Origin of the sequence: Streptomyces achromogenes subsp. achromogenes, assembly GCF_000720835.1 — a bacterium.
Taxonomy (GTDB): Bacteria; Actinomycetota; Actinomycetes; order Streptomycetales; family Streptomycetaceae; genus Streptomyces; species Streptomyces achromogenes.
On record NZ_JODT01000047.1, the window covers coordinates 1 to 53,277 of the forward strand.

49 protein-coding genes are annotated in these 53,277 nt (G+C 73.1%); 36 read left to right on the plus strand and 13 right to left on the minus strand.

From position 1 onward, the window contains the following. From IH25_RS0133365 to IH25_RS0133385, 5 genes are all read left to right on the plus strand, one after another. Positions 1 to 908, plus strand: a 908-nt coding sequence (locus tag IH25_RS0133365) for an alpha/beta hydrolase (RefSeq protein WP_030619485.1), incomplete at its 5' end; no start/stop codon positions are given. A 112-nt stretch (positions 909 to 1,020) separates the two neighbouring features. Next, complete coding sequence (locus IH25_RS0133370; protein WP_051754346.1) at positions 1,021 to 2,247, plus strand: acyltransferase family protein; 1,227 nt, start codon at positions 1,021 to 1,023, stop codon at positions 2,245 to 2,247. Next, a complete protein-coding gene (locus IH25_RS0133375) occupies positions 2,240 to 3,640 on the plus strand; it encodes a sensor histidine kinase (protein ID WP_078844554.1) in 1,401 nt (466 codons plus the stop codon). The genes IH25_RS0133370 and IH25_RS0133375 overlap by 8 nt, the downstream gene beginning before the upstream one ends. After that, positions 3,637 to 4,317: a response regulator gene (locus IH25_RS0133380; protein ID WP_030619492.1), complete on the plus strand. Its 681-nt coding sequence runs from the start codon at positions 3,637 to 3,639 to the stop codon at positions 4,315 to 4,317. Before IH25_RS0133375 ends, IH25_RS0133380 begins: the two co-directional genes overlap by 4 nt. A gap of 54 nt (positions 4,318 to 4,371) precedes the next feature. After that, positions 4,372 to 5,592: a cytochrome P450 gene (locus tag IH25_RS0133385; protein WP_030619494.1), complete on the plus strand. Its 1,221-nt coding sequence runs from the start codon at positions 4,372 to 4,374 to the stop codon at positions 5,590 to 5,592. Between the two features lie 16 nt (positions 5,593 to 5,608). On the opposite strand, the gene IH25_RS0133390 is transcribed toward IH25_RS0133385, so the two are convergent. After that, on the minus strand, positions 5,609 to 6,448 hold the full coding sequence (locus IH25_RS0133390) for a hypothetical protein (protein WP_030619495.1): 840 nt from the start codon (positions 6,446 to 6,448) through the stop codon (positions 5,609 to 5,611). Positions 6,449 to 6,645: 197 nt separating this feature from the next. Between IH25_RS0133390 and IH25_RS0133395 the strand changes: the two genes are divergently transcribed. Continuing rightward, positions 6,646 to 7,929 carry an adenylosuccinate synthase gene (locus tag IH25_RS0133395; protein ID WP_030619497.1) on the plus strand — a complete coding sequence of 428 codons (1,284 nt, stop codon included), beginning with the start codon at positions 6,646 to 6,648 and terminating at the stop codon, positions 7,927 to 7,929. A 92-nt stretch (positions 7,930 to 8,021) separates the two neighbouring features. Here IH25_RS0133395 and IH25_RS0133400 read toward each other — a convergent pair whose 3' ends face one another. From IH25_RS0133400 to IH25_RS0133410, 3 genes are all read right to left on the minus strand, one after another. Continuing rightward, positions 8,022 to 8,672 (minus strand): hypothetical protein, encoded by a 651-nt coding sequence (locus IH25_RS0133400; RefSeq protein ID WP_030619499.1) that lies wholly within the window; start codon positions 8,670 to 8,672, stop codon positions 8,022 to 8,024. Positions 8,673 to 8,782: 110 nt separating this feature from the next. After that, a complete protein-coding gene (locus tag IH25_RS0133405) occupies positions 8,783 to 9,478 on the minus strand; it encodes a GntR family transcriptional regulator (RefSeq protein WP_030619501.1) in 696 nt (231 codons plus the stop codon). Between the two features lie 121 nt (positions 9,479 to 9,599). Next, on the minus strand, positions 9,600 to 10,955 hold the full coding sequence (locus IH25_RS0133410; RefSeq protein WP_030619503.1) for an aspartate aminotransferase family protein: 1,356 nt from the start codon (positions 10,953 to 10,955) through the stop codon (positions 9,600 to 9,602). Between the two features lie 256 nt (positions 10,956 to 11,211). On the opposite strand from IH25_RS0133410, the gene IH25_RS0133415 reads away from it, so the two are divergent. Further along, positions 11,212 to 13,215, plus strand: a complete 2,004-nt coding sequence (locus tag IH25_RS0133415; RefSeq protein ID WP_030619506.1) for a serine/threonine-protein kinase — start codon at positions 11,212 to 11,214, stop codon at positions 13,213 to 13,215. Positions 13,216 to 13,275: 60 nt separating this feature from the next. Here IH25_RS0133415 and IH25_RS0133420 read toward each other — a convergent pair whose 3' ends face one another. Then, positions 13,276 to 14,028, minus strand: coding sequence for an SLATT domain-containing protein (locus IH25_RS0133420; RefSeq protein ID WP_030619509.1), 753 nt, complete (start codon positions 14,026 to 14,028; stop codon positions 13,276 to 13,278). 280 nt (positions 14,029 to 14,308) lie between these two features. Here IH25_RS0133420 and IH25_RS0133425 point away from each other — a divergent pair, with 280 nt between their 5' ends. From IH25_RS0133425 to IH25_RS0133455, 7 genes are all read left to right on the plus strand, one after another. After that, entirely contained in the window at positions 14,309 to 14,650 is a 342-nt protein-coding gene (locus IH25_RS0133425; RefSeq protein WP_030619512.1) for a YbaB/EbfC family nucleoid-associated protein, read from the plus strand. Between the two features lie 82 nt (positions 14,651 to 14,732). Further along, positions 14,733 to 15,332: a recombination mediator RecR gene (recR, locus tag IH25_RS0133430; protein WP_030619515.1), complete on the plus strand. Its 600-nt coding sequence runs from the start codon at positions 14,733 to 14,735 to the stop codon at positions 15,330 to 15,332. After that, entirely contained in the window at positions 15,325 to 15,987 is a 663-nt protein-coding gene (locus IH25_RS0133435; protein WP_030619517.1) for a DUF5063 domain-containing protein, read from the plus strand. The genes recR and IH25_RS0133435 overlap by 8 nt, the downstream gene beginning before the upstream one ends. A gap of 166 nt (positions 15,988 to 16,153) precedes the next feature. After that, the gene (locus tag IH25_RS0133440; RefSeq protein WP_030619521.1) at positions 16,154 to 17,425 is read left to right on the plus strand and encodes an aspartate kinase; all 1,272 of its coding nucleotides are present in this window, start codon (positions 16,154 to 16,156) and stop codon (positions 17,423 to 17,425) included. A gap of 16 nt (positions 17,426 to 17,441) precedes the next feature. Further along, complete coding sequence (locus tag IH25_RS0133445) at positions 17,442 to 18,524, plus strand: aspartate-semialdehyde dehydrogenase (RefSeq protein ID WP_037656146.1); 1,083 nt, start codon at positions 17,442 to 17,444, stop codon at positions 18,522 to 18,524. Positions 18,525 to 18,847: 323 nt separating this feature from the next. After that, complete coding sequence (locus IH25_RS0133450; RefSeq protein WP_078844556.1) at positions 18,848 to 19,528, plus strand: SigE family RNA polymerase sigma factor; 681 nt, start codon at positions 18,848 to 18,850, stop codon at positions 19,526 to 19,528. Between the two features lie 113 nt (positions 19,529 to 19,641). Next, entirely contained in the window at positions 19,642 to 20,739 is a 1,098-nt protein-coding gene (locus IH25_RS0133455; protein WP_030619528.1) for a hypothetical protein, read from the plus strand. Positions 20,740 to 20,869: 130 nt separating this feature from the next. Here IH25_RS0133455 and IH25_RS0133460 read toward each other — a convergent pair whose 3' ends face one another. Further along, on the minus strand, positions 20,870 to 21,661 hold the full coding sequence (locus tag IH25_RS0133460) for an SURF1 family protein (protein WP_209445406.1): 792 nt from the start codon (positions 21,659 to 21,661) through the stop codon (positions 20,870 to 20,872). A gap of 43 nt (positions 21,662 to 21,704) precedes the next feature. Continuing rightward, positions 21,705 to 22,484, minus strand: coding sequence for a class I SAM-dependent methyltransferase (locus IH25_RS0133465; RefSeq protein WP_030619533.1), 780 nt, complete (start codon positions 22,482 to 22,484; stop codon positions 21,705 to 21,707). 187 nt (positions 22,485 to 22,671) lie between these two features. On the opposite strand from IH25_RS0133465, the gene IH25_RS0133470 reads away from it, so the two are divergent. The 3 genes from IH25_RS0133470 to IH25_RS0133490 all read left to right on the plus strand — a co-directional run bounded on the left by IH25_RS0133470 (position 22,672) and on the right by IH25_RS0133490 (position 27,301). Then, positions 22,672 to 24,477 (plus strand): S9 family peptidase, encoded by a 1,806-nt coding sequence (locus IH25_RS0133470; RefSeq protein ID WP_030619538.1) that lies wholly within the window; start codon positions 22,672 to 22,674, stop codon positions 24,475 to 24,477. A 373-nt stretch (positions 24,478 to 24,850) separates the two neighbouring features. After that, positions 24,851 to 25,699 carry a helix-turn-helix domain-containing protein gene (locus IH25_RS0133480; RefSeq protein WP_030619540.1) on the plus strand — a complete coding sequence of 283 codons (849 nt, stop codon included), beginning with the start codon at positions 24,851 to 24,853 and terminating at the stop codon, positions 25,697 to 25,699. A gap of 546 nt (positions 25,700 to 26,245) precedes the next feature. Beyond that, the gene (locus tag IH25_RS0133490; protein ID WP_394298459.1) at positions 26,246 to 27,301 is read left to right on the plus strand and encodes a methyltransferase domain-containing protein; all 1,056 of its coding nucleotides are present in this window, start codon (positions 26,246 to 26,248) and stop codon (positions 27,299 to 27,301) included. A 4-nt stretch (positions 27,302 to 27,305) separates the two neighbouring features. Here IH25_RS0133490 and IH25_RS0133495 read toward each other — a convergent pair whose 3' ends face one another. Both IH25_RS0133495 and IH25_RS0133500 read right to left on the minus strand, forming a co-directional pair. Further along, positions 27,306 to 29,102 carry a potassium channel family protein gene (locus IH25_RS0133495; RefSeq protein ID WP_030619552.1) on the minus strand — a complete coding sequence of 599 codons (1,797 nt, stop codon included), beginning with the start codon at positions 29,100 to 29,102 and terminating at the stop codon, positions 27,306 to 27,308. Positions 29,103 to 29,192: 90 nt separating this feature from the next. Further along, on the minus strand, positions 29,193 to 31,262 hold the full coding sequence (locus IH25_RS0133500) for an NAD(+) synthase (RefSeq protein WP_030619555.1): 2,070 nt from the start codon (positions 31,260 to 31,262) through the stop codon (positions 29,193 to 29,195). A 171-nt stretch (positions 31,263 to 31,433) separates the two neighbouring features. On the opposite strand from IH25_RS0133500, the gene IH25_RS0133505 reads away from it, so the two are divergent. Together IH25_RS0133505 and gltX are read left to right on the plus strand one after the other, a co-directional pair. After that, complete coding sequence (locus IH25_RS0133505; RefSeq protein ID WP_051754342.1) at positions 31,434 to 31,868, plus strand: hypothetical protein; 435 nt, start codon at positions 31,434 to 31,436, stop codon at positions 31,866 to 31,868. A gap of 167 nt (positions 31,869 to 32,035) precedes the next feature. Further along, on the plus strand, positions 32,036 to 33,418 hold the full coding sequence (gltX, locus tag IH25_RS0133510; RefSeq protein WP_030619558.1) for a glutamate--tRNA ligase: 1,383 nt from the start codon (positions 32,036 to 32,038) through the stop codon (positions 33,416 to 33,418). Positions 33,419 to 33,521: 103 nt separating this feature from the next. Here the strand turns inward: gltX and IH25_RS0133515 are convergent, their stop codons facing one another. Together IH25_RS0133515 and IH25_RS0133520 are read right to left on the minus strand one after the other, a co-directional pair. Beyond that, the gene (locus IH25_RS0133515) at positions 33,522 to 34,157 is read right to left on the minus strand and encodes a pyridoxamine 5'-phosphate oxidase family protein (protein ID WP_030619562.1); all 636 of its coding nucleotides are present in this window, start codon (positions 34,155 to 34,157) and stop codon (positions 33,522 to 33,524) included. Next, the gene (locus IH25_RS0133520; protein WP_030619566.1) at positions 34,158 to 34,520 is read right to left on the minus strand and encodes an ArsR/SmtB family transcription factor; all 363 of its coding nucleotides are present in this window, start codon (positions 34,518 to 34,520) and stop codon (positions 34,158 to 34,160) included. Between the two features lie 164 nt (positions 34,521 to 34,684). Here IH25_RS0133520 and IH25_RS0133525 point away from each other — a divergent pair, with 164 nt between their 5' ends. The 3 genes from IH25_RS0133525 to IH25_RS0133535 all read left to right on the plus strand — a co-directional run bounded on the left by IH25_RS0133525 (position 34,685) and on the right by IH25_RS0133535 (position 37,736). Then, on the plus strand, positions 34,685 to 35,917 hold the full coding sequence (locus tag IH25_RS0133525) for an MFS transporter (RefSeq protein ID WP_078844559.1): 1,233 nt from the start codon (positions 34,685 to 34,687) through the stop codon (positions 35,915 to 35,917). A 302-nt stretch (positions 35,918 to 36,219) separates the two neighbouring features. Next, a complete protein-coding gene (locus IH25_RS0133530; protein ID WP_030619568.1) occupies positions 36,220 to 37,053 on the plus strand; it encodes an NAD(P)H-binding protein in 834 nt (277 codons plus the stop codon). Beyond that, positions 37,050 to 37,736 (plus strand): TetR/AcrR family transcriptional regulator, encoded by a 687-nt coding sequence (locus IH25_RS0133535; RefSeq protein ID WP_051754343.1) that lies wholly within the window; start codon positions 37,050 to 37,052, stop codon positions 37,734 to 37,736. The genes IH25_RS0133530 and IH25_RS0133535 overlap by 4 nt, the downstream gene beginning before the upstream one ends. Before the next feature lie 13 nt (positions 37,737 to 37,749). On the opposite strand, the gene IH25_RS0133540 is transcribed toward IH25_RS0133535, so the two are convergent. Both IH25_RS0133540 and IH25_RS0133545 read right to left on the minus strand, forming a co-directional pair. Then, positions 37,750 to 37,941: a hypothetical protein gene (locus IH25_RS0133540; protein WP_030619570.1), complete on the minus strand. Its 192-nt coding sequence runs from the start codon at positions 37,939 to 37,941 to the stop codon at positions 37,750 to 37,752. Beyond that, positions 37,938 to 38,483, minus strand: coding sequence for a hypothetical protein (locus tag IH25_RS0133545; RefSeq protein WP_051754344.1), 546 nt, complete (start codon positions 38,481 to 38,483; stop codon positions 37,938 to 37,940). The genes IH25_RS0133540 and IH25_RS0133545 overlap by 4 nt, the downstream gene beginning before the upstream one ends. A 641-nt stretch (positions 38,484 to 39,124) precedes the next feature. Here IH25_RS0133545 and IH25_RS0133550 point away from each other — a divergent pair. The 14 genes from IH25_RS0133550 to IH25_RS0133615 form a co-directional block, all read left to right on the plus strand. After that, complete coding sequence (locus IH25_RS0133550) at positions 39,125 to 39,997, plus strand: IclR family transcriptional regulator domain-containing protein (protein ID WP_078844560.1); 873 nt, start codon at positions 39,125 to 39,127, stop codon at positions 39,995 to 39,997. A gap of 369 nt (positions 39,998 to 40,366) precedes the next feature. Next, complete coding sequence (locus IH25_RS0133555; protein ID WP_030619575.1) at positions 40,367 to 41,854, plus strand: FAD-dependent monooxygenase; 1,488 nt, start codon at positions 40,367 to 40,369, stop codon at positions 41,852 to 41,854. Between the two features lie 107 nt (positions 41,855 to 41,961). Beyond that, a complete protein-coding gene (locus IH25_RS0133560; RefSeq protein ID WP_030619579.1) occupies positions 41,962 to 42,294 on the plus strand; it encodes a TcmI family type II polyketide cyclase in 333 nt (110 codons plus the stop codon). Beyond that, positions 42,291 to 43,562 (plus strand): beta-ketoacyl-[acyl-carrier-protein] synthase family protein, encoded by a 1,272-nt coding sequence (locus tag IH25_RS0133565; RefSeq protein WP_030619581.1) that lies wholly within the window; start codon positions 42,291 to 42,293, stop codon positions 43,560 to 43,562. The genes IH25_RS0133560 and IH25_RS0133565 overlap by 4 nt, the downstream gene beginning before the upstream one ends. After that, on the plus strand, positions 43,559 to 44,782 hold the full coding sequence (locus IH25_RS0133570; RefSeq protein WP_030619584.1) for a ketosynthase chain-length factor: 1,224 nt from the start codon (positions 43,559 to 43,561) through the stop codon (positions 44,780 to 44,782). The genes IH25_RS0133565 and IH25_RS0133570 overlap by 4 nt, the downstream gene beginning before the upstream one ends. Positions 44,783 to 44,909: 127 nt before the next feature. Beyond that, positions 44,910 to 45,182, plus strand: coding sequence for an acyl carrier protein (locus IH25_RS0133575; RefSeq protein WP_030619587.1), 273 nt, complete (start codon positions 44,910 to 44,912; stop codon positions 45,180 to 45,182). Positions 45,183 to 45,317: 135 nt separating this feature from the next. Further along, positions 45,318 to 46,100 carry a 3-oxoacyl-ACP reductase FabG gene (fabG, locus tag IH25_RS0133580; RefSeq protein WP_030619590.1) on the plus strand — a complete coding sequence of 261 codons (783 nt, stop codon included), beginning with the start codon at positions 45,318 to 45,320 and terminating at the stop codon, positions 46,098 to 46,100. Between the two features lie 27 nt (positions 46,101 to 46,127). Further along, positions 46,128 to 47,075: an aromatase/cyclase gene (locus IH25_RS0133585; RefSeq protein ID WP_030619595.1), complete on the plus strand. Its 948-nt coding sequence runs from the start codon at positions 46,128 to 46,130 to the stop codon at positions 47,073 to 47,075. Continuing rightward, the gene (locus tag IH25_RS0133590) at positions 47,065 to 48,540 is read left to right on the plus strand and encodes an FAD-dependent monooxygenase (RefSeq protein WP_030619598.1); all 1,476 of its coding nucleotides are present in this window, start codon (positions 47,065 to 47,067) and stop codon (positions 48,538 to 48,540) included. The genes IH25_RS0133585 and IH25_RS0133590 overlap by 11 nt, the downstream gene beginning before the upstream one ends. A gap of 19 nt (positions 48,541 to 48,559) precedes the next feature. Beyond that, positions 48,560 to 50,089, plus strand: a complete 1,530-nt coding sequence (locus tag IH25_RS0133595) for an FAD-dependent monooxygenase (protein ID WP_078844561.1) — start codon at positions 48,560 to 48,562, stop codon at positions 50,087 to 50,089. Between the two features lie 103 nt (positions 50,090 to 50,192). Then, entirely contained in the window at positions 50,193 to 50,885 is a 693-nt protein-coding gene (locus IH25_RS38095) for a 4'-phosphopantetheinyl transferase family protein (protein ID WP_245172965.1), read from the plus strand. 69 nt (positions 50,886 to 50,954) lie between these two features. After that, a complete protein-coding gene (locus IH25_RS0133605) occupies positions 50,955 to 52,499 on the plus strand; it encodes an acyl-CoA carboxylase subunit beta (RefSeq protein ID WP_030619605.1) in 1,545 nt (514 codons plus the stop codon). 25 nt (positions 52,500 to 52,524) lie between these two features. Continuing rightward, positions 52,525 to 52,734, plus strand: a complete 210-nt coding sequence (locus IH25_RS0133610; protein WP_030619607.1) for an acyl-CoA carboxylase subunit epsilon — start codon at positions 52,525 to 52,527, stop codon at positions 52,732 to 52,734. A gap of 336 nt (positions 52,735 to 53,070) precedes the next feature. Beyond that, on the plus strand, positions 53,071 to 53,277 hold a 207-nt coding region (locus IH25_RS0133615), incomplete at its 3' end, for a biotin carboxylase N-terminal domain-containing protein (protein WP_280842554.1).

Consider the following 53,277-nt stretch of genomic DNA (forward strand, 5'->3'; position numbering starts at 1 on the left):
GCGCGGCCCGCCCCACCGTCCCCGCCCCGCCTCCCGCGACCCTCACCACGCCCCTCACCCCCGCCACCCTCGCCTTCGCGTACGAGGCGAACCGGAAGAACGCCGCCGAAGCCGCCCGCATGGCCGCCGCCCACGGCGATACCCACCGCGCCGTGGCCGACCACGCCCTCGCCGCCCCCTCCCGTCACCTCCTCGCCTTCGACGGCCGGGGAAGCGGCCAGGCCACGGAGGTCATAGGCGACTTGACCCACGCCCGCCACATCGCCGTACTGGTCCCCGGCTCGGACACCACCCTCGACACCTACCCCCGCTTCCACCGCGCCGCCGCGTCCCTGTACACGGCCCTCACCCACCACCCCACCGAAAGCCGTACGCCCACAGACACCGTCGCCGTCATAGCCTGGCTCGGCTACGAGACACCGGCCACGGTCAGCACCACCGTCACCACGACCACCCGCGCCGACGAAGCCGCCCCGCGCCTGCGCGCCTTCGTCCGCGGCCTGCGCACCGCGGCACCCGCCGGCGCCCACCTCACCCTGCTCTGCCACTCCTACGGCTCCGTGGTCTGCGGCCGGGCCGCCCCCGGTCTCGCCGCGGACGACATCGCCCTGGTCGGCAGCCCCGGGACCGGCGCCGACTCGGCCACCGCCCTGCACACCCGTGCCCGTGTCTGGGCGGCCCGCGGCACCGCCGACTGGGTGGCGCACGTCCCGCACGTCCGGGCCGGCCTGTCCGGCACCGGCACCACCATCGGCTTCGGCACCGACCCCGTCTCCGCCGCCTTCGGCGCCCGGGTCTTCGACGCGGCCGGCGCCGGCCACAGCGGCTACTTCACCCCGGGCTCGGCCTCCCTCGCCAACCTGGCCCGGATCACCCTCGGCGAGACCTCGGAGGTGACCCGTGCCTGAGCAGACCCCCCGGCCGCACGCCCCGCGCCGCCCCCTGGCCGCCCTCCGCCAGGGCACCCGCCCCTCGGACGCCCTCCGTCAGGGCGCCCGCCCCCTGGGCACCCGCCGCCCCCTGGACGCCCTCCGTCAGGGCGCCCGCCCCCTGGGCACCCGCCGCCCTCTGGACACCCTCCGTCAGGGCGCCCGGCGTCTGGACGCCGCCACCCCCGCCTCCCGGGACCGCGCGGTCGACGCGCTGCGGGCCCTCGCGATCCTCGGTGTCGTCCTCGGTCACTGGCTGGTCACCGCCCTGGTCGCACAGGACGGCGCCCTGCACACCGAGAGCCCGCTGCGCCCTCAGCCCTGGCTGGCCCCGGTCTCCTGGCTGCTTCAGACCCTGGCCGTGTTCTTCCTGGTCGGCGGCCATGTGGCGACCCGCAGCCTGGCCACCGCCCAGGCCAGAGGCGACTCCTACGGCCACTGGCTGCGCGCCCGCCTGAACAGGCTGCTCCGCCCGGTCACCGCCCTGCTGGGCCTGTGGACCGTGACCGCCGCCGCCCTGCTGCTCGGCGGCGCTCCCCTGGCCACCGTCCACAGCCTGGTGAAACTCGCGCTGTCCCCGCTGTGGTTCCTGCTGGTGTTCGCCGCGCTGACGGCCGCCACCCCGCTCGTCGCCCGGCTCAACCCCCTCTGGCCGCTCGCCGTCGTCCTGCACGTGGACCTGCTCCGCTTCGGCCTGCACCTCGGCCCGTCCTGGCTCGGCTGGACCAACCTGGCCGCCGGCTGGCTGGTGCCCTACACCCTGGGCGCGGCCTGGGCCCGGGGCGAGCTGCGCAGCCGCCGCTCGGCCCTGGCCCTGCTGCTCGGCGGTACGGCGGCCACGGCGCTCCTCGTCGGCTGCGCGGGCTACCCGGCGTCCATGGTCGGCGTCCCCGGCGGCGCGGTCTCCAATCTGAACCCGCCGACCCTGGCGGCCGTCACATTCGGCCTGGCCCAGTGCGGTCTGGCGCTCATGCTGCGCGACCGGCTGCGCCGGGCGGCGGCCCGCCCCCTGGTCTGGGCGGCGGTGGCCCTGGTCAACCTCTCGGCGATGACGGTCTTCCTGTGGCACCAGACGGCGATGATGGCCACCACCGCCACCGGGCTCGTGGCCGGCCGCCTGCCCGGACTGCACACCGCGCCCGACTCCCCGCTCTGGGTGGCGTACCGGCTGGCCTGGCTGCCCGTGTTCGCCGCGGCACTGGCCCTGTGCCTGGCGGCCTTCGGCCACCGGGAGCGGGGTCCGCGCCGCCCGCGCCGCCGTTCGTCCCGGGTGGTCCACCGCCATCTGCCGCCGAGGAAGTCCCCGCACCATGCCTAAGGTTGTCCTCGTGCAGCGCGAGGACCCGACCACCACCCCCGCCGAGGGCCCTCGTACCCCGCCCCGCACCAGCGCCCGTCTGCGGGTCTGGCTGGGCGAGGCCCCCACCCGTCACTCGCCCCCGTACTCCCGGTACCGCTGGGCCCGCCTGCTCACCTACCTCCTGCTCGGCTGGATCGCGCTCATCATCGCCGTGGGCGGCGGCGCCGAGGTCTCCGAGTCCTACGGCATCGCCTTCCCCGTCGCCCTCGCCACCACCGTCCTCCAGGCCGCCGCCCTGCTCCTGGCCGGCTGGCGCCCCGTGCCCGCCTGGGCGCTGTCCCTGGCCGCCGCCACCGTCACCGCCCTGCTCGCCCGCCCCCACCTGGCCGCCCTCCCGCCGGACGGCCCCGGCCCCAACTGGCCCTGGACCACGCCCACGCTGATCGCGCACATAGCGGTCTTCCTGCTGCTCGCCCTGCGTGTCCGGCCGGCCGGGGTGGTGGCCGCGGTCACCGTGACCACCGCGGTGACGTGGGTCCTCCAGGCTCTGATGGGAACGGGCCGCTACTCCGGCACCGGCACGCTGGCAGTGGCCCTGTGCGCCGTCACGGCCGTCACCGGCGCCGCCCTGCGCAGCCGCCAGCAGGCCCGCAGCGAACTGGTCCAGCAGACGACGATCACCGTGGAGGAGCGGGCCCGCCGCACCCTGCTGGAGGAGCGCAGCCGGATCGCCCGGGAGCTGCACGACGTGGTCGCCCACCACATGTCGGTGATCTCCATCCAGGCCCAGGTCGCCCCGCACCTGGTGGACGACCCCTCCCCGGAGCTGCTGGAGAACCTCTCCGGCATCCGCGCCAACGCGCTCGAGGCGCTGACCGAGCTGCGCCGGGTCCTCGGGGTGCTGCGGTCCGAGCACCCCGACAACCCCGAGGACCCCTACGGCCTGGGCGCCCCCGGCACCGGAGCGGCCCCGGACGCCCCCCAGCCCACGCTGGACCGGCTCGGCGCGCTGATCGAGAACACCCGCGCGGCCGGACTGGACGTGACCGCCGAGGTCGTGGGCGGGACACGGCCCTACGCGCCGGGCGTGGAGCTGTCGGCGTACCGGATCGTGCAGGAGGCGCTGAGCAACGCCCTGCGGCACGCGCCCGGGTCCCGGGTGCGGGTCGAGGTCGGGCATCTCCCGGACGGTCTGCGGCTGAAGGTGGACAACTCCCCGCCCCGGCACGCCGTCCCGTCCTCCCCGGGCGCCGGCCACGGGCTGCTCGGCATGCGCGAGCGCGTGGCCATGCTCGGCGGCCGCCTCGTGGCGGGCGGCACCGAGGGCGGCGGCTTCAGCGTCACGGCCTTCCTCCCCGGGGACGTCCCGGACCCGCCCGACAAGCGCCCGACAGGAGAACAGACCCCATGACGAGCGGTACCGGCAGCATCCGTGTCCTGATCGCCGACGACCAGCAGATGGTCCGGCAGGGCTTCACCGTGCTGCTCAACGCCCAGAGCGACATCGAGGTGATCGGGCAGGCGGTGGACGGCCGGGACGCGATCGCCCGGACCGCCGAGCTGGCCCCGGACGTGGTGCTGATGGACATCCGGATGCCGGAGCTGGGCGGCATCGAGGCCACCCGCCGCATCACCGAGGACCACCCGGCCGTGCGGGTGCTGGTGCTGACGACGTTCGACGTGGACGAGTACGTGTACGACGCGCTGCGGGCGGGCGCCTCCGGCTTCCTGCTCAAGGACGCCTCCGCGGACCAGCTGGCCGAGGCGGTCCGGGTCGTGGCCGCGGGCGACGCCCTGCTGGCCCCCGGCATCACCCGGCGGCTCATCGCGGAGTTCTCCCGCCTGGACGGCGGCGGCCGGGCCCCGCTCAGACGGCGCGTCGGCGAGCTGACCGAGCGGGAGACGGAGGTGCTGGCGCTGATCGCGCAGGGCCTGTCGAACGCGGAGATCGCCGAGCGGCTGGTCGTGGCCGAGCAGACCGTGAAGACGCACGTGGGCCGGATCCTGGTGAAGCTGGGCCTGCGCGACCGCACCCAGGCCGCGGTCTACGCCTACGAGTCCGGCGTGGTCCGTCCCGGCGCCCGCTGACACCGGACCGGGTGGAGGCTGGTCACGCGGGGCGGGCCGGGCTAGCGTCCGTCCATGGCAGCTGCTGCGGACCACGTCTTCGACCCCTGGGACCCGGCGTTCGTCGCCGACCCCTACCCGGCCTACGCCGAGCTGCGCGCCCGCGGCCGGGTGATCCGGTACGAACCGAGCGACCAGTGGCTGGTGCCGCACCACGCGGACGTCTCGGCGCTGCTGCGGGACCGCCGGCTCGGCCGCACCTACCTGCACCGGTTCACGCACGAGGAGTTCGGCCGTACCCCGCCCCCGCCCGAACACGAGCCCTTCCACACCCTCAACGACCACGGGATGCTGGACCTGGAGCCACCGGACCACACCCGGATCCGGCGCCTGGTGGCGAAGGCGTTCACCCCGCGCACGGTGGAGCGGCTGGCGCCGTACGTGCACCGGCTGGCCGGCGAGCTGGTGGCCGCCCTGGTCGGCAACGGCGGCGGCGATCTGCTCACGGACGTGGCCGAGCCGCTGCCGGTCGCGGTGATCGCCGAGCTGCTCGGCATCCCCGAGGCGGACCGGCCGCTGCTGCGGCCGTGGTCGGCGGACATCTGCGGGATGTACGAGCTGAACCCGTCCGAGGAGACGGCGGCCCGGGCGGTGCGGGCGTCGGTGGAGTTCTCCGGCTACCTCCGGGAGCTGATCGCGGCCCGCCGCGCCGAGCCCGGCGAGGACCTGGTCTCCGCCCTGATCGCGGCCCACGACGAGGGCGACCGCCTCACCGGGCAGGAACTGGTCTCTACGGTGGTGCTGCTCCTCAACGCGGGCCACGAGGCGACGGTCAACGCCACGGTGAACGGCTGGTACGCCCTGTTCCGCCACCCCGGGCAGCTGGCGGCCCTGCGCGCCGACCACTCCCTGGTGCCGTCCGCGATCGAGGAACTGCTGCGCTACGACACCCCGCTCCAGCTCTTCGAACGCTGGGTCCTGGACGACATCGAGATCGACGGCACCACGATCCCGAGGGGCTCCGAGGTCGCCCTGCTCTTCGGCTCCGCCAACCACGACCCGGCCGTCTTCGCCGACCCCGGCCGCCTGGACCTCACCCGCGCGGAGAACCCGCACATCTCCTTCAGCGCCGGCATCCACTACTGCGTCGGCGCGCCCCTGGCCCGTATCGAGCTGGCCGCCTCCCTGACGGCCCTGCTGGAGCGGGCGCCCACGCTCGCCCTCGCGGCGGAGCCGGAACGCCGGCCGAACTTCGTGATGAGGGGACTGCGGGGGCTCGGCGTGGAGGTGCGCTGAGCCGGCGGGCGCGGCTTCAGTGCCCGGCGGGCAGGATCAGGCTCCAGGCGCCCTCCACCACCCGCCAGGTCCGGCGGCGCACCGGCCCGGACACGGCCGCGTCCGTCCGGTAGCGGAACTCCGCCCCGGTGACCGTCACCGTGTGCCCGGAGGCCAGCAGCGGGGTCGCCTCCGCGCCCACCGACAGCGGCCGGACCTCCACCGAGGCCATTCCGGCCGGGCCCGGCGTCACCGACACCGCCTCCACCGGCTGGTCCGTGTCGACCACCGGCCGCCCGTCCACCTCCACCCGCAGCCGGGCCGCGTGCGGGGCGGGTACGGCGGACACGCGGGCCGGGCGGGCGGCGAGCGTGCGGACCAGCGAGCGGTACCAGGGCCGGACCGCGGAGAGGGGCACCGGGGAGGCGGCGCCCGCCCGCACCGGCACCGGCGGGATGCGCAGCGCGCCCAGCACCACGCCGTCCCCGTCGTCGACCAGCAGGTCCAGCCGCCGCTCCACGCCGTCCAGGACCGCCCGCGCCGCCGCCACCGCGCCGCCGGGCACCCCGAGCGACTCGGCGAGCGCGGTGTCCCCGACCGGCACCACGGACAGCGCGCACCCGGCCAGCTCGCCGCGCCGGTGCAGCAGGGTGACGGCCCGCGTCAGCGCCCGGCCGTCACCCACCACGACCGGCCGCCGCGCCCCCCTGCGGGCCAGGGCGCGGGCGAATTCCTCCGGGCCGTCCGGCAGGCACAGCTTGGCCCGCGCACCCGCGCTGAGCACGTCTTTCGCGATCCGTACGGACTCCCCGTCCGCCTGCCGTGCCGCCGGATCGATGATCACCAGCAGCTGATCGGACGTCGCGGAAGTCGCCACCTCGGTCCTGCCTCGCTTCCTCGGGTAGCATCTTTGTGCAAGAGCCCCTTGCGCTATTGCGCCAGGGGCTTCGTCTATTCCGGGGCATCCGGTCCGACGGTTGTGCGACCGATGACGGTCGCGGTGGTACGCGGCGGTGAACGTTACGCCCATGCCCCCGACCTTGGACATGCCCCGCCCGGAAGGGGTGTACGCGCGTGCCCGCACTTGTGCTGCTCGGTGCTCAGTGGGGTGACGAAGGCAAGGGAAAGGCGACGGATCTCCTCGGTGGTTCCGTCGATTACGTGGTGCGTTACCAGGGTGGCAACAACGCCGGCCACACGGTCGTCGTGGGCGACCAGAAGTACGCACTGCACCTGCTCCCTTCCGGAATCCTGTCACCCGGCTGTACGCCGGTCATCGGCAACGGTGTCGTCGTCGACCCGTCGGTCCTGCTCTCCGAGCTGAGCGGTCTGAACGAGCGTGGCGTCGACACGTCCAAGCTCCTGATCAGCGGTAACGCGCACATCATCACGCCGTACAACGTGACCGTCGACAAGGTGACGGAACGCTTCCTCGGCAAGCGCAAGATCGGTACGACCGGCCGCGGCATCGGCCCGACCTACGCCGACAAGATCAACCGCGTGGGTATCCGGGTCCAGGACCTGTACGACGAGTCGATCCTCCAGCAGAAGGTGGAGGCGGCCCTCGACGTCAAGAACCAGATCCTCACCAAGCTGTACAACCGGCGCGCGATCGCCGCGGACCAGGTGGTCGAGGAGCTGCTGGGCTACGCCGAGCAGATCCGGCCGTACGTCGCCGACACGGTGCTGGTCCTGAACCAGGCCCTGGAGGACGACAAGGTCGTGCTCTTCGAGGGCGGCCAGGGCACGCTGCTGGACATCGACCACGGCACGTACCCCTTCGTCACCTCCTCGAACCCGACCGCGGGCGGCGCCTGCACGGGCGCGGGCGTGGGCCCGACGAAGATCAGCCGCGTGATCGGCATCCTGAAGGCCTACACGACCCGGGTCGGCGCGGGCCCGTTCCCGACCGAGCTGTTCGACGAGGACGGCGAGGCGCTGCGCCGCATCGGCGGCGAGCGGGGCGTCACCACCGGCCGGGACCGCCGCTGCGGCTGGTTCGACGCGGTCATCGCCCGCTACGCCACCCGCGTCAACGGCCTGACCGACTTCTTCCTCACCAAGCTGGACGTCCTCACCGGCTGGGAGCAGATCCCGGTCTGCGTCGCCTACGAGATCGACGGCAAGCGGGTCGAGGAGCTGCCCTACTCCCAGACCGACTTCCACCACGCGAAGCCCGTCTACGAGATGCTGCCGGGCTGGTCCGAGGACATCAGCAAGGCGAAGTCCTTCTCCGACCTGCCGAAGAACGCCCAGGCGTACGTCAAGGCACTGGAGGAGATGTCCGGCGCCCCGATCTCCGCGATCGGCGTGGGCCCGGGCCGCGACGAGACGATCGAGATCAACTCGTTCCTGTAGAACGAGCCCCGCTCATGGACACCCTGCCGGCCCGCCCGGCAGGGTGTCGTCCTTTTCCCGCGCTTGTCCCGCACGCGCTTTTGCCGCGCGGCTCAGCTGAACACGATCATCGAGCCCTGGGCCAGGGAGCGGGTCGCCGCCGCGTGCAGGCCGAGCCAGACGTGGCGTTCGCGGGCGAAGGGGCTGGGGTCGTAGGGGGCCGGGACCGCCGGTTCCTCCAGTTCCGTGGGGGCCGGGGGCGGGGCGGGGGCGGCCGGGGGGTTGGCCGGATCGATGCCGATCACGGGGGCCACGTACTGGAGTTCCCGCAGCAGACTCTGGGAGGAGCCCAAGGGACCGCCGCCCGCGAGGAGTTCGTCGTTGGAGAGCGGGTGCGGGAAGTCCACGGGGACGTAGGCACCCGCGTGGTCGTAGTGCCAGACCAGGTGGGACTGCTGGGCCGTCGACTCGAACATCTCCAGCAACTGCTCGTAGTCACCGCCCAGTTCGTCCACCGGCGTCACCGGCAGGCCGCAGACCTGGAGCAGGTAGGCCCGGCGCAGGAAGTGCAGGGCGTCGTAGTCGAAACCGGCGACCGGGGCGACGTCACCGGACAGGCCGGGCATGTACTGGTACACCGGCACCGGCGGCAGACCGGCCTCGGCCAGTGCCTTGTCGTACTGCGCGAGTTCCTCGGCGAAGGGGTTGTCCGGGGTGTGGCACAACACGTCCACGAGCGGTACCAGCCACAGGTCACAGGCCAAAGAGGGCTCCTCGCATCGGCGGGCGCGCCGTCACGCGCGGCGGCGGGTGGTCAGGGAAGGGTAGTCGCTGCGGCCCGGGGACGCTTCCCCGTGGGGCCCCTATCGGTCGTCTACCCGCCCGCCAGGTGTTCCAGCAGCGCCAGCGAGTGCGCGCTCGCGTCGGCGACGATCGCGCGGGCCGTCTCCGCCTCGCGCCGGGCCAGCGCGTCGACCAGTTCGGTGTGCCGGGCCCAGAGCCGGCCGCGCAGCTCGGGCAGGCGCAGCAGGTACGGCACCGCGCACACCCAGGACTGCACCCGCAGCCGGTGCAGGAAGTCCCCGAGGTAGGGATTGCCGAACAGGGCGCTCAACTCGCGCCAGAAGCGCAGGTCGTAGCCGATGAGGACGGTCAGGTCGCCCGCCGTGGCCGCCCGCTGGGCCTCCTCGCCGCGGCGCCGCACGGTGGCCAGGGCCGCGCCCGTGCGGGGGTCCTCCGGCGGGGTGCGGAAGGCGGGGTGGTCCGCGGTGAGCGCCCGGAACATGCCGTCGGTGACCAGGCCGCGGGCCTCGACCATGTGCCGGTAGTCGGTGACCGAGTACTCGGGCACCCGGAAGCCGCGGTGCTGGTCGGCCTCCAGGATGCCCTGCGCGGACAGGTCGACCAGCGCCTCGCGGACCGGTGTGGCGGAGACGCCGTACTGGTCGGCTATCTCCTTGACGGTGAACGCCCGGCCCGGGCGCAGCCGCCCCGCCAGCACCTCGTCACGGAGCGCGTCCGCGATCTGCTGGCGCAGGGTGCTGCGCGTCACGGGGCCGTTGCCGGGCATGCTCGTGCCTCTCCTCACACGTCCGGGTGCGGTGCTCGCAGGGACCCGCGGCAGGCACGGGTCCCCCTTCCTTACGAGCACGTCACCTTACGCGTTCGAACAGGTGTTGCGGCAGCTACGGTCACACCGTGTGTTCGTCGGCGGCGGTCAGCGCGGCGTCGAGCGCGGCCAGGCCCTCCTTCAGCTCGGCCTCGGTCGCGGTGCACGGCGGGGCGACGTGGGTGCGGTTCATGTTCACGAACGGCCACAGGCCGTGCCGCTTGGCGGCGGCGGTGAAGGCGGCCATGGGGGCGTTCGCCTCGCCGGTCGCGTTGTACGGCACCAGCGGCTCGCGGGTCTCCCGGCTGCGCACCAGCTCCAGCGCCCAGAACATGCCCACGCCGCGCACCTCGCCGACGCTCGGGTGGCGGGCGGCCAGCTCGGCGAGGCCGGGGCCGACGACGCTCTCGCCGAGCCGCCGGGCGTTCTCCACGACGCCCTCCTCCGCCATCACGTTGATCGTGGCGACGGCGGCGGCGCAGGCCAGCGGGTGACCGGAGTAGGTGAGGCCGCCCGGGTAGGGCCGCTTGCCGAAGGTCTCGGCGATCTTCTGCGAGATGGCGACACCGCCGAGGGGCACGTAACCGGAGTTCACCCCCTTGGCGAAGGTCATCAGGTCGGGGACGACGCCGAACAGGTCGGCCGCGAACCACTCGCCGGTCCGGCCGAAGCCGGCCATGACCTCGTCCAGGATGAAGACGATCCCGTACTTGTCGCACAGCTCGCGCACGCCGGCCAGATAGCCGGGCGGCGGCACCATGATCCCGGCCGTGCCCGGGATGGTCTCCAGGATGATCGCGGCGATGGTCCCCGGGCCCTCGAAGGCGATCGTCGTCTCCAGGTGCTCCAGCGCCCGGGCGCACTCCTGCTCCTCGTTCTCGGCGTAGAAGCGGGAGCGGTAGAGGAACGGCGCCCAGAACCGGGCGACCCCGTTCGAGCCGCTGTCGTTCGCCCAGCGGCGCGGGTCACCGGTGATGTTCACCGCCTGCTGGGTGCCGCCGTGGTACGAGCGGTACGCCGAGAGGACCTTCGGGCGGCCGGTGTGCAGCCGGGCCATGCGCACCGCGTGCTCCACGGCGTCCGCGCCGCCGTTGGTGAAGAAGATCTTGTCCAGGTCGCCGGGGGTCCGCCCGGCGATCAGCCGGGCCGCCTCCGAGCGGGCCTCGACGGCGAACGCGGGCGCGAAGGTGGTCAGCTTCGCGGCCTGCTCCTGGATCGCCGCGACGACCTTGGGGTGCTGGTAACCGATGTTGGTGAAGACGAGCCCGCTGGTGAAGTCCAGGTAGCGCGTGCCGTCGTAGTCCCAGAAGTACGACCCCTCGGCGCCGGCGACGGCGAGCGGGTCGATGAGGTCCTGCGCGGACCAGGAGTGGAAGACGTGCGCGCGGTCGGCGGCCTTCACTGCGGCGCCGGCTTCGGGGCTGGGCTGAGGGGTCATGCCGGTGAGGGTAAATGTCCGCGATGCGGAAGGCATATCGGCGTCTTGTTCCGTGGACGGAGGAAATCCGCGACAGGTTGTCGACGGGCGGGGTTCCGGCAGCGCGTGGCGCGTTTCCGGCGGCGTCCGGTGTGGCCGGTTCCCGGCGCGGCCGGCCCCTGTTACGGAACCGTGGAACCGGTACCGGACCGGGTGCCGTACCGGCGCACTATTGTCGGGCGTTGCAGCAGACCTATGGGGGGAAGGCGGCGCGGGGATGGAGAAGCTGGGGCCGGGGGATCCGCCGGCGATCGGGGCCTACCGGCTGCTGGCACGGCTCGGCGCCGGCGGCATGGGGCAGGTCTACCTGGCCCGGTCGGACCGGGGCCGGACCGTCGCGGTGAAGCTGGTCCGCGCGGAACTGGCCGAGCGGGAGGAGTTCCGGGCGCGGTTCCGGCAGGAGGTGCACGCCGCGCGCCGGGTCGGCGGGTACTGGACCGCGCCGGTGCTGGACGCGGACACCGAGGCGCCCGTGCCGTGGGTGGCGACCGGGTACGTGGCCGGGCCGAGCCTGCAACAGGTCGTCGGGCACGACCACGGGGCGCTGCCCGAGCGGTCGGTACGGATCCTGGCGGCGGGGCTCGCCCAGGCGCTGGCGGACATCCACGCGGCCGGGCTCGTGCACCGGGACCTCAAGCCGTCGAACGTGCTGGTCACCATCGACGGGCCGCGCGTGATCGACTTCGGGATCGCGCGGGCGCTGGAGACGGCGGCGCCGGGCGAGGAGGGGCTCACCCGCACCGGTGCGCTGGTCGGGTCGCCCGGGTTCATGGCGCCCGAGCAGGTGCGCGGGGACCGGATCACGCCCGCGTGCGACGTGTTCTGCCTTGGCTCGCTGCTCGCCTACGCGGCCACCGGGTCGCTGCCCTTCGGGACCGCCGACAGCGGGGTCCACGCGCTGATGTTCCGCATCGCCCAGGAGGAGCCGGATCTGACCGGGGTGCCGGAGGGGCTCGCCGACCTCGTACGGGACTGCCTGCGCAAGGACCCGGCGAGCCGGCCCTCGCCGGCGGAGATCCTGGAGCGGACCGGGATGGAGGACACGGTGACCGGGGGCCGCTCCCGCGATCCCTGGCTGCCCGGCGCCCTGGTGGCCCAGCTCGGCCGGCACGCCGTACGGCTGCTGGAGGCGGAGCATCCGGAGGGCGGCGGGGGAGCGCCGGCGGCGGGGACGGCCGCGCACGGAAACGGAACCGGAATCGGAACACCGGCCCGCGACGGCGCGCGCGGGGCGTCCGGCGCGTCCGGCGCGTCCCACGGGCCCGGGGTGTCGCGGGAGCCCGGGGCGCACGGGGCCGGTGCCCCGCACGGGACCGGAGTGTCCTTCATGGCCGCCAACGGGTCCCCCGAGCACGCCCCCGTCTCCGACGGCGGAGCCCCCGCGCCCGCCGGCCCCGCCCCCCGGGTTCCGCCGCCGCCCGCCGCACCCCCGGCGTCCTACGGTTTCGGCCCGGCGTACGACGCCCCGCCACCGCCGTCGTATCCGCAGCCGCACCCCACCGGGTACGGCTCCGCACAGCAGGCCGGTACCGGCGCCTGGGGCGGGGTGCGGCAGCCGTACGGCCCGCAGGCCGGCGGGCCCGGCTCCATACCGCCGTACGGTTCCCCGGGCCTCGGCGCGCCCGAGGAGCCGGAGCGGCGCAGCGGCCGGTCCACCGCGCTGCTCGTCGTCATCGCGCTGGTCGTGGCGGTGGGCGCGGGCGGCTCGGTGTACGCGCTGATGAAGAACGGCAGCGGCACCGACGAGAGGGCCGGTGGCACCACCGCCACGGCCCCCGCCCACCGCTCCGCGCCGCCGGACGGCCCGTCGGCACCCCCCACCTCCGCCACGCCCGCCCCGACCGCCTCGAAGTCACCGGCGGCCGGGGCGATACCCGATGCCTACCTGGGCACCTGGCGGACCGCCATCACCAGCGAGAGCGGCACGGGCACCCGCGAACTGACCCTCCGGCAGGGCGAGGTGGGGGACACCGTGCTGACCCTGGTCGCGGACGGGCCGACCGAGGGCGGCGGGTCGTACCACTGTGTCTTCGAGGCCGAGCTGACCGGGGCACCCGGCGGGAACGGGCCCCTGGAGCTCGGGCCGTCCACCGTCACCACCGGCCGGCCGGCCTCCTCCTGCTCCCCGGGCGAGGCCACCGAGGTCACCCTGCTCCCGGACGGCAGGCTGGAGCGGTCCAAGGCGAACGGCGGGGAGAGCCTGACGTACAGCAAGGAGTGACGGCCCGTACGGCAAGGGGTGACGGCCCGTACGGCTGGGAGTGAGGGCCCCGGGGGACCGTCAGCGGGGTTCCGGGGGGCGCTGTCTCGGCATGTTCGGGCGGCTTCCGTTCCCCGGGGGCAGCGGGAAGCGCGCCCCGCCCGCCGTGCCCGCCTCCTGCCGGGGCACCGTGGCCGACGCCGTCTGGATGCCCAGCGGGGCCGGGCCCGTGCGGAACTGCGCCATCCAGTCGGTGGTCTCCGTGCGCACCAGCTCCGCGATGTCCTCGCAGAAGCGCCGCAGCACCGTCAGGCACCGTTCGGCCGCCTCGCTCGCCGTGCCCTCCGCCGGGCCCAGCACCTCCCGCACGCTCTCCGCCGCCCAGTCGAACTGGAGGGCCTGGAGCCGCCGCTGCACCGCCTGGGCCGTGGCCAGGTCCCGCATCCAGCCGGACGTGCATCCGAAGAACCGGTCGACGCCCACGCCGGCGCCCGCGAGCAGCAGCGCCAGAGCGCCCCACGGCGCCACCCCGGTGACCACCCCGGTGAGGTCCAGCAGCGGCAGCGCCGCCCCGGCGACCGCACCGGCCGCCACCGTGATCCGCAGCGCGCGCGCCCCGCGCCGCTTCCAGAGCCGGTCGCGCAGGTACCAGTCGGCCGTCTCCAGGCCCCGGCGCTCCACCCAGCGGTACAGCTCGTCCAGCCGTTCGGCGGGTTCGCCCCAGTCCCCGAGCGGAAACGTCCGCCCGGTCAGATCGCCCGGCCGCAGCCCGGCCGCACCCTCGCCCCGCCCGTCCTGAGGCGGACCCTCGGGCTGCATCTCCGGCTGACCCACCCGGCACTCCCTACTGATCACGACCGGTCGCGTTGCGTGACATTCCATGCCGACGCGCGGCCACCTTCCTACCGCCCAACGGATGACGGAGAGGGAGGTTTCCCCGTTTTTCCGCCCGGAAGAGGGCCTTGATCAGGTATAGGACAGCCGCTTTTCTCACCCGAAAGAGTGGCAGGGCAGGGACCGCGTGGACCACGTAGGCTCATTGACGACCGAGAAAAACGTCGGAGACGACAACGGCGACAACGACGACAACACGGAAGACGGCGAGGAGCTGATCGTGATCCCCGGTGGCCAGCCCAACATGCAGCAGTTGCTCCAGCAGGCCCAGAAGATGCAGCAGGACCTGGCGCGCGCGCAGGAGGAACTGGCGAACACCGAGGTCGACGGGCAGGCGGGCGGCGGCCTGGTGAAGGCCACCGTCACCGGCGCCGGCGAGCTGCGCGCGCTGAGGATCGACCCGAAGGCGGTGGACCCGGAGGACACCGAGACCCTCGCCGACCTGATCGTGGCGGCCGTCCACGCGGCCAACCAGAACGCGCAGACGCTCCAGCAGCAGAAGCTCGGCCCGCTGGCCCAGGGGCTGGGCGGCGGCAGCGGCATCCCGGGCCTGCCGTTCTGACCCGCTCTGAGCCACCGCCTTCCGGGCGGAGGCGGGAGCCGACTACCGTACGTACCGAAAGGTCTCCAGGAAGGGCAGTCCGTTGTACGAAGGCGTGGTCCAGGACCTCATCGACGAACTGGGGCGGCTGCCCGGCGTCGGTCCCAAGAGCGCGCAGCGGATCGCCTTCCACATCCTCCAGGCGGAGCCGGCCGACGTGAAGCGGCTCGCGCACGCCCTGCTGGAGGTCAAGGCGAAGGTCCGCTTCTGCGCGACCTGCGGCAACGTGGCGCAGGAGGAGCTGTGCGGCATCTGCCGCGACCCGCGCCGCGACCCCGCCGTCATCTGTGTGGTGGAGGAGCCCAAGGACGTCGTCGCCATCGAGCGCACCCGTGAGTTCCGGGGCCGCTACCACGTGCTGGGCGGCGCGATCAGCCCCATCGAGGGCGTCGGACCCGACGACCTGCGTATACGGGAACTTCTCGCGCGGTTGGCCGACGGGACGGTCACGGAGCTGATCCTGGCGACGGACCCGAATCTGGAAGGCGAGGCGACGGCCACGTACCTCGCCCGCATGATCAAGCCCATGGGCCTGAAGGTCACCCGCCTGGCCAGCGGCCTCCCGGTGGGTGGCGACCTGGAGTACGCGGACGAGGTGACCCTCGGCCGCGCCTTCGAGGGGAGACGATTGCTGGATGTCTGACGCCACGCTGCATGCCACGACGCAGGACCCGGACGACTTCGCGGTGCAGATCGCGGACCAGGTGGAGAGCTTCCTGGTGGCCGTCACCGAGGTGGCCAGGGGCGACGAGCCGGGCTCGGCGGTCCCCTTCCTCCTCCTGGAGGTCTCCCAGCTGCTGCTCGCCGGCGGCCGGCTGGGCGCCCACGAGGACTTCGTCCCCGACGAGCGCTACGAGCCCGACCCGGGCCCCGAGCCGGACGTGGACGAGTTGCGCGAGAACTTCGCCCGGCTGCTGGACCCGGTCGACGTCTACTCCGAGGTCTTCGACCCGTACGAGCCCCGCAAGGCGCCCGTGCCGGCCCGGATCTCCGACGACCTCGCCGACATCATCACCGACCTCAGGCACGGCATGGCCCACTACCGCGCGGGCCGCACCACCGAGGCCCTGTGGTGGTGGCAGTTCTCGTACTTCTCCAACTGGGGAGGGACGGCCTCGGCGGTGCTGCGCGCCCTGCAGTCCGTCCTCATCCACGTCCGGCTGAACCAGCCCCTGGAGGAGCTGGACGGCCTGGACACCGACCAGGCCGACATCGGCGACGAGACGCTGGAGTTCGAGGCCGGCCGGGTCATGGCGCAGGAGATCGGCGCGCCGCTGGGCATCCGGCCGGCGCAGTAGCGGCCCGGTGGTCCGGCTGTGAGCCGGGGCACTTTCGGAGTGGTGCGCGGTCCGCTGGGCAGGGTCGGACCAGGGCGGACGATGTCTCACCATGCGGGAGCAGGTGGGTGGAATTCGGACGCTCGATAGACTGAGCCGACACAAACGAACCGAGCGAGGAGCGCACGTGGGCCTTGTCGTGCAGAAGTACGGAGGCTCCTCCGTAGCCGATGCCGAGGGCATCAAGCGCGTCGCCAAGCGGATCGTGGAAGCGAAGAAGAACGGCAACCAGGTTGTCGTCGTCGTTTCCGCGATGGGCGACACGACGGACGAGCTGATCGATCTCGCCGAGCAGGTGTCTCCGATGCCTGCCGGGCGGGAGTTCGACATGCTGCTGACCGCCGGAGAGCGGATCTCCATGGCCCTGCTGGCGATGGCGATCAAAAACCTGGGCCACGAGGCCCAGTCGTTCACGGGCAGCCAGGCGGGCGTGATCACCGACTCGGTCCACAACAAGGCCCGGATCATCGACGTCACGCCGGGCCGGATCCGTACCGCGCTGGACGAGGGCAACATCGCCATCGTCGCCGGGTTCCAGGGCGTCAGCCAGGACAAGAAGGACATCACCACGCTGGGGCGCGGTGGGTCCGACACGACGGCCGTGGCGCTGGCCGCCGCGCTCGACGCCGAGGTGTGCGAGATCTACACCGACGTCGACGGCGTGTTCACCGCCGACCCGCGGGTGGTGAAGAAGGCCCGGAAGATCGACTGGATCTCCTTCGAGGACATGCTGGAGCTGGCCTCGTCCGGGTCCAAGGTGCTGCTCCACCGCTGTGTGGAGTACGCCCGCCGTTACAACATCCCGATCCATGTCCGGTCCTCGTTCAGCGGACTCCAGGGCACGTGGGTCAGCAATGAGCCGATTGGGGACAAGAAGGTGGAGCAGGCCATCATCTCCGGTGTCGCGCACGACACCTCCGAGGCCAAGATCACGGTCGTCGGTGTGCCGGACAAGCCGGGTGAGGCCGCCGCGATCTTCCGGACCATCGCCGATGCCGAGGTCAACATCGACATGGTCGTGCAGAACGTGTCCGCCGCCTCCACGGGGCTGACGGACATCTCCTTCACCCTGCCGAAGACCGAGGGCCGCAAGGCCATCGACGCGCTGGAGAAGAACCGTCCCGGCATCGGCTTCGAATCGCTGCGCTACGACGACCAGATCGGCAAGATCTCCCTGGTCGGCGCGGGGATGAAGACCAACCCGGGCGTCACCGCCGCGTTCTTCGAGGCGCTGAGCAACGCGGGGGTGAACATCGAGCTGATCTCGACCTCCGAGATCCGCATCTCGGTCGTCACGCGCGCCGACGACGTGCCCGAGGCCGTCCGCGCCGTGCACACCGCCTTCGGGCTCGACTCCGACTCCGACGAGGCCGTCGTCTACGGAGGCACCGGCCGATGAGCCGGGGTACGGCCCGATGACCGGCAGGCCGACGCTCGCGGTCGTGGGAGCGACCGGGGCCGTCGGCACGGTCATGCGCCGGCTCCTGTCCGAGCGCGCGGACATCTGGGGCGAGATCCGGCTGATCGCCTCCGCGCGCTCGGCCGGCCGCAAGCTGTCCGTGCGCGGGGCTCAGGCCGAGGTGACGGCCCTGACGGAGGACGCCTTCGACGGGGTCGACATCGCGCTGTTCGGCGTGCCCGAGGAGGTCGCCGCCGCCTGGGCGCCGGTCGCCGCCGCGCGCGGCGCGGTCGTCGTCGACAACTCCGGCGCCTTCCGGGCCGATGCGGACGTGCCGCTCGTGGTGCCCGAGGTCAATCCGCACGCGCTGCGCTCCCGCCCGCGCGGGATCGTCGCGAGCCCCGGCAGCGCCACCCTGACGATGATCGTCGCCCTGGGCGCGCTGCACGCCGAGTACGGCCTGCGCGAGCTGGTGGTGTCGTCGTACGAGGCGGCGAGCGGGGCCGGGCGGGCCGGGGTGGACACCCTGAGGGCCCAGCTGGCCCTGGTGGCCGGGACCGAGCTGGGCACCCAGCCGGGGGACCTCAGGCGGGCCGTCGGGGACGCCACCGGGCCGTTCCCGGAGCCGGTCGCGCTGAACGTCGTACCGTGGGCCGGGCCGCCGCGGGCGGACGGCTGGTCGGCGCGGGAGCTGGCGGTGCGCGAGGAAGCCCGCAAGGTCCTCGGCCTGGCCGCGCTGCCGGTCGCCGTGACCTGCGTCCAGGTGCCGGTGGTCACCACGCACTCGCTGACCGTCCACGCCCGCTTCCAGCGCGAGATCGCCGTCGACGGCGCCCGGGAGATCCTCGCGACCGCGCCGGGCGTGGTGCTGTGCGACGACCCGGCCGCCGGCGAGTTCCCCACCCCGGCCGACGTGGTGGGCACCGATCCGACCTGGGTCGGGCGGCTGCGCCGGGCCCTGGACGATCCGGCCGCGCTGGAGTTCTTCGTGTGCGGCGACAACCTGCGCAAGGGCGCGTCCCTGAACTGTGTGCAGATCGCGGAGCTGCTCGCCGGTCCGGCCGGCGGGGAACCGGCCGAGGCGGCCGGCCGGGTCTGACGGCTTTGTAGGGTCCGCGTAAGAACTGTGGCCGGGAGCATGGTCCAATCCTCTTGAACCGTCTCTCTTGGCAGCAGAGGATTTGTCTCCCCGCCTTCCGCAACCGTACGGAGGGCGGGGAGCGTCTTTGCGGTCACCCTTGCGGGGCCTGGGGGCGTGATGATCCTGGCGTGGGGACGCCGTGATCGGGGCGTGGGGACGCCCGTTCAAATGGGACATAAGGGAAGAGCGGGACGCATGACGGCACTTGAGGCACGGCCGGTTGTCGCACATGTGACGCCCGGCACGTACAACCCCCGAGGGGGGAGGCGTGTCCAACAGGCGTGGCAGAGGTACTCGAACTCAGTGTGGCCCCCGGCGGCGCGGCCCTGCGGCCGCGTCCGGCGCTCCGGCCCCGCACGTCCGGCGGCATGCCGGTGATCGCGCCCATGCCCGCAGCGCGGCCCGCCCGCATACCCAGTCAGCGTGACGGCGCCGAGGAGACTCCGGGCGCCGCGACGGCCGAGGCCGCCGGCACCACCGTCGACCACCTCACCGAGACCTACCGGGCGCACTACCGCTCGCTGCTCGGTCTCGCCGCGCTCCTCCTCGACGACACCGCCTCCTGCGAGGACGTCGTCCAGGAGGCGTTCATCCGCGTCCACTCGGCCCGCAGACGCGTCCGCGACCCCGAGAAGACCCTCGCCTATCTGCGGCAGACGGTCGTCAACCTCTCCCGGTCCACGCTGCGCCGCCGCATCCTCGGCCTGAAGCTGCTCTCCAAGCCGATGCCCGACATGGCGAGCGCGGAGGAGGGCGCCTACGACCGGCTGGAGCGCCGGGACCTCATCAAGGCGATGAAGGGCCTGCAGCGCCGCCAGCGCGAGGTGCTCGTGCTGCGGTACTTCGCGGACATGACCGAGGCGCAGGTCGCCGAGACGCTCGGCATATCCCTCGGCTCGGTGAAGGCGTACGGCTCGCGCGGCATCGCCGCGCTGCGGGTGGCCATGAGGACACCGGCATGAGCGACCACGCCGAAGGGGGCGACTCCCATGAACGTCACGAGCCCTACGCCTGGCACGAGCCGACACGCCGCCACGGGCAACCGCACACGCCAACGCACGCTGGGAACGGAACTGTGAACCACGGCCCCGACGGCACGGGCCCCGTAAGGCCCGGCCCGGTCACCGACTCACCGGACGGCCACGACGCACTCGACGCGGACGAGGACCTGCGCCGCCTGCTGCACTCGGTGGTGGAGGACATCGAGCCGCGCGGGGACACCCTGGAGCACCTGCGCCGGGCGATCCCCGCCCGCCGCGCCCGCAAGCGCCAGGCCGCGGTCGGCATGGCGGCGGCGGCCCTGTTCATCGGCACCGCGATCCCCGCCCTGGTGCACGTCTCGCACTCCGGCGGCTCCGACCCCAACACCGCGATGGCCGGCCAGACCTCCCAGGCCCAGGGCGGCACCGGCCAGGGCAAGGACAAGGGCACCGTCGGCAAGGACGCCGGGAAGGAGCCCGGGAGCACAAAGACCACGCCCGGCAAGGAGCCGGACAAGGGCGGCGGCAAGGACCACAAGGACGGCCACCGCGCCGGCGCCCCCGGCGGCGCCGGACCCTCGGCCAGCGCGGACACCGGCATCCCCCTGTGCTCGCCGGCCCGGCTGGGCTCCGCGGGCGGCACCGTGAACGCCCCCGACTCCGCGGGCGTGGTCTCCGGCACCTTCCGCGTCGTCAACGTCTCCGGTACCGCCTGTACGGTGTCCGGCCCGGGCAGCGTCACCACCGCGGCCCAGGGCGCCGCGGACCCGGCCAAGGTCGTCGCCGTACGGCACACCGCGGGGGACCAGGCGGCGACGGCCCTGCCCGACCCCTCCCTGGAGGTCACCTCGCTGGTCCTCCAGCCCGGAGCGGCGTACGAGGAGAAGTTCGCCTTCGTCCCCTCCGAGACCTGCCCCGTCACCGGCGGCGAGGGCACCGACGGCGGCTCCGGCACGGGCGGTCCGTCACCGGACCCGACGCCCACCCAGGAGGCGGGCGCCACCGGCGGACCGAGCGACACCGGCACCGGAACGCCGGGCGTCACGGCGCAGCTGGTCACCGAGGGCGGCACGGCCGAGGGCAGCGTCGCGGTCACCCACACGGCGCAGGACGGCGCACCGTCGGCGACCGCGGTGGTACCGGGGGCGTGCGCGGGGACGGTGTACTACACGGGGCTGCTGGCGGGCGCGTAGGCCTTGCGGCCCGGGCGGGGGCGTGAGCCTTGTGGCCCGGGCGGGCGCCCAAGCCTTGTGGCCCCGGGCGGGTGCCTTGTTCGGCCGGCGCCGGTCCGGGTCGGCCGCTCGGCGCCGGGGCCGCTCTGGGTCAGCCGCTCGGGACCGGCGTCCGCTCCTGGTCCTCCGGGACGAGGCCCAGCGCCGCGTCCCGCTGGAACTCCAGCTCCCGCCGCAGCAGCCGGAACCACATGAACACCACGAACCCCGCGAACACGAACCACTCGCCGGTGTAACCGAGGTTCTGGAACGCCTTCAGGTCCAGTCCCGTACCGCTCGGCGCGCTCGCGGGCACGGCCTTCATCCCGGCGTCGCCCTTGTCCAGCGTCACCCACGCGTCGTACAGCCGGTACGGCACCAGGTTGACCAGCGACGCCGAACTGATCGCCGCCGTCTGCCCGGCCGGCAGTCCGCCCTGCGCGCCGACCCCGTTGTCCCCCGGGGTCTCGGACGCCTGGAGCGCGCCGGTGACGGTGACCTCGCCGGCGGGCGGGGCGGGAGCCTTCGCGGGGTCCGCCGTGCCCGGCAGCCAGCCCCGGACCACGGGCAGCGCCTTGCCGGAGTCGGTGCGCAGCAGGGTGAGGACATAGAAGCCGCGCTTGCCGTCCAGCTCCCGGCCGGGCACCAGCAGCTGCTTGCCGTAGTGCCCTTCGGCCGTGACCCGCCGGCCGGAGGTGCTCTTGTCGACGGGCAGCATGGAGTCCAGCGGGCGGGCGGCCTCGTCCCGGTCGGACGCGGCCTGCTCGGTCGCGGCGCGGTGGTCCTGCACCCGCCCCTCGAACCGGCTCAGCTGCCAGGACCCCATGAAGACGCAGAACGGGATGGCGAGCAGCACGAAGACGTTGATGCCCCACCAGCGGGGTGTCAGCAGAAACCGGTACACGCCCTCCACGGTACGGCGCCCGCCCCGGTACCCCGGCCCCGGGTCAGCTCTTGCTCGCCTTCAGGGAGTAGATCAGCGGGATGCGCGGATGGCCCGCGGGGAAGCGGTGGTAGCCGTCGCGGACCTCGAAGTTGCCGAAACGCGGGAAGAGCGAGATGTCGTGCTCGTGCAGGAACTCCACGCGCAGCCCGGCGGCGGCGAGCGCGGAGACGACGTCCCCGAGGGTGTGCTGCCACTCCACGCTACGGTTGTGGACCGTGGCGGCGTCCGGGTCGGCGTAGGTGCCCGGTTCGTCCCACACCTGCGCGTCCCGGGCGAAGTAGTCCCGCACGATCCGGGTGCCGGTCTCGTCGTCCAGGGACTCGGTGAGCGGGTGGAACTCGGCGAGGTACAGGAAGCCGCCCGGCGCGACGAGGGAGGCCGCCGTCTTCGCCCAGCGCCGGATGTCCGGCAGCCAGCACAGGGCGCCGAGTCCGGTGTAGACGATGTCGTACGACGGCTCGGGCGCAGCCTCGGCCGCGTCGTACACGTCACCGGCGACGAAGGCCGCCCGCTCGGGGCCGTAGCCGAGGTCGGCCGCGAGGGCGCGGGCCGCGGCGACGGCGGGCCCGGAGAAGTCCAGGCCGACGACGCGGGCGGCGCCCCGGTGGGCCCAGGAGAGGGTGTCGGTGCCGATGTGGCACTGCAGGTGCAGGAGCGTCTTGCCGGTGACGTCGCCGACCTCCGCCGTCTCGAAGTCGCGCAGGTCGTCCCGGCGGGTGCGGAAGCCGGCGAGGTCGTAGAAGGGGCTGGCGAGGTGGAGGGGTACGCGCTCGTCCCACATGGCGCGGTTGTCCTCGCGCCAGCCGTCGGGGACGGAGGCGGACGGGAGGGAACCTGCGGCACCGGATCCGTCGGATACGGGCGAGGAGGCGGCGGAAACGCTCATGCGCGGAAGTTATCCACAGGCTGCGCACACCCGCCACCCAATTATCGGCGCGGCCAGGCAGTATGGGCGCATGACTGGGGCCATGAGTGAGAGCAGGACGCCGGACACACCGGACATGCCGGACTGGGAGCAGCGTTTCAGGGCGCCGCGGGTCTCGCTGCCCGACTGGGCGGAGGACGCGCCGGACCGCGCCCTGTTCGTGTCGAACGCGACGGGGACGTACGAGCTGTACGCGTGGGACCGCGCGACGGGCGAGCGGCGGCAGGTGACGGACCGGCCGAACGGCACGACGGACGGCGTGCTCTCCCCGGACGGCGCGTGGATCTGGTGGTTCGACGACAAGGACGGCGACGAGTTCGGCATCTGGCGCCGCCAGCCCTTCACGGGCGGCCCGGACGAGCCGGCCGTGCCCGGCCTGGCGCCGTCCTACCCGGCCGGCCTGGCCCTGTCCCGCGACGGCCGCACGGCGGTCGTGGGCCGCTCCACGGACGACGACGGCACGACGATCCACCTGGCGCGCGAGGGCGCGGAGACGGTGGAGATCTACCGGCACCGCGAGTCGGCGGGCGTCGGCGACCTCTCGCACGACTGCTCGCTGATCGCGATCGAGCACACCGAGCACGGTGACGCCATGCACGCCGCCCTGCGGGTGCTGCGCCCGGACGGCACGACGGTCGCCGAGCTGGACGACACCAAGGGCGGTGTCGAGGAGCTGGGCCTGGAGGTGCTGGGGTTCGCCCCGGTCGACGGCGACACCCGGCTGCTCGTCGGCCATCAGCGCCGGGGCCGCTGGGAGCCGATGGTGTGGGACGTGGCGACCGGCGAGGAGACGGACCTGGAGCTGGACCTGCCGGGCGACCTCGGCGCCGAGTGGTATCCGGACGGCTCGGCCCTGCTCGTCGTGCACGGCTTCGAGGCCCGCAGCGAGCTGTTCCGGTACGACCTGGCGGCCCGTGAGCTGACCCGCATCCCGACCCCGCCCGGCACGGTCTCCGGCGCGACGGCCCGCCCCGACGGCAGCGTGGAGTACCTGTGGTCGTCGGCGGCCGAGCCCCCGGCGGTGCGGTCCACGGCGGGTGGTGTGGTGCTGGACTCCCCGGGCCTGGTGTGCCCGCCGTCGGTGCCGGTGGAGGACGTGTGGGTGGAAGGGCCCGGTGGCCGCATCCACGCCCTCGTCCAGAAGCCGGCGGGCGCCACGGGTCCCCTCCCCACGGTCTTCGACCTGCACGGCGGCCCGACCTGGCACGACAGCGACTCCTTCGCGGCGGGCCCGGCGGCCTGGGTCGACCACGGCTACGCGGTGGTCCGCGTCAACTACCGCGGCTCCACCGGCTACGGCCGCGCCTGGACCGACGCCCTCAAGCACCGGGTGGGCCTGATCGAGCTGGAGGACGTGGCCGCGGTCCGTGACTGGGCGGTCTCCTCGGGCCTCGCCGACCCGGCGCGCCTGATCCTCACCGGCGCGTCCTGGGGCGGCTATCTCACCCTGCTCGGCATCGGCACCCAGCCGGACGCCTGGGCGCTGGGCATCGCGGTGGTGCCGGTCGCGGACTACGTCACGGCGTACCACGACGAGATGGAGTCCCTGAAGGCCATGGACCGCACCCTGCTGGGCGGCACCCCCGAGGAGGTCCCGGACCGCTTCGCCGCGTCCTCCCCGCTCACCTACGTCGACCAGGTCAAGGCCCCGGTCTACATCTCGGCGGGCGTCAACGACCCCCGCTGCCCGATCCGCCAGATCGACAACTACGTCAAACGCCTGGAAGCCCGCGGCGCGACCCACGAGGTCTACCGCTACGACGCGGGCCACGGCTCCCTGGTGGTGGACGAACGCATCAAGCAGGTGGGGTTGGAACTGGACTTCGCGGCCCGGCACTTGCCGTCCTGACCGGATCGAGCTCGGCCTACCGGGCCGGCTTCCCGGCACGGGCGTCGAGGAACGTCACGAGCGTGCCTGGTTCGTGTCGCGTGATCCCTTCCAGGGGCTCGGCGCACAACGCGTCAAAGGCGGTCACCGCCGCCTGATCACGCAACGCGAACCGCACGACCAGTAGAAAGCCGTCGCCCATCCGACCAGTCGCAAGAAGCTCGCCGCGTTCATCCTGGGGGTGAAGGCGGGGGGGCGATCACTTCATGGACCGAGCTGTCCAATAAGCAGGGAGCACGACGTGACCGGCCCGGTGAACCTCGTCGCCAGGGGAGCAGGTACGTTGGCTCGTCGCCGCGCGTCGGACATCGCTCTGCCTGGAACGACGTGAGTCATGGCTCTACCGCCATTCTCCAGTGCCCAAGCGGCCCGTGAAGCGCTCGCTGTGCGTCTCACGCACCTTCGGCAGGACGCCGGCCTCACCGGGAAGGAACTGTCCGCCCGGTGCGGCTGGCACCCCGCGAAGACCACCCGCATCCAGAAAGCGGAAGTCCAGCCGACCGACGCGGACATCCGCGCCTGGTGCACGGCTTGCGGTGCTGCCGACCAGGCAGACGACCTCATCGCCACGGCCCGCGCGGTCGACTCGATGTACGTGGAGTGGCGCAGGAGCCACCGGACCGGCATGCGTAAGACGCAAGAGAACTTTTACGACCTCTACGCGCAGACCGGCGTCACCCGCGCGTATGTCTCCAACGTCGTGCCCGGCTTCTTCCAGACTCCCGCCTACGCTACGGCCCTGATGGAGGCCATCACCGACTTCCAAGGCACCCCCAACGACGTTTCGGAGGCAGTCGCTGCCCGCGTCGCCCGCAGCCGGTTCCTGTACGAGGGTGGTCACCGGTTCGTCGTGCTCATGGAGGAGTGCGTCCTGCGCTACCGCGTCGGCGACGCCGAGACGATGGCCGGACAGCTGAGTCACCTGCTGACCGTCATGACGCTTCCCTCCGTCTCCCTTGGCATCATCCCCTTCACCGCTCAACGGACCATGTGGCCGCTGGAGGCGTTCTACCTCCATGACGGCACGCGTAGCGTGGTCGAAACCCTCACGGCCGTGGTCAACGTGGTGCAGCCACGCGAACTTGCCGACTATCGCCGCGCCTTCGGGGAGCTGGCAAAGCTTGCTGTCTACGGTGATGCCGCTCGCGCGCTGATCAACGCGGCGATCACCTCTATCGGTTGATGTTCCGCAATTCCCCGCAATTTCATTGAGGCGCGGCTCGCACTCCTCGTACGGTCCTGTCCGGTTCCGTTGCTGCGGACCTGCCCGGAACCACGTCCGCGACACGACGCTCGCGCCTATCACCCGGAGACTCGCATGTTGCTGCGTGCTGCCCTGCCCCAGAGCCCCACCACCTACGTCGCAGTCGATCAGGCGGGCATCACCAGGGCCGTCTACGTGACCGACGGCAGCGGTCCTCTGACGCGGGCCGTGCGTCGCCAGATGGTGCTTCAGCGGTTGGCCGAAGGCGATCGGAGCGGGCGGGTCGCTCGCGGACTGTCGTGACCGTGTCGGGTTTCGCCCGGAGAAAGGAGACCGTCGTATGGGAAAACACCCTCCGCCTTCGCCTCCGCCCGACCCCAAGCGCAAGAAGGGCTGAGCCTCGGCATGTACGCCATGAGCACTGAGGAGCAGGCCGCCGCGTGTGGTCTGCTCCGCCTCCTCGGGGAGGAACTGGGGCCTCTGAGTGCCGAGTTGGAAGCCGCCTTCCGCCGTGTCCCTCGGCACATGTTCCTGCCCCGGAAGGTCTGGCTGGACGAAGAAGGTGACTGGGTGACCTGCGACCGTGACGCGGAACCCGCGCGCTGGCTCGCTGCCGCCTACGCTGACGCGCCGGTTGTCACGCAGGTCAATGACGGCCGGGAGCCGCGACATGGTGATGTCTGGCCGTCGTCGTCCGCCTCCGCGCCGGCCATCGTGTTCCGTATGCTGCGGATGCTCGACGCGCGTCCTGGGCACAGGGTCCTGGAGATCGGCACCGGCACGGGGTGGAACGCCGGTCTTCTCGCCGCGCTGCTCGGCGACGGGAACGTGACGAGCGTCGACGTGGACCCGGCGCTCACGGGGGCCGCCGCCCGCTCCCTGAAGGCGCTGGGCCTGCACCCGGCGGTGGAAGTGGCGGACGGTGCGGGCGGACACCCGCCCTCGGCACTGTACGACCGGATCATCGCCACCTGTTCCGTGCGTCGCCTGCCCTACGCGTGGGTGGAGCAGACCCGGCCCGGCGGGATCGTCCTCACGCCCTGGGAGACGCCCTGGTTCTGCTACGGGCTGCTGCGTCTGCACGTGGGCGGCGACGGGGTCGCCTCCGGGCGTTTCGCGCCGTACTCCGCGTTCATGCTGATGCGCGGGCAGCGTACGGACCTGCGGATCTACCGCGATGTGGTGCGGGACGGGCACACCCCCGAGGAGTCGGGGACCGGTCTGGATCCGTGGCTCGTCGCCGGCGCGGATACCGACGCCCGGTTCGCCGTCGGGCTGCGGTTGCCGGACGTGTGGCACGCCTGGCACGAACGGCCGGACGTTCCGGGCGTCGAGAGGCGACTGTGGGTGGCGTCCACGGATGCCAGGTCGTGGGCCGCCGTGGACTGGGACGGCACCCCGGGTGCCCGTGCGTACACCGTCTGGCAGTACGGGGGCCGAAGGCTGTGGGACGAGGTGGAGGCCGCCTACGCGTGGTGGGTGGAGCGGGGGCGTCCGCCGGTCGAGCGGTTCGGGCTTACCGTCACCCCCGACGGCGGGCGGGCCTGGCTGGACGACCCCTCCGCGGGCTGGTCCCTCTGACGAGTCAGCGGAGTTCCGCCAAGCCCCTCCGGGTCGCCGCCACGACCACGCGGTCGCCCTTCTCCAGTACGTGGTCCAAGGAGGTGTCCGGGTGGCCCAGGCGGGCCAGGGCGCGCCAGGAGCCGGTGTGGAAGGCGTCGCGCAGGGTGCGGCCCTCCAGTTGGGGGTGGCCGTCGACGTCGACCGCCGCGAAGAGCAGGACGCGCCGTTCCACCGCGATCGCGCCCAGGACCTGCCGGCCGAGCATCGCCCCGGCGAACGCGGGCGCGGCCAGATGGGTGACGCTGCGGCTGCGGGTGAGGGCGTTCGGGTGGGCGGCGCGCAGGGTGCGGTAGACGGCGGTGGCGAAGTCGTCGTCGTACAGCCGCAGCACCACGCGGAGGTCGGGGCGGACGGTGCGGGCGTAGAGCACGGCCTCCAGGTTGGTGGTGTCGGCGCTGGTCACCGCGAGCAGCGTCCGCGCCCGGTGGATCTGGGCCGCCTCCAGGACGCCTTCCTGGGTGACGTCCCCGAGGACCACCGGCACCCGCAGCCGGCGGGCGGTGGCCAGGCCGCGGGCCTCCGGGTCGGACTCCACGCACACCACGGGGACGTTCAGCTCGCGCAGCCGGGTGAGGACCCGGGTGCCGATCTTGCCGAGGCCCAGCAGCACCACGTGATCGCTCAGCCCGCGGGGCGGCCGGCGCAGGGTGGAGGCGGTGCGGAAGGTGCCGAGCGCCTCCAGCGCGGCGGCCAGCAGCACCGGCAGCAGGAGCAGTCCGACGAGGGCGGACAGGAGCTGGAGGATCTGGCGGCCGAGGGGTTCCTTGAACGCCGGGTCGTCGATGGCGAACAGGTCCAGGAGGGTGATGTAGCAGGCGCGCAGCGGATGGATGCCGGTGACCAGCCACAGGGTGACGGCCAGGGCGACCACGCAGCCGACCAGTCCGGCCAGCGACCAGCGCAGCCGCCGGGAGAAGAGCGAGGCGAGCGGCATGACGCCGGTCAGCCGGCGGGCGGGTGCGGCGGATTCCGCGTCCGTGGGGGAGGAGACGTGTTCCAGCACCACGGCCTGCCGGCCGGCGGCCCGTCGTACGTCCTCGTCGCCGGGGAGCAGGAGCGGCGGCTGCTCGCCGACGGACAGCAGGGCGAGGGTGGACGGTCCGGCCCCGTCCTCCCCGGACAGCGGGCGCTCCACGGCCCGTAGCAGCAGGCCCTCGGTCTGGACGACCCTGCTGGTGCCGGCGACGGCGGTGGCCGCGAGCGCGGGCGCGGCGGTGTCGGCGTCCGACAGCACGGTCGTCGAGGCCTCCATCCCGGAGTCCGGTCCGGGCGCGCCGTCCCCGGCGGCCAGCGCGGCGGCCTGGTCGAGGAGTTCCTCGATGTGCTGGCCCAGCCGCCGGTTGTAGAGCCGGAGGACCAGCCGCAGCCGGGGATTGAGCCGGCGGGCGGTCAGCGCGGCGCGGATGTTGGTCTCGTCGTCGTCGTACACGAGGGCCAGCGCGGCGGCCCGCGCCACCCCGGCCTCCGCGAGCACCGCCTCGGTCGGCTCGTCGGCCTCCAGTACCCGCTCGCCGTCCGCGCGCTGGGCGGTGGCCGGGCCGGCGGGCTGCCCGGGCGGGCCCGTCCGGCCGACCGTGCCCACCGCGGCGCTGACCATCCGGTCGAACAGCGCCGCCGACGCGGCCCGGGCCCGGCCGACCACCGGAGGCCGCGCGATGCGCCGGTCCGGCGGTACGACGAGGGTGACCTGCTCCTCGTAGACCCCGCGCAACTCGGCGGCCAGCCGGTGCGCGAGCCCGTCGTCACCGCACACCACCATGTGCCCCTGCGGGACCCCCGGTCCCCCCTGATACGGAACGCTCGCCACGGGAGGAAAGAGTGGCCGAAGCCGGAGCCCGGTTCCAGGCGGCTAGCGGGCCTCGGCCGCCGCCGCTTCGAAGTCGAAGCGGGACAGGTCGCGCAGCCACGACTCCGCGTTGCCGTCGGACGGCGCGCGCCAGTCGCCGCGCGGGGAGAGCGAGCCGCCGGCCGAGACCTTGGGGCCGTTCGGCATCGCCGAGCGCTTGAACTGCGAGAACGCGAAGAAGCGGCGGCAGAACACCTCCAGCCAGTGCCGGATCTCCGCCAGGTCGTACGCCACCCGCTTGGCCTCGGGGAAGCCGGGCGGCCAGGCGCCGGCCTGCGGGTCGTGCCAGGCGTGCCAGGCCAGGAAGGCGATCTTGGAGGGCCGGAAGCCGTAGCGCAGCACCTGGAAGAGGGTGAAGTCGTGCAGCGCGTACGGGCCGATCTTGGACTCGGTGGACTGCATCTCCTCGCCCGGCACCAGCTCCGGGCTGATCTCGGTGTCCAGGATCGCGGACAGCACCTTGCCGGTCTCGTCGTCGAACTGCTCGCTGGAGATGACCCAGCGGATCAGGTGCTGGATGAAGGTCTTGGGCACCCCGGAGTTGACGTTGTAGTGGCTCATCTGGTCGCCGACGCCGTACGTGGACCAGCCGAGCGCCAGCTCGGAGAGGTCGCCGGTGCCCAGCACGATGCCGCCGCGCTGGTTGGCCAGCCGGAACAGGTAGTCGGTGCGCAGGCCCGCCTGGACGTTCTCGAAGGTGACGTCGTAGACCGGCTCGCCGGCGGCGAAGGGGTGGCCGATCTCCTTCAGCATCAGCCGGGCGGTCGGCGTGATGTCCAGCTCGGCGGCGGTGACGCCGAGGGCGCGCATCAGCTTGTGCGCGTTGTCCTTGGTGTGGTCGCTGGTGGCGAAGCCGGGCAGGGTGAAGGCCAGGATGTCGCTGCGCGGGCGGCCCGCGCGGTCCATCGCCCGGGCGGCGACGATCAGCGCGTGCGTGGAGTCCAGCCCGCCGGAGACGCCGATGACGACCTTGGGCCCGCCGATCGCCGCGAGCCGCTGCTGGAGCCCGGCGACCTGGATGTTGTACGCCTCGTAGCAGTCCAGGGCGAGCCGGTCGGGGTCGGCGGGCACGAACGGGAACCGCTCGACGCGGCGGCGCAGCCCGAGGTCGGTGCGCGGCGGGTCCAGTTCGAAGGAGACGGTCCGGAAGTCCCCGGTGCGCGCGGCGTGCGCCCGGCGGTTGTCGTCGAAGGTGCCCATCCGGTGGCGTTCCTGCCGCAGCAGGTCCAGATCGACGTCGGCGACGGTGTACTGGTCGTCGAGCGGGAAGCGCTCGGACTCGGCGAGCAGCACCCCGTTCTCGTAGATCATGGTCTGTCCGTCCCAGGACAGGTCGGTGGTGGACTCGCCGAGGCCGGCCGCCGCGTAGACGTAGGCGGCCAGGCAGCGGGAGGACGCCGAGCGGCACAGCAGCGCGCGGTCCTCGGCCCGGCCGACGGTGATGGGGCTGCCGGAGAGGTTGACCAGCACGGTGGCGCCGGCGAGGGCGGCCTCGGCGCTGGGCGGCACCGGCACCCACATGTCCTCGCAGATCTCGGTGTGCAGGACCAGCCCGGGCACGTCCTCGGCGGCGAACAGCAGGTCCACCCCGAACGGCACCTCGGCGCCGGCGACGCGGATGGTCCCGCCCCGCTCGTCGTGGCCGTCGGCGATCTGCCGGCGTTCGTAGAACTCGCGGTAGTTCGGCGGGTACGACTTCGGTACGACGCCGAGGACGCGGCCCCGGTGGACGACGACCGCGCAGTTGTAGATCCGGTGGCGGTGGCGCAGCGGGGCGCCGACGACCAGGACGGGCAGCAGTTCGGCCGAGCCGGCGACGAGCGTGTGGAGCGCCGCCTCGACCTGGTCGAGCAGCGCGTCCTGGAGGAGCAGGTCCTCGATGGAGTAGCCGGTCAGGCCCAGCTCGGGGAAGACGGCGACGGCGACGCCCTCGTCCGCGCACCGGCGGGCCTGGCGCAGGACCGCCTCGGCGTTGGCGTGCGGGTCGGCGATGACGGTGTGGCCCGTGCACGCGGCGATGCGCGCGAAGCCGTGGCTGTACAGCGACCAGAAGTTCAACGGGGCTTCCTTCATGATTCAACAGACCGCACTGACGAAGCGAATCTCCTCCTGAGGGAAGCCTAGATCCCGGCCGCGCGGAGCCCGGGACCCGGGCAGGTACGGGGCGGCCACCGGGCACGTACTCGGATGCGGCTGAGTAGATGCGCTCTGTGCGCGGGCGGGGCGCGGCGCGACGGTGGGGGTATGCGAAAAGGAGCAGGGAAAGCGAAACGCATCGTCCTCAGGGCACTGCCGGTCCTCGCGCCCGCCGTGGTCGCGCCCCTGGCATGGGCCGGCTGGCTGGGCTGGGACCAGCAGCGGGACGTCCAGGCCGACGGCACGACGACCGGCCCGTACCAGGCGTGGCAGGTGATCGGACTGGTCCTGACCCAGCTGGCGCCGGTGTACTGGGCCACCGCCCGCCGCCACCCCCTCGCCGCCGTCCTCGGCACCTCGGCCGGCCTGACCGCCGCCGCGTACTACGACTGGTCCGACGACGCCAGCGGCCTGTTCGTGATCGGCGTGGGCCTGGTGACCCTCGGCAGCCTCGCCGCGACCGCCGCGGCGACGGGAGTGATCAGCTTCGCACGACACGCTCGCACCGGCGGCGAACCGCCCAGGGTGGGACACCTGTCGTAGGCGGGTCGCGGCCGCGTCGGGCACCGCCGGCACAGGGGCGCCCGGCGGGGACGGCCGGAACGCATCGGGCGGAAAAAAAGACGCCGGGGCGAACGGTGGGTCTCGGTACGCTGGGGCGCATGTCCGTTGGTCCGGTTCGTGTGCGTTTCGCTCCGTCTCCTACCGGCATGTTCCATGTCGGTGGTGCGCGGTCCGCTCTCTACAACTGGGCGGTGGCGCGACAGTCCGGCGGTCGGTTCGTGCTGCGGATCGAGGACACCGACGCGGCCCGGAACAAGCCGGAGTGGATCGACGGCATCGTGCGCGCGCTCGCGGCGATCGGCATCCACGACGAGGACCCGGCCTTCGAGGGGCCGTACTTCCAGTCGCACAACGCCGACCGGCACCGGGAGGCGGCCGAGGGGCTGTACGCGGCGGGGCGGGCGTACTACTGCGATTGCACCCGGGAGCAGTTGAAGGAGCGTACGGGGTCGGAGCACCTCGGGTACGACGGGTTCTGCCGGGAGCGGGGGCTCGGGTACGCGGCGGGGCGGGCGCTGCGGTTCCGGACGCCGGACGAGGGGGAGACCGTCGTCGCCGACCTGGTGCGCGGCGAGCCGGCGTTTCCGAACAGCGCGATCGAGGACTTCGTGATCGCCCGCGGTGACGGTTCCCCGGTCTTTCTGCTCGCCAACGTCGTGGACGACCTGGACGAGGGCATCACGCAGGTCATCCGGGGCGAGGAGCATCTGTCGAACACGCCCAAGCAGCAGTTGCTGTGGGAGGCGCTCGGCGCCACGCCGCCGGTGTGGGCGCATCTGCCGGTGATCGTGAACGAGAAGCGGCAGAAGCTGTCCAAGCGGCGGGACAAGGTGGCGCTCGAGGACTACCTCGCCGAGGGCTTCCTGCCCGAGGCGCTGGTGAACTACCTGATGCTGCTGGGCTGGGGCCCGGGCGGTGACCGGGAGATCATGCCGTACGAGGAGCTGGAGCGGCTCTTCCGGATCGAGGACGTCAACACCGCCCCGGCCTTCTTCGACGTGAGGAAGCTGACCGCCTTCAACGGCGAGTACCTCCGCGCCCTGGCGCCCGCGCAGTTCGCCGCCGCCTGCGTGCCGTGGCTCGTCGCCCCGTACGCCCCGTGGCGGCCGGAGGCGTTCGACAAGGACGTCTTCGAGGCGGCGGCTTCCCTCGCACAGACCCGGCTGACGCGGCTCTCCGAGATCACCGGCTACGTGGACTTCCTGTTCCTGGACGAGCCGGTGGACGACGAGGCGTCGTGGGCCAAGGCGATGAAGGAGGGGGCCGGGGACATCCTCACGGACGTCCGCGCCGGACTGGCCGCCGTCGCCGGCTGGCGGGCCGAGGAGCTGAAGGGCGTCCTGCTCGCCGTGGGGGAGAGGCACGGGCTGAAGCTGGGCAAGGCCCAGGCGCCGGTCCGGGTCGCGGTCACCGGGCGCACGGTCGGGCTGCCGCTGTTCGAGTCCATGGAGTTGCTCGGCCGGGGCCGGGTGCTGGCCCGGCTGGACACGGCGATCCGGAGACTGGCGGGGCGGGGCGCGCCGCGGTAGGCCGTTTCGCCGGTGACGCGGGCCGGGGGCGGTGCGTCCCGCCGGGTACGGCTCGGTCCCGGTCGCCGGGTTGCCGGGTTCGGTGCGTCCCGGCGGGTTCGGCTCAGTCCGCCTCGCCCAGTTCGGCGAGGCGGGCGCGCAGGCGGGCGTTCTCCTGTTCCAGGGCGTCCATGCGGGCGCGGACGGGGCGGAGGGCGGTCTCCAGCTCCTCCTCGGAGTAGCGCGGGGTGATGTGCTGGTGGCAGTTCCAGTTGAAGCCCTCGACCTCGACGATCATCAGGCGCTCCACCTTGCCGTCGGTGCGCGGCTTGTCGAGTCGTTCGGTGAGCGCGGGGTCCTCGTCGAGCCCCTGGGTGCGGGCCCGGCCCAGCAGCTTCAGGCGGGCCTGCCGGGCGTAGTCCATGAAGAACAGCGCGACCCGGCCGTCGGTCCGCAGATTGCCGGTGGTGATGTACTGCCGGTTGCCGCGCACCTCCGCCCAGGCCAGCCGTCGCTCGTCCAGGACGTGGACGAAGCCGGCGGGGCCGCCGCGGAACTGGATGTAGGGCCAGCCGGTCTCACCCGTGCTGGCCAGGTAGAACCCGTCCCGGGTGGTGAGGAACGCGGCCTCGTCGGGGCCGAGTTCGTCCGGGCCGGTGTCGGGCTGGGCGAGGGCGCGCACCCCTAACAGGCCGCTGCCCTGCTCCTCCTGGACGCGGCGCACGCTGTCCGTGTAGGCGAGGTGGGCGAACCGTCCCATCTAGCGCTCCCCCTCCCCGCCGTCCGCGGCCGCTGTCCCCTGCGCGGCCGGCCGCGCGCCCAGGACGGAAGGGAGCAGGCCGGGGAAGCGCCGCTCCAGTTCCTCGCCGCGGATCCGGCTGACCCGGGTGTTGCCCCGCAGATGGGTCTCGACGAGGCCGCTCTCGCGCAGGGTGCGCAGATGGTGGGAGACGGTGGAGCGCCCCACCGGCAGCTCCAGCGCGCCGCAGGGCGCCTCGCCGACGGTGTCGAGCAGCCGCACGATCTGCAGCCGTACCGGGTCCGCGAGGGCTTGCAGCACGGTGCCGATCTCCACTGTGGCGAGGTCCGGCTGCGGCAGCCGGGTCTCCTCCGTCATTCGCATCCTGCCTCCAGAATCCTCCCGCCTCGCGCGGCCCGGCGGCACCGGAGCGAGGGAGGCGAGGTCGCGCGACTATGGCGATGTCGCTCGACATCTACGATACACATCGAACCTCTATTACGATCGAGATCGACATACCCGACGCTCATCGAAACTCAGGTGCTTCCATGACCCCTCCCGCCGCACAGCAGGGGCGCGCCTGGCGGACCCACGCCTGTGTGCTCGCGCTCGGCACGTTCGCCGTCGGCACCGACGCGTTCGTCATCGCCGGTCTGCTGCCCGACATCAGTGACTCCCTCGACATCTCCGTGGGCGCGGCGGGCCAGCTCGTCAGCGTCTTCTCGCTGGCCTACGCCCTGCTCTCCCCGGTGCTCGCCGCGTTCACCGCCCGCTGGTCGCGCCGTACGGTGCTGATCACCGGGCTCGGCGTGTTCGCCGTCGGCAACGTGGTGACCGCCCTCGCCCCCGACTACGCGCTGGTCCTGGCGGCCCGGGTGATCGCCGCGGCCGGCGCCGCGATGTTCACCCCCAACGCGGGCGCGACCGCGGCGACGCTGGCCGGGCCCGAGCACCGGGGCCGGGCGATCGCCATCGTCACCGTGGGGCTGACCGCCTCGCTCGCGCTGGGCGCGCCGCTCGGCACCGTCATCGGCGAGGCGCTGGGCTGGCAGGCCACCATGTGGTTCGTCACCGCGCTCGCCCTGGTCGTGGCCCCGGTCATCGCCCTGCGGCTGCCCGACGTCACCCTCGGCGGCCCGACCCAGCTGCGCCGGCGCCTCGCCCCGCTCGCCGACCGCAAGGTCGCCGGGGTGCTGGCCGGCACGCTGATCGCGTTCATCGGCATCTACCTGCCCTACACCTACATCAGCGCCGTCTTCGAGCCCGCCACCGGCGGGGACGGCGGCAAGGTGGCCGTGCTGCTGCTGGTCTTCGGCCTGGCCGGGACCGCAGGCAACCTCACCGCGGGCCGGCTCGCCGACCGCAAGGGGCCGGCCACGGTCGTCATCGGCGCGACGCTGCTGCTCACGGTGGTGTTCGCGGCCATGGCCGGTGTCCGGTCCTCCTACCCGGCGGCCGTCGCGCTGACGGCGGTGTGCGGCATCGCCTCCTGGTCGGTGACCGCGCCGCAGCAGCAGCGCGTCATGGCACTGGCCAGCCCCGGCAGCGAGCCGCTGGCCGTCTCCCTCAACGCCGCCGTGATGTACCTGGCGATCTCGCTGTCCAGCGCGCTGGGCGCCGGGATCCTCGGTGCGGCGGGTGCCGTGTGGATCGCCTGGGCGGGCGCCGCCTTCGCCGTGGCCGCGGCGCTGGTCACGGCCGCCGTCGCCCGCACCGAGCGGGCCGGCGCCGGGACCGGGCAGCCGGAGCCGGCCGGAACCCAAGAAGTGTCCGCCGGTTAGCGGCCTGCCGGCCGGGGCCCGGGCGGTGTCCGCCGGTCAGCGGTCCGCCCGGCGCCGGCCGGATGCCGCCTTCCGGCGGTGGATCAGCGGCTCGAGCTGCGGTCCTACGTCCGAAGACGTAGAACTAAACAGGCGTTGATTTTTCTCCGGGGCGGGCGTAGCGTCGTCAACGCCCCTTGATCGAAAGGGAGTCGGCGAGTGCCCCGGCCGTGCGCAGGTACGACACGCCCTGCGCGACCCCCGTCGGCCGGGGCTCCCCCCGCCCCCTTTCCCGAGCGCGTGTACGGACGAAAGGCTGAGCGATGATCCTGGTGACCGGTGCGACCGGCAACGTCGGCCGGAACCTGGTGCGCGAACTGCTGGACGCGGGAGCGCGGGTACGCGCGCTCACCCGTGACCCGCGGCGCGCCGGCCTGCCGGACGGAGTCGACGTGGTCCGGGGCGACCTGACCGACGCCGAGTCCCTCGCCTCCGCGCTGCGCGGCGTCGAACGGGCGTTCCTCTTCCCGGTGCACGGCCGGCTGCAAGCGTTCCTGGACGCCGCGACGCGGGCGGGACTGAAGCAGGTGGTGCTGCTGTCCTCGCAGTCGGTGGTGGACGAACACCTGAGCCGGGAGCGGATGGGCAGGCTCAACGCGGCCGACGAGCAGGCCGTCATCGCCTCCGGTGTGCCGTGGACGTTCCTGCGCCCCGGCCCGTTCATGGTCAACGACCTGCCGTGGGCGTGGGGCGTCAAGGCGGAAGGCGTGGTCCGCGCGGCCTACGGCGACGCCGCCACCGCGCCCGTCGACGAGCGGGACATCGCCGCCGTGGCCGTCCGCGCCCTGCTGGACGACGAACACGTCGGCCAGGCCTATGAGTTGACCGGGCCCCAGTCGCTGACCCAGGTCGAGCGGGTACGGATCCTGGGCGAGGTGCTCGGCAGGGAGCTGCGTTTCGAGGAGCTGACGCCCGAGGCGGCCCGGGAGCGGATGACCCGGCACCTGGAGGCGGAGACGGTGGACTCCCTGCTGCGCATGTTCGCCCGCCAGTCGGGCACGACGGTGCCGGTCTCCACGGCGGTGGCAGACGTCACCGGCCGCCCGGCGCACACCTACGCCGAGTGGGCGGCCCACCATGCCGGTGACTTCGGGTGACCGAGGACCGTACGAAGACCGGCGCCACCGGCGCGGAACCCGAGCGCAAGGGCGAGCGCACGCGCAGGCGGATCATGGAGGCCGCGCGCCGCAAGTTCGCCGAGGTCGGCTACGAGCGCGCCACGATCCGGGTCATCGCCGCCGAGGCGCACGTCGACAAGGCGTCCGTCATCCAGTACTTCGGCACCAAGCAGGAACTCTTCCGCGAGGCGGTCAGCTGGCACGTCCCGATCGAGGAGCTGACGACCCCCGACCCGGCCCGCACGGTCGACAACTACCTCCGCGCCATGCTGAGCAGTTGGGCGGCCGACCCGGACAGCCCCATGGCGGTGCTGCTGCGCACCAGCATGACCAGCGAGGAGGCCGCGGAGCTGCTGCGTCGGCATGTGACCAAGGAGACCGTCGAGCGGGTGGCGGCGAACGTCGACGCCCCGGACGCGCGGCTGCGCGCCGCGCTGTCCGGGGCGATGATGTTCGGCATCGCGACCCAGCGGTACCTGCTGCGCATGCCCGACCTGGCCGAGGCCGACCTGGACGACGTACTGCGCCTGGCGGCACCGCTGTTCCGCGCCCTGATCGCACCCGGGTCGGAACCAGGGTCGGAACCCAGGACGGAGCCGGGCGCGGAACCCGGATCCGAACCCGGGACGGAGCCACGTTCAGACCCCGGGACCGGGTCCTGACCGGGGCCGGCCGTCAGCCGAGGGCGTCGGACCGGTCGGCGACGAGGGCGATGAGTTCGTCCAGGTCGTACTGGGCGCGCCGGGGGCTGCCGTAGCGGGTGATCTTGCCGCGGCTGGCCCACTTGCGGATGGTGGCCTCCGTGACCCCGGCCGCGAGCGCGGCGAGTTCCGTGGGCACGTAGCGCCGCCGCTGCGTACGGCTCATCGGGCGGCCTCCTCGCGTACACCGGCCCGGTCACCGTCGTGGCGCCGGGTGGCGCGCTCGCCGCGCGAGGCGGTCCGCCGCATGCGGTGCGCGACCAGCAGCCACTGCTGCGGCGGCAGCGCGTGCCCGGCGTCGCACGACACGTGCCCCGGCCTCCCGTCGTCCCCGTCGTGCACCACGGCACGCAGCGTGCCCGCACAGCCGGAGCGCAGGCAGCGCCCCAGGTCGACGCGGTGGGCGGGACCGGGGCCCGCGATCCGGCGGGCGGACCGCACGAGCGCGGCGATCTCCTCGGCGAAGTCGCCGGCCGCCGGATGCGCGGCCAGCCATCCGGAATGGCGGATGAGGAAGGACACCAGGGGACGGATCCCCTCCTGGGACGGGCCGGTCACGCCGCACTCGTCCACCACCAGGCGCGCCCAGGAACCGAGCGTGTTCTGCGTCTCCGTCCGTATCGCCATGGCCTTCTCGTTGAGGGAAATGCCGGTGGCGCGGCTTCCGGTGACACGCTGACGCAGGCTGTACGGGCTGTGCGCTAACATCCGCCCGCATTCCTCGTAAAGTTCCGCGAGGGTACGCAGAACCGGGCTCAGCGCATCCGTACCGGGTTTTTCCTCCGACGTTTCTGACAATTGCAGAGCTTGGCGCATTCCGTTTCCCCGTTTTTTTGAACTGGAATTGCTGTTTGTCGGACCCGTCGTTGGGTCGTGGCCGTCAGGCCATGGGCACGGCCGGATGTTGGCGCCTGCGGTGGCGCGAGAGGGCGCCGCGCGGCGGAATGGCGCGGCGCGCGCTGAATGATGACTGGGATGTGCCGGATACGTGAAGTGAAATCGCGGTTTATCAGTGTGTACTGCCCCCGTGCAACCGAATGAATTCAGGCCTGTGGGGCCCCGGCTCGCAGTCACAGTCTGCGTAGGCGGAGAAGACTTCGTCAAGCAAAGAAAGGGGAAAGTGGAGCCTGGCGATCATTTCTCACGGGGTGGGAAAACGGGGGAGGGGTGCCCAGGTTTGTGCCGTACATCCCCATGTAAGCGGGGGTGATTTCCCTGGAAGCGTGCCCCTTTATGTGCCGCTTGCTCACTTGTGTCCGTAAATCCGGCTTGTTCCTTGTTCGGGAGGCCGCGCCGGACCCCGCCCGCCCGCCGTTGTTGACGGATTGTCACCAAGGTGTCCGGTTAGGATGGCCGGGATCGTGCGTGGTGGAGAGACGGGGGTCGCCATGGACATGCACGCGGTTTCGGCCGAGGGACGGACCGGTGAGCGCGTCCGTGCGGGCGGCACCACTCACGCGGAGCGCGTGTTCCGGGTCCAGCAGGCGTTCCTCAAGCTGCGCGGCCGGACGCACGGCCCCGGCGAGCTGGCCGAGGCGGCCGGACTCGACGACTCCGCCGTCCACCGCATCCTGCAATCCGGCATCTACGAGGGCGTCTTCGACCGCGTCGGCCGCGGCATGTACCAACTCGGCACCACGGCCGCCCTGGTGGGCATGCAAGCCATGGCGCACACCCTCGACCGTCACACCGCCCGGTCGATCCTGCTCAGGCTGCGCGCCGCCACCGGGGGCGGGCTCGCCTTCCTCTACACGCTCGCCCCGTTCGGCGGCGCCCAGCGGCAGTGCGTCGACATGGCCGTCGGCGACTCCGACCTCTCCGAACTCGGCATGACACCCCGCGACGTGCTGACCGTCACCCGCTCGCTGCGCATCGGCGCGTCGGGCCGCGCGATCCTCGCGTACCTCCCGCGCCCTCTCCAGGAACGGGTGGCCGCCGAGCCCGCCGCGGCCGAGGCGGGCCCCGGCGCGCTGGTGGACGACGGCGCGCTGTGGGACTCGCTGCGCGAGATACGCGACCAGGGCTACGCCATCGGCCTGGAGGAGTGCATCGCCGGCTGGAACGCCTGCGCGGCCCCCGTGATGTGGGACGGCTGGGTCTTCGGCGCGGTCCTGGTGCTCCTGCCGGCCGCCGGGCCCACCCACCCGGACGTGATCGACGCGACGACCACCGCCGCGACCCAGCTGAGCCTGTCGCTGGGCCCGTACCACCGCGTCATGTGAACGAGCCGCTTGCGCGGGGACCGGTGAACAAGCCGTCCCCGCACGGCGATTGACATCCTTCAGCCGACCTGTCACGCTGATCGGGCGGCACACGTGTGCCCTCAGGCCGGTGTTCGCTCCGCCTCGCGCCAGTCGCCGGGGCGTGAAGAGCCACCTCGCCGACGCTTCCACCGGCCTCACGCGCCTGTGCTCTCGACCCTCAAGCGGCCGTACCGCCGCACGTAACCCTCACCCTCACCTTCCCTCCGTCCGTCGTCATCCGCCCGCGCCGGAACAAGTAAGCGGCGCAGGCGGCGATGTGACGTGCCATCAGCCAACCGCCCGGCGTCTCCCCGTCCCGGGACGTACGCAACAGGAAAGGAGGCGCGGATGGACGCTGCCCTCGCCGACGTTCCCGTGGTCATCGTGGGAGCAGGCCCCTCGGGGCTGATGCTCGCCGGTGAACTGCGCCTCGCCGGAGTCGAGACCGTCGTCATCGACCGCCTTCCCCGGCCCAGCGGAGAGTCCCGCGGGCTCGGTTTCACCCCTCGCACCATGGAGGTCTTCGACCAGCGCGGACTGCTGCCCCGCTTCGGGGAGATCGTCACCAGCAAGCTCGGCCACTTCGGCGGCACCCCCGTCGACTTCAGCGTGCTCGACGGCGCCCACTTCAGCGTCAAGGACGTGCCCCAGCACCGTACGGAGGCGGTGCTCGGCGCCTGGCTCGACGAGCTCGGCGTCCAGGTGCGGCGCGGCCGGGAACTCGTCGCCCTCACCGCCGGCGAGGACGGCGTCCTCCTCGGCATCGAGGGCCCGGACGGCCCCGAACAGCTGCGCGCCGGCTATCTGGTGGGCTGCGACGGGGGCCGCAGCACGGTCCGCAAGCTCGCCGGCTTCGACTTCCCCGGCACCGCCGCGACCATGGAGATGTACCTCGCGGACATCACCGACTGCGAGGTGCGGCCCCGCCCCATCGGCGAGTCCGTGCCCGGCGGCATGGCCATGTCGGTGCCCATCGGCGACGGCATCCACCGCATCATCGTCTGCGAGCGCGACAACCCGCCGCGCGAGCGCACCGGGCCGCCGCCCTTCGCCGAGGTCGCCGCCGCCTGGCAGCGCCTGACCCACCAGGACATCAGCGGCGCGACCCCGGTGTGGATCAGCGCGTTCGGCAACGCCGCCCGCCAGGTCACCGAGTACCGCCGCGGACGCGTCCTGCTGGCCGGCGACGCGGCGCACATCCACCTGCCCGCCGGCGGCCAGGGCATGAACACCGGCATCCAGGACGCCGTCAACCTGGGCTGGAAGCTCGCCGCCGTCGTGCGCGGCACGGCACCCGAGGCGCTGCTCGACACCTACCACACCGAGCGCCACCCGGTGGGCCGCCGGCTGCTGACCAACACCCAGGCCCAGGGCCTGCTCTACCTCAGCGGCAGCGAGATGCAGCCGCTGCGCGACGTGCTCGCCGAGCTGATCGCGTACGAGGACGTCAGCCGCCACCTCGCCGGAATGATCAGCGGCCTGGACATCCGCTACGACGTCGGCGCCACCGGCCACCCGCTGCCCGGCCGCCGCATGCCGCACCTGGAACTCGTGACCGCCGGCGGCGACAAGACCAGCACCACCGCCCTGCTGCACCGCGCGCGCGGCCTGCTGCTCGACCTCGCCGACGACCCCGCGCTCCGGCGCGCCGCCGCCGGCTGGGCGGACCGCGTGGACACCGTCACCGCGACCCCGCACGGCGCCGCCCAGGACCAGGCGCCGCACGGTGCCACCGCCGTACTGGTGCGCCCCGACGGCCATGTGGCCTGGGTCGCGCCCGGCGGTCCCGGAGAGCTGACCGCCGCCCTGGAGCGCTGGTTCGGCCCGTCCCGCTGACGGCCCCCACCGCCCCGTACCACCCCGCCTCTTGCGTCACCCGCCCGAGCAACTCCGGCCGCGCCCGGCCGCGTCCGGTCGCGAACCGTCGTGAGGAGACACCCACCATGAAGCACAGCACGTTGATCGTGGCCCGGATGGAGCCGCACGCCAGTGACGACGTCGCGGCCCTCTTCGGCGCCTTCGACGACACCGAGATGCCCCACCGCATGGGCACCCGCCGCCGTCAGCTGTTCAAGTACCGGGGCCTGTACTTCCACCTCCAGGACTTCGACACCGACAACGGCGGCGAGCTGATCGAGGAGGCCAAGACCGACCCGCGCTTCATCCGGATCAGCGAGGACCTCAAGCCGTTCATCGAGGCGTACGACCCGCAGACGTGGCGCTCGCCCAAGGACGCGATGGCCACGCGCTTCTACCACTGGGAGGCCTCCGCATGACGCCCCGGCGCGTCGTCATCACCGGCATCGGCGTGCTCGCGCCGGGCGGCATCGGTGTGAAGAACTTCTGGAGCCTGCTGAGCGAGGGCCGCACCGCGACCCGCGGCATCACCTTCTTCGACCCCGCCCAGTTCCGCTCGCGGGTCGCCGCCGAGATCGACTTCGATCCGGCGGAACACGGTCTGAACCCGCAGGAGACACGGCGCATGGACCGCGCCGCCCAGCTCGCCGTCGTGGCCACCCGCGAGGCGGTCGCCGACAGCGGCATCGAGCTGACCGGCATCGACCCCTATCGCGTCGGCGTCACCGTGGGCAGCGCGGTCGGCGCGACCATGGGGCTGGACCAGGAGTACCGGGTCGTCAGCAACGGCGGCCTGCTCGACCTGGTCGACCACACGTACGCGGTCCCGCACCTGTACAACCACATGGTCCCCAGCTCCTTCGCCGCCGAGGTCGCCTGGCAGGTGGGCGCGGAGGGCCCCAGCACGGTGGTCTCCACCGGCTGCACCTCCGGGCTGGACTCGGTCGGCCACGCGGTGGAGCTGATCCGCGAGGGCTCGGCGGACGTCATGATCGCCGGTTCGTCGGACGCGCCGATCTCGCCGATCACCATGGCGTGCTTCGACGCGATCAAGGCGACGACCCCGCGCAACGACGACCCCGGGCACGCCTCCCGCCCCTTCGACGGCACCCGCAACGGCTTCGTGCTCGGCGAGGGCTCCGCCTTCTTCGTGCTGGAGGAGCTGGAGAGCGCCCGCGCGCGCGGCGCCCACGTCTACGCCGAGATCGCCGGCTACGCCACCCGCTCCAACGCGTACCACATGACCGGGCTGCGCCCCGACGGCGCCGAGATGGCCGAGGCCATCCGCGTCGCGCTCGACGAGGCCCGGATCAACGGCGACGCGATCGACTACATCAACGCGCACGGCTCGGGCACCAAGCAGAACGACCGGCACGAGACGGCCGCGTTCAAGAAGAGCCTGGGCGACCACGCGTACCGCACCCCGGTCTCCTCCATCAAGTCGATGGTGGGCCACTCGCTGGGCGCGATCGGCTCCATCGAGATCGCCGCGTCCGCCCTGGCCATGGAGCACAACGTCGTGCCCCCGACGGCCAACCTGCACACCCCCGACCCGGAGTGCGACCTGGACTACGTGCCGCTCACCGCGCGCGAGCACCGCACGGACACCGTCCTGACGGTCGGCAGCGGCTTCGGCGGATTCCAGAGCGCCATGGTGCTCGCCCGGCCCGAGAGGAGCGTGGCATGACCGGCACGGCCACGAAGGTGGTGGTCACCGGACTGGGCGTCGCGGCCCCCAACGGCCTGGGCACCCAGGACTACTGGGCGGCGACCCGGACCGGCAAGGGCGGCATCGGCCGCGTCACCCGCTTCGACCCCTCGCAGTACCCCTCCCGGCTGGCCGGCGAGGTCCCCGGCTTCGAAGCCCGCGACCACCTGCCCAGCCGCCTGCTGCCGCAGACCGACCACATGACGCGGCTCGCGCTCGTGGCCGCCGACTGGGCGCTCGCGGACGCCGGGGTGAAGCCGCAGGAGCTGCCCGAGTTCGACATGGGCGTGGTCACCGCCAGCTCCTCGGGCGGCTTCGAGTTCGGCCAGCGCGAACTCCAGGCGCTGTGGAGCAAGGGCGGCCAGCACGTCAGCGCCTACCAGTCCTTCGCCTGGTTCTACGCGGTCAACTCCGGCCAGATCTCGATCCGCAACGGCATGAAGGGGCCCAGCGGCGTCGTCGTCAGCGAGCAGGCGGGCGGCCTGGACGCGCTCGCCCAGGCCCGCCGGCAGATCCGCAAGGGCACCCAGCTGATCGTCTCCGGCGGCATGGACGCGTCCGTGTGCACCTGGGGCTGGGTCGCCCAGCTGGCCGGCAAGCGGCTGAGCACCAGCGACGACCCCGAGCGCGCCTACCTGCCGTTCGACGCCGAGGCGCGCGGGCACGTCCCGGGCGAGGGCGGCGCGATCCTCATCCTGGAGAACGCCGAGGCCGCCCGGTCCCGGGGCGCCCGGACGTACGGCGAGATCGCGGGTTACGGCGCCACGTTCGACCCCAAGCCGGGCAGCGGCCGTCCGCCGGCCCTGCGCAAGGCGATCGAGCTGGCCCTCGCGGACGCGGGCGTGACCCCGGACGAGGTGGACGTGGTGTTCGCCGACGCCGCCGCGATCCCGGAGCTGGACCGCGTCGAGGCCGAGGCGCTCACCGCCGTCTTCGGCGCCCGCGGCGTCCCGGTCACCGCGCCCAAGACCATGACCGGCCGCCTGTACTCGGGCGCCGCCCCGCTGGACGTGGCCACCGCGCTGCTCGCCATCGAGGAGGGGCTGATCCCGCCCACCACGAACGTCGAGCCGGCCGACGGCTACGACCTGGACCTGGTCACGGGCGAGGCCCGCCCGGCCGAGGTGCGCACGGCGCTCGTCCTGGCCCGCGGCTTCAACGGGTTCAACTCCGCGCTCGTGGTCCGCGCCGCCCACTGACGAATCCGCGCCCGCGGTCCGCGCAGACCGCTGACGATCCCGCGCCCGTGGTCGCCGCAGACCACCGGCGATCCCGCGGCGGGCGCCGTCCCGCTTGTTCACGTGTTCACGGAAGAAGGACATCCCCATGGCCACCAAGGAATTCACCGTCGACGACCTCAAGCGCATCCTCCTCGAAGGCGCCGGCGCCGACGAGAGCGTCGACCTCGACAGCGCCGACTTCCTCGACTCCGAGTTCGAGGCGCTGGGCTACGAGTCCCTGGCGCTGCTGGAGACCGGCGGCCGCATCGAGCGCGAGTTCGGCATCACGCTGGACGACACCGCGCTGACCGACGCCACCACCCCGCGCGCCCTCATCGAGGTCGTCAACGCGCAGATCGGCCAGCCCACCGCCGTCTGACCCGGGCGCCGTCGCCCGACACCGGTCGCGAACGACCCTCGCGGCCCCGCCGCCGGACCGGCCGGAAAGCACCCCGGTCCGGCGGCGGCTCTTTTCACGCATCGAGATCCGCATCGAGATCCGCAGGAGGAAACAATGGCGCAGGACAAGCGGGTCGCCCTGGTGACCGGGGCGACCAGCGGCATCGGTCTGGCCGTGGCCCGGCTGCTGGCCGAACAGGGACACCGGGTGTTCCTGGGCGCGCGCGACGCCGAGAACGTGGCCGCGACCGTGAAGGAGCTGCAGAGCGCCGGCCTGGAGGCGGACGGCGCCACGCTGGACGTCCGCTCCGACGCCGACGTGCACGCGTTCGTGCGGGCGGCCGTGGACCGGTTCGGCACGGTGGACGTGCTGGTGAACAACGCCGGCCGCAGTGGCGGCGGGGTGACCGCGGACATCGCCGACGAGCTGTGGCACGACGTGATCGACACCAACCTCAACAGCGTGTTCCGGCTGACCCGCGAGGTGCTCAACACCGGCGGCCTGAGGCACAAGAGCTGGGGCCGGATCATCAACATCGCCTCCACCGCGGGCAAGCAGGGCGTCGTCCTGGGCGCCCCGTACTCGGCGTCCAAGCACGGCGTGGTCGGCTTCACCAAGGCCCTCGGCAACGAGCTGGCCCCGACCGGCATCACCGTCAACGCGGTCTGCCCGGGCTACGTCGAGACGCCGATGGCCCAGCGGGTGCGCCAGGGCTACGCCGCCGCCTACGACACCACCGAGGACGCGATCCTGGAGAAGTTCCAGTCCAAGATCCCGCTCGGCCGCTACTCCACCCCCGAGGAGGTCGCAGGGCTGGTCGGCTACCTGGCCTCCGACACCGCCGCCTCCATCACCGCGCAGGCGCTCAACGTCTGCGGCGGCCTCGGCAACTTCTGATCCCCCGCCTTCCAAGGAGCTACCGCGATGACCACCCGTGAGGTCGAGCACGAGATCACCATCGCCGCCCCGGCCGAGGCGGTGTACCGGCTGCTGGCCGACGTGGAGAACTGGCCGCGCATCTTCCCGCCCACCATCTTCGCCGACCGCCTGGAGGGCGGGGAGCGGGAGGAACGGATCCGGATCTGGGCCACCGCCAACGGCGAGGCCAAGAACTGGACCTCCCGCCGCACCCTGGACCCACAGGGCCTGACGATCACCTTCCGCCAGGAGGTCTCCGCCCCGCCGGTCGCGGCCATGGGCGGCACCTGGATCATCGAGCCGGCCGGCGACTCCGCGGCCCGGGTGCGGCTGCTGCACGACTACCGCGCCATCGACGACGACCCGGCCGGCCTGGCCTGGATCGACGAGGCCGTGGACCGCAACTCCCGCACCGAGCTGGCCTCGCTGAAGACCAACGTGGAGTTCGCGCACGCCGCCCAGGAGATCACCTTCTCCTTCGAGGACACGGTCCGCATCGACGGGTCGGCCAAGGACGTCTACGACTTCATCAACGACGCCCACCTGTGGTCCGAGCGGCTGCCGCACGTGGCCAGCGTGCGCTGCGAGGAGGAGTACCCGGGCCTGCAGACCCTGGAGATGGACACCCGGGCCAAGGACGGCTCGACCCACACCACCAAGTCGTACCGGGTCTGCTTCCCGCACCGGAAGATCGCCTACAAGCAGGTCACGCTGCCCGCGCTGATGAACCTGCACACCGGCTACTGGACCTTCACCGAGGACGCGGACGGAGTGTCGGCCTCCTCCCAGCACACGGTGGTCCTCAACACCGACAACATCACGCGGATCCTCGGCCCCGACGCCGGGATCCCCGAGGCCCGCGCCTATGTGCAGAGCGCGCTGAGCACCAACAGCCGCGCCACCCTCGGCCACGCCAAGGACTACGCCGAAGCGCGGCGCGCCCATGCGGGCTGACGTCCTCGTCGTCGGCGCGGGCCCGGTCGGGCTGATGCTCGCCGGTGAACTGCGCCTCGGCGGCGCCGAGGTGGTCGTACTGGAACGGCTGCCCCGGCCGACCACCGAGTCCCGCGCGTCGACCCTGCACGCCCGCACCATGGAGATCTTCGCCGCCCGCGGCCTGCTCGAGGCGCTCGGCACCCCGCCGAACGACGTGATGGGCCACTTCGGCGGCGTCCCGCTGGACCTCACCCTGCCCACGCCGTACCCCGGCCAGTGGAAGGTCCCGCAGACCCGCACCGAGGAACTGCTCCAGACCTGGGCGCTCTCCCTCGGCGCCACCGTCCGCCGCGGCCACGCACTGCGCGCGCTGACCGTCACGGACACCGGCGTGGAGGCCGAGGCCACCGGCCCCGACGGCCGGCCCGTGCGGGTGAGCGCCCGCTATGTGGTCGGCTGCGACGGCGAGCGCAGCACCGTGCGCGAGCTGACCGGGGCCGACTTCCCCGGGCAGGACGCCGGCCGCGAACTGATCCGCGCCGACGTCGCCGGCATCGACATCCCCGACCGGCGCTTCCAGCGGCTTCAGCGGGGCCTGGCCATCGCCGCCCGCCGGCCCGACGGCGTCACCCGGGTGATGGTGCACGAGTTCGGCCGCGCGGCCCGCCCGCGCACCGGCGCGCCCGACTTCGCCGAGGTCGTCGACGTGTGGAAGCGCGTGACCGGCGAGGACATCGGCGGCGGCACCTCCCTGTGGGTCAACGCCTTCGGGGACGCCTCCCGGCAGGTGGCCCGCTACCGCGACGGCCGGGTGCTGTTCGCCGGGGACGCCGCGCACGTGCAGATGCCCGTCGGCGGACAGGCCCTCAACCTCGGCCTCCAGGACGCGGTCAACCTCGGCTGGAAGCTCGCCGCCGAGATCCGCGGCCGGGCCCCGGAGGGCCTGCTGGACACGTACCACTCCGAGCGGCACACCGTCGGCGCACGGGTGCTGAGCAACATCCGCGCCCAGACGACGTTCCTGCTCGGCGGCCCGGACACCGAGGCGCTGCGCGAGGTCTTCCGCGAGCTGATCGACCCCGCGCACACCCGCCACACCCGCGCCCACCTGGCCGGCCTGATCAGCGGCCTGGACATCCGGTACGACGTCGGCCCCGGCGACCATCCGCTGCTGGGCGCCCGCATGCCCTACGGCGAGCTGGACGAGGCCCCCGACTCCGCCTGCCGCGCGGCGCGCGGGGTGCTGCTGGACCTCGCGGGCCCCGGCGGCCCGTCCGGGCCGGATCCGCGTACCGTCGCCGCCGGCTGGGCGGACCGGGTGGACGTCGTCACGGCCGCGTTCCGTACCGCCGACGGCCCGTCCGCCCTCTCGGGGGCGCGCGCGGTCCTGGTACGCCCCGACGGCCACGTGGTCTGGACCGACTCCGGCGCGGGCCGGCTGGAGACGGCCCTGCACCGCTGGTTCGGCGCACCGGTGTCTTGAGTACGAGGGAGTAACCGACATGTCGAAGTCCGCACCGCGGCCCCCGGCGGGCCCCCGCACGGCGACCGCCCCCGATGTCCCCGATGTCCTGGTCGTCGGCGCGGGCCCGACCGGCCTGCTGCTGGCGGGAGACCTCGCCGCCGCCGGGGCCCGGGTCACGGTCCTGGAGAAGCGCGGCCGGAAACTGAGCAATCTGACCCGCTCGTTCACCGTGCACGCGCGCACCCTGGAGCAGCTCCAGGAGCGCGGCGTCGCCAAGGACATCATCGCCACCGGCACCCGGCTGCCCACCCTGCCGCTCTTCGGCGAGCTGGACATCCACTTCGCGCACCTGCGCACCCGCTACCCGTATGTGCTGATCACCCCGCAGTTTCACGTGGAACGCGTGCTGGAGCGGCGGGCCGTCTCCCTCGGCGTGGAGTTCCGCCACGACACCGAGGTGACCGGGCTGCGCCAGGACGCGCACGGGGTCGAGCTGGACGCCACCACCGCCGACGGCACCCGGGAGACGCACCGTGCGGCCTACGCGGTCGGCACCGACGGCGTGCGCAGCACCGTACGGCGGTTGCTGGACATCCCCTTCCCCGGCGACTCCGTGCTGCGCTCGGTGATCCTCGCCGACGTGCTGATGAAGGAGGCGCCCGCCGACCTGCTCACCGTGGACGCCAACGAGCACGGGTTCGCCTTCGTCGCCCCCTTCGGCGACGGCTACTACCGCGTGCTCGCCTGGAACCGGCACACCGACAGCTCGGCGGACGAGTCCGTGGACTTCGAGGAGCTGCGCCGGCTGTGCCAGGCCATCCTGGGCCGGGACTTCGGCATGCACGAGCCGCGCTGGGTCTCGCGCTTCCACAGCGACGAGCGCCAGGCCACCCGGTACCGCGAGGGCCGCTTCTTCCTGGCCGGCGACGCCGCGCACGTGCACTCCCCGGCCGGCGGCATGGGCATGAACACCGGCCTCCAGGACGCGATGAACCTTGCCTGGAAGCTGGCGGCGGCGGTGCGCGGCCACGGCGACGACGCGCTGCTCGACACCTACGAGGCGGAGACGCACCCGGTCGGCGAGGAGGTGCTGCGCACCTCGGGCTCCCTGGTGCGCGCGGCCATCCGGCAGAGCGGACGCACCCGGCTCGCCCAGCAGGCGATGATCTGGTTCGCCGGACACCTCGGCCCGCTCGGCCAGGCGCTGGGCCGCCGGGAGGGCCTGGCCGTCTCCGGTACCGGTATCACCTACGGGCGGGAGCGCGGCGACCACCGGCTCGTCGGCCGGTTCTTCCACGGGCGGCTGACCGGCGGCCGGCTCGACGGCGCCCTGGGCACCGGCCGGTTCGTGCTGCTCAGCCCCGACGAGACCGTACGCGCGGCGGTGGCCGACTGGTCCGACCGCGTCGTGACCGCCCCCGCGGACGTCCGCACCACGCTGCTGATCCGCCCGGACGGATACGTCGCCTGGGCGGCCGACGGCCCGGACCCGGCGGCGGTCCGCACCGCCCTGGACCGCTGGGCGGGCCCGGCGAAGCCGCGGATCCGGCTTGCGCACGCGAGCTGAGGAACGCGGGGCGGTGCCGGGTCCGGTGCCAGTACCGGTACCGGTACCGGATGCGCTCCCGGTCCCGGGCGGCCGGCGCGTGGACCTGTGGCTGGTGCGCTGCGTGCGCGCCGACCCTGACGCACGCGCCACCCCGGACCCTCTCGCCGCCCCGGGCGTCCGCGACGTGCTCGACGCGGCGGAGCGCAAGCGCGCGGCCTCGCTGCGCCGGCCCGCCGACCGGGCCCTCTACGTCGCCTCGCACCTCGCCCTGCGCACCCTGCTCGGCGCCTACCTGCGCGTTCCCGCGCGGGAGGTGGCCCTGGTCCGCGAGCCGTGCCCGGGGTGCGGCGGCCCGCACGGCCGTCCCGCGGTCCCGGGCACCCCGCCCCCGCTGCACTTCTCCCTCTCGCACAGCCACGGGCTGGCCCTGATCGGGGTGGCGGCGGTCCCCGTGGGCGTCGATGTGCAGCGGGTGCCGGGCCCCGGCACCGTCGACGCCTGCGTCCCTTCGCTGCACCCGGCCGAACGCGCCGAACTGGACCGGCTGCCGCCCGGCGCGCGCCCCGGCGCGTTCGCCCAGCTGTGGGCGCGCAAGGAGGCGTACCTCAAGGGCATCGGCACCGGCCTCGCCCGCCCCGCGTCCGCCGACTACCTCGGCGCCGACACCCGGGCCCGGCCGCACGGCTGGACGGTCACCGACCTGCCCCGCGCCGACGGCCACACCGCGGCGGTCGCCGTCCTCGGCACGGCACCCCCGGTCCCGTGCGTACGCCGGCTGCCGGTGCGCGTCTCCTCACCTGACCTCACCGACTGACGGCCATTCACCAGGCCGCCCACGACAACGAGCCCACCGACCAGTTGGCAAGGGAACCGGAGGGTACCCATGAGGAAACAGCTTGACGAGCTGCTCGACATCAAGGAGTCGGCCCGGGGCGGCCCGGATCCGGACGCGACGCGGCGCCAGCACGACAAGGGCAAGCTCACCGCCCGCGAACGCATCGAGCTGCTGCTGGACAAGGACTCCTTCCAGGAGATCGAGCAGCTGCGCCGGCACCGGGCGACCGGCTTCGGACTGGAGGCGAAGAAGCCGTACACCGACGGTGTGATCACCGGCTGGGGCACGGTCCACGGCCGGACCGTCTTCGTCTACGCGCACGACTTCCGCATCTTCGGCGGCGCGCTCGGCGAGGCCCACGCCCAGAAGATCCACAAGCTGATGGACCTGGCGATCGCGGCCGGCGCGCCGCTGGTGTCGCTCAACGACGGCGCCGGCGCCCGCATCCAGGAGGGCGTCACCGCGCTCGCGGGCTACGGCGGCATCTTCCAGCGCAACACCCGCGCCTCCGGCGTCATCCCGCAGATCAGCGTCATGCTCGGCCCGTGCGCGGGCGGCGCCGCCTACAGCCCGGCGCTGACCGACTTCGTCTTCATGGTGCGCGGCACCTCGCAGATGTTCATCACCGGCCCCGACGTGGTGCGCGCGGTGACCGGCGAGGAGATCAGCCAGGAGGGGCTGGGCGGGGCGGACGTCCACGCCCAGACCTCGGGCGTCGCGCACTTCGCGTACGACGACGAGGAGACCTGCCTGGAGGAGGTCCGCTTCCTGCTGTCGATGCTGCCCGCCAACAACCGCGAGAGCGCCCCGGCCGTCCCCTGCGACGACCCGGCGGACCGGCGCGGCGAGGCCCTGTACGACCTGGTGCCGGCCGACGGCAACCGGCCGTACGACATGCGGGCCGTCATCGAGGAGATCGTCGACGACGGCACCCATCTGGAGGTCCACGAACGCTGGGCCACCAACGTCATCTGCACGCTGGCCCGCCTGGACGGCCAGGTGGTCGGCATCATCGCCAACCAGCCGCAGTCCCTGGCGGGCGTGCTGGACATCGCCGCGTCCGAGAAGGCCGCGAGCTTCGTGCAGACCTGCGACTCCTTCAACATCCCCCTCGTGACCCTGCTGGACGTGCCCGGCTTCCTGCCCGGCGTGGACCAGGAGCACAACGGCATCATCCGGCACGGCGCCAAGCTGCTGTACGCGTACTGCAACGCGACCGTGCCCCGGATCTCCCTGGTGCTGCGCAAGGCATACGGCGGCGCCTACATCGTCATGGACTCCCGCTCCATCGGCACCGACCTGGCGCTGGCCTGGCCCACCAACGAGATCGCGGTGATGGGCGCGGAGGGCGCGGCCAACGTCATCTTCCGCCGTGACATCAACGCCGCCGACGACCCCGAGGCCGTGCGCCGGCAGCGCGTCAAGGAGTACAAGGCCGAGCTGATGCACCCTTACTACGCGGCCGAGCGCGGCCTGGTGGACGACGTGATCGACCCGGCCGACACCCGCGAGGTCCTGATCCGCGGCCTGGCGATGCTGCGCACCAAGCACGCCGACCTGCCGATGCGCAAGCACGGCAACCCGCCCCAGTGACACCCGCGACGGAGGTCTTGAGCCCATGAGCACCGAGGAACCCCTCTTCCGGATCGTCCGGGGACAGGCCGACGCCGAGGAAATCGCCGCGCTGACGGCCGTACTGACCGTGCTCGCGCAGCGGACGGGCGCCGCGGCGGAACCGGCCGCCCCGCGTCCGGCCGCCGCGCGCTGGTTCCGGCTGGAGCGCAACGCCGGATTCCTGGCCTCGCACAGCTGGCAGACCGCCTCGTAGCCGGCCCGTCCGGCACGCACGTACCACCGCGGACCACGACAGAACCACGGAGCAGCACGTGTCCTCTCCCCACGCGCCCGACGAGGTGGCGGCACCGCGCACCCGCCTCGGCCCACGCATCGACCACACGGACCACACCGACGCCGGTTCCGGTGTCCTGCCGGGCCACGGCGCACGGCCGCGTGCCGCGAGTCCCCGGCCGGCACACCGGTCTCCGCGACGGGGTCACCGGATGGGCGACATCGGGGCGGGCGCCAGGGTGGTACGGATGGGGAACGGGTGGCAGTCGATGTTGGCGCCGGTGCGGTGCGCCGGGGAAGGGATCTCGAAATGAGTCTGCGCAAGGTGCTCATCGCCAACCGTGGCGAAATCGCTGTCCGCGTGGCCCGGGCCTGCCGGGACGCCGGGATCGCGAGCGTGGCCGTCTACGCGATCCACCCCGGTTACGGCTTCCTGTCGGAGAACGCCGAGTTCGCCCAGGCGGTCCTGGACGCGGGTCTGATCTGGATCGGTCCGCCCCCGCAGGCCATCCGCGACCTCGGT

Coding starts and splice junctions, on each gene's coding strand:
- IH25_RS0133375 (WP_078844554.1), top strand. CDS start 2,240: ATGCCTAAGGTTGTCCTCGTGCAGCGCGAGGACCCGACCACCACCCCC.
- IH25_RS0133380 (WP_030619492.1), top strand. CDS start 3,637: ATGACGAGCGGTACCGGCAGCATCCGTGTCCTGATCGCCGACGACCAG.
- IH25_RS0133385 (WP_030619494.1), top strand. CDS start 4,372: ATGGCAGCTGCTGCGGACCACGTCTTCGACCCCTGGGACCCGGCGTTC.
- IH25_RS0133405 (WP_030619501.1), bottom strand. CDS start 9,478: ATGCCCGGCAACGGCCCCGTGACGCGCAGCACCCTGCGCCAGCAGATC.
- IH25_RS0133410 (WP_030619503.1), bottom strand. CDS start 10,955: ATGACCCCTCAGCCCAGCCCCGAAGCCGGCGCCGCAGTGAAGGCCGCC.
- IH25_RS0133415 (WP_030619506.1), top strand. CDS start 11,212: ATGGAGAAGCTGGGGCCGGGGGATCCGCCGGCGATCGGGGCCTACCGG.
- IH25_RS0133435 (WP_030619517.1), top strand. CDS start 15,325: ATGTCTGACGCCACGCTGCATGCCACGACGCAGGACCCGGACGACTTC.
- IH25_RS0133445 (WP_037656146.1), top strand. CDS start 17,442: ATGACCGGCAGGCCGACGCTCGCGGTCGTGGGAGCGACCGGGGCCGTC.
- IH25_RS0133465 (WP_030619533.1), bottom strand. CDS start 22,484: ATGTGGGACGAGCGCGTACCCCTCCACCTCGCCAGCCCCTTCTACGAC.
- IH25_RS0133470 (WP_030619538.1), top strand. CDS start 22,672: ATGAGTGAGAGCAGGACGCCGGACACACCGGACATGCCGGACTGGGAG.
- IH25_RS0133480 (WP_030619540.1), top strand. CDS start 24,851: ATGGCTCTACCGCCATTCTCCAGTGCCCAAGCGGCCCGTGAAGCGCTC.
- IH25_RS0133490 (WP_394298459.1), top strand. CDS start 26,246: ATGTTCCTGCCCCGGAAGGTCTGGCTGGACGAAGAAGGTGACTGGGTG.
- IH25_RS0133495 (WP_030619552.1), bottom strand. CDS start 29,102: ATGGTGGTGTGCGGTGACGACGGGCTCGCGCACCGGCTGGCCGCCGAG.
- IH25_RS0133500 (WP_030619555.1), bottom strand. CDS start 31,262: ATGAAGGAAGCCCCGTTGAACTTCTGGTCGCTGTACAGCCACGGCTTC.
- IH25_RS0133505 (WP_051754342.1), top strand. CDS start 31,434: ATGCGAAAAGGAGCAGGGAAAGCGAAACGCATCGTCCTCAGGGCACTG.
- gltX (WP_030619558.1), top strand. CDS start 32,036: ATGTTCCATGTCGGTGGTGCGCGGTCCGCTCTCTACAACTGGGCGGTG.
- IH25_RS0133515 (WP_030619562.1), bottom strand. CDS start 34,157: ATGGGACGGTTCGCCCACCTCGCCTACACGGACAGCGTGCGCCGCGTC.
- IH25_RS0133520 (WP_030619566.1), bottom strand. CDS start 34,520: ATGCGAATGACGGAGGAGACCCGGCTGCCGCAGCCGGACCTCGCCACA.
- IH25_RS0133525 (WP_078844559.1), top strand. CDS start 34,685: ATGACCCCTCCCGCCGCACAGCAGGGGCGCGCCTGGCGGACCCACGCC.
- IH25_RS0133530 (WP_030619568.1), top strand. CDS start 36,220: ATGATCCTGGTGACCGGTGCGACCGGCAACGTCGGCCGGAACCTGGTG.
- IH25_RS0133540 (WP_030619570.1), bottom strand. CDS start 37,941: ATGAGCCGTACGCAGCGGCGGCGCTACGTGCCCACGGAACTCGCCGCG.
- IH25_RS0133545 (WP_051754344.1), bottom strand. CDS start 38,483: ATGTTAGCGCACAGCCCGTACAGCCTGCGTCAGCGTGTCACCGGAAGC.
- IH25_RS0133550 (WP_078844560.1), top strand. CDS start 39,125: ATGGCCGGGATCGTGCGTGGTGGAGAGACGGGGGTCGCCATGGACATG.
- IH25_RS0133555 (WP_030619575.1), top strand. CDS start 40,367: ATGGACGCTGCCCTCGCCGACGTTCCCGTGGTCATCGTGGGAGCAGGC.
- IH25_RS0133560 (WP_030619579.1), top strand. CDS start 41,962: ATGAAGCACAGCACGTTGATCGTGGCCCGGATGGAGCCGCACGCCAGT.
- IH25_RS0133565 (WP_030619581.1), top strand. CDS start 42,291: ATGACGCCCCGGCGCGTCGTCATCACCGGCATCGGCGTGCTCGCGCCG.
- IH25_RS0133570 (WP_030619584.1), top strand. CDS start 43,559: ATGACCGGCACGGCCACGAAGGTGGTGGTCACCGGACTGGGCGTCGCG.
- IH25_RS0133575 (WP_030619587.1), top strand. CDS start 44,910: ATGGCCACCAAGGAATTCACCGTCGACGACCTCAAGCGCATCCTCCTC.
- fabG (WP_030619590.1), top strand. CDS start 45,318: ATGGCGCAGGACAAGCGGGTCGCCCTGGTGACCGGGGCGACCAGCGGC.
- IH25_RS0133585 (WP_030619595.1), top strand. CDS start 46,128: ATGACCACCCGTGAGGTCGAGCACGAGATCACCATCGCCGCCCCGGCC.
- IH25_RS0133590 (WP_030619598.1), top strand. CDS start 47,065: ATGCGGGCTGACGTCCTCGTCGTCGGCGCGGGCCCGGTCGGGCTGATG.
- IH25_RS0133595 (WP_078844561.1), top strand. CDS start 48,560: ATGTCGAAGTCCGCACCGCGGCCCCCGGCGGGCCCCCGCACGGCGACC.
- IH25_RS0133605 (WP_030619605.1), top strand. CDS start 50,955: ATGAGGAAACAGCTTGACGAGCTGCTCGACATCAAGGAGTCGGCCCGG.
- IH25_RS0133610 (WP_030619607.1), top strand. CDS start 52,525: ATGAGCACCGAGGAACCCCTCTTCCGGATCGTCCGGGGACAGGCCGAC.